Source organism: Actinomadura meyerae (assembly GCF_900188445.1).
GTDB classification, from domain to species: domain Bacteria; phylum Actinomycetota; class Actinomycetes; order Streptosporangiales; family Streptosporangiaceae; genus Spirillospora; species Spirillospora meyerae.
In genome coordinates, this window is record NZ_FZOR01000061.1 from 1 (window position 1) to 40,884 (window position 40,884).

At 71.3% G+C, this 40,884-nt stretch carries 42 protein-coding genes and 1 pseudogene; 22 read left to right on the top strand and 21 right to left on the bottom strand.

Annotated elements, in window-relative coordinates; all coding sequences use genetic code 11:
* Positions 1–332 precede the first annotated feature (332 nt).
* The 4 genes from CHF16_RS36560 to CHF16_RS36575 are packed head-to-tail and all read right to left on the bottom strand — an operon-like array spanning position 333 to position 4,676.
* Complete coding sequence (locus tag CHF16_RS36560) at positions 333–1,565, bottom strand: flavin-dependent oxidoreductase (protein ID WP_245869760.1); 1,233 nt, start codon at positions 1,563–1,565, stop codon at positions 333–335.
* 5 nt (positions 1,566–1,570) lie between these two features.
* Positions 1,571–3,019: a DJ-1/PfpI family protein gene (locus CHF16_RS36565; RefSeq protein ID WP_179271875.1), complete on the bottom strand. Its 1,449-nt coding sequence runs from the start codon at positions 3,017–3,019 to the stop codon at positions 1,571–1,573.
* Complete coding sequence (locus tag CHF16_RS36570; protein ID WP_218827006.1) at positions 3,019–4,032, bottom strand: helix-turn-helix domain-containing protein; 1,014 nt, start codon at positions 4,030–4,032, stop codon at positions 3,019–3,021. Before CHF16_RS36570 ends, CHF16_RS36565 begins: the two co-directional genes overlap by 1 nt.
* Positions 4,029–4,676 carry a dihydrofolate reductase family protein gene (locus CHF16_RS36575; RefSeq protein ID WP_089330772.1) on the bottom strand — a complete coding sequence of 216 codons (648 nt, stop codon included), beginning with the start codon at positions 4,674–4,676 and terminating at the stop codon, positions 4,029–4,031. Before CHF16_RS36575 ends, CHF16_RS36570 begins: the two co-directional genes overlap by 4 nt.
* Positions 4,677–4,839: 163 nt before the next feature.
* Here CHF16_RS36575 and CHF16_RS36580 point away from each other — a divergent pair, with 163 nt between their 5' ends.
* The gene (locus tag CHF16_RS36580; protein WP_245869758.1) at positions 4,840–5,832 is read left to right on the top strand and encodes a GlxA family transcriptional regulator; all 993 of its coding nucleotides are present in this window, start codon (positions 4,840–4,842) and stop codon (positions 5,830–5,832) included.
* 22 nt (positions 5,833–5,854) lie between these two features.
* Here the strand turns inward: CHF16_RS36580 and CHF16_RS36585 are convergent, their stop codons facing one another.
* On the bottom strand, positions 5,855–6,247 hold the full coding sequence (locus CHF16_RS36585; protein WP_089330774.1) for a YkvA family protein: 393 nt from the start codon (positions 6,245–6,247) through the stop codon (positions 5,855–5,857).
* Positions 6,248–6,467: 220 nt separating this feature from the next.
* On the opposite strand from CHF16_RS36585, the gene CHF16_RS36590 reads away from it, so the two are divergent.
* From CHF16_RS36590 to CHF16_RS36605, 4 genes are all read left to right on the top strand, one after another.
* Positions 6,468–7,598 (top strand): ABC transporter permease, encoded by a 1,131-nt coding sequence (locus CHF16_RS36590; RefSeq protein WP_089330799.1) that lies wholly within the window; start codon positions 6,468–6,470, stop codon positions 7,596–7,598.
* A complete protein-coding gene (locus tag CHF16_RS36595; protein ID WP_089330775.1) occupies positions 7,595–8,329 on the top strand; it encodes an ABC transporter ATP-binding protein in 735 nt (244 codons plus the stop codon). Before CHF16_RS36590 ends, CHF16_RS36595 begins: the two co-directional genes overlap by 4 nt.
* A 53-nt stretch (positions 8,330–8,382) precedes the next feature.
* Complete coding sequence (locus CHF16_RS36600; RefSeq protein WP_089330776.1) at positions 8,383–8,976, top strand: TetR/AcrR family transcriptional regulator; 594 nt, start codon at positions 8,383–8,385, stop codon at positions 8,974–8,976.
* 271 nt (positions 8,977–9,247) lie between these two features.
* The gene (locus CHF16_RS36605) at positions 9,248–9,973 is read left to right on the top strand and encodes an NUDIX domain-containing protein (protein WP_218827007.1); all 726 of its coding nucleotides are present in this window, start codon (positions 9,248–9,250) and stop codon (positions 9,971–9,973) included.
* A gap of 105 nt (positions 9,974–10,078) precedes the next feature.
* Here the strand turns inward: CHF16_RS36605 and CHF16_RS36610 are convergent, their stop codons facing one another.
* Both CHF16_RS36610 and CHF16_RS36615 read right to left on the bottom strand, forming a co-directional pair.
* A complete protein-coding gene (locus CHF16_RS36610) occupies positions 10,079–10,603 on the bottom strand; it encodes a YbaK/EbsC family protein (RefSeq protein WP_218827008.1) in 525 nt (174 codons plus the stop codon).
* Complete coding sequence (locus CHF16_RS36615) at positions 10,593–10,895, bottom strand: ArsR/SmtB family transcription factor (RefSeq protein ID WP_179271876.1); 303 nt, start codon at positions 10,893–10,895, stop codon at positions 10,593–10,595. The genes CHF16_RS36610 and CHF16_RS36615 overlap by 11 nt, the downstream gene beginning before the upstream one ends.
* A 224-nt stretch (positions 10,896–11,119) precedes the next feature.
* On the opposite strand from CHF16_RS36615, the gene CHF16_RS36620 reads away from it, so the two are divergent.
* The gene (locus CHF16_RS36620; RefSeq protein WP_089330777.1) at positions 11,120–11,965 is read left to right on the top strand and encodes an AraC family transcriptional regulator; all 846 of its coding nucleotides are present in this window, start codon (positions 11,120–11,122) and stop codon (positions 11,963–11,965) included.
* On the opposite strand, the gene CHF16_RS36625 is transcribed toward CHF16_RS36620, so the two are convergent.
* The 3 genes from CHF16_RS36625 to CHF16_RS36630 form a co-directional block, all read right to left on the bottom strand.
* Positions 11,852–13,045, bottom strand: coding sequence for an MFS transporter (locus CHF16_RS36625; RefSeq protein ID WP_089330778.1), 1,194 nt, complete (start codon positions 13,043–13,045; stop codon positions 11,852–11,854). The two genes, CHF16_RS36620 and CHF16_RS36625, sit on opposite strands and share 114 nt — an antisense overlap.
* A gap of 102 nt (positions 13,046–13,147) precedes the next feature.
* On the bottom strand, positions 13,148–13,309 hold the full coding sequence (locus CHF16_RS41075; RefSeq protein ID WP_218827009.1) for a hypothetical protein: 162 nt from the start codon (positions 13,307–13,309) through the stop codon (positions 13,148–13,150).
* A complete protein-coding gene (locus CHF16_RS36630) occupies positions 13,310–14,020 on the bottom strand; it encodes an enoyl-CoA hydratase/isomerase family protein (RefSeq protein WP_218827010.1) in 711 nt (236 codons plus the stop codon).
* A gap of 149 nt (positions 14,021–14,169) precedes the next feature.
* Here CHF16_RS36630 and CHF16_RS36635 point away from each other — a divergent pair, with 149 nt between their 5' ends.
* Positions 14,170–14,514 (top strand): DUF5713 family protein, encoded by a 345-nt coding sequence (locus CHF16_RS36635; protein ID WP_218827011.1) that lies wholly within the window; start codon positions 14,170–14,172, stop codon positions 14,512–14,514.
* Between the two features lie 144 nt (positions 14,515–14,658).
* Here CHF16_RS36635 and CHF16_RS36640 read toward each other — a convergent pair whose 3' ends face one another.
* Positions 14,659–15,072, bottom strand: coding sequence for a CU044_2847 family protein (locus tag CHF16_RS36640; RefSeq protein WP_143228272.1), 414 nt, complete (start codon positions 15,070–15,072; stop codon positions 14,659–14,661).
* Positions 15,073–15,630: 558 nt separating this feature from the next.
* On the opposite strand from CHF16_RS36640, the gene amcB reads away from it, so the two are divergent.
* From amcB to CHF16_RS36650, 3 genes are read left to right on the top strand one after another with little or no spacing between them, the layout of a single operon-like run.
* A complete protein-coding gene (gene amcB / locus CHF16_RS36645) occupies positions 15,631–16,776 on the top strand; it encodes a cyclophane-forming radical SAM peptide maturase AmcB (protein ID WP_089330780.1) in 1,146 nt (381 codons plus the stop codon).
* Positions 16,773–17,009, top strand: coding sequence for a hypothetical protein (locus CHF16_RS39925; protein ID WP_143228273.1), 237 nt, complete (start codon positions 16,773–16,775; stop codon positions 17,007–17,009). The genes amcB and CHF16_RS39925 overlap by 4 nt, the downstream gene beginning before the upstream one ends.
* On the top strand, positions 17,006–21,232 hold the full coding sequence (locus tag CHF16_RS36650; RefSeq protein WP_089330781.1) for an nSTAND1 domain-containing NTPase: 4,227 nt from the start codon (positions 17,006–17,008) through the stop codon (positions 21,230–21,232). The genes CHF16_RS39925 and CHF16_RS36650 overlap by 4 nt, the downstream gene beginning before the upstream one ends.
* 54 nt (positions 21,233–21,286) lie before the next feature.
* On the opposite strand, the gene CHF16_RS36655 is transcribed toward CHF16_RS36650, so the two are convergent.
* Together CHF16_RS36655 and CHF16_RS36660 are read right to left on the bottom strand one after the other, a co-directional pair.
* Positions 21,287–22,126 carry an SDR family oxidoreductase gene (locus CHF16_RS36655; protein ID WP_089330782.1) on the bottom strand — a complete coding sequence of 280 codons (840 nt, stop codon included), beginning with the start codon at positions 22,124–22,126 and terminating at the stop codon, positions 21,287–21,289.
* Between the two features lie 146 nt (positions 22,127–22,272).
* Positions 22,273–23,106 (bottom strand): tyrosine-protein phosphatase, encoded by an 834-nt coding sequence (locus tag CHF16_RS36660; RefSeq protein ID WP_089330783.1) that lies wholly within the window; start codon positions 23,104–23,106, stop codon positions 22,273–22,275.
* A 38-nt stretch (positions 23,107–23,144) separates the two neighbouring features.
* Between CHF16_RS36660 and CHF16_RS36665 the strand changes: the two genes are divergently transcribed.
* From CHF16_RS36665 to CHF16_RS42250, 5 genes are read left to right on the top strand one after another with little or no spacing between them, the layout of a single operon-like run.
* On the top strand, positions 23,145–23,774 hold the full coding sequence (locus CHF16_RS36665) for a MarR family winged helix-turn-helix transcriptional regulator (RefSeq protein WP_089330784.1): 630 nt from the start codon (positions 23,145–23,147) through the stop codon (positions 23,772–23,774).
* Between the two features lie 58 nt (positions 23,775–23,832).
* Complete coding sequence (locus CHF16_RS36670; RefSeq protein WP_143228274.1) at positions 23,833–24,501, top strand: hypothetical protein; 669 nt, start codon at positions 23,833–23,835, stop codon at positions 24,499–24,501.
* Positions 24,498–26,612, top strand: coding sequence for a bifunctional polysaccharide deacetylase/glycosyltransferase family 2 protein (locus tag CHF16_RS36675; RefSeq protein WP_218827012.1), 2,115 nt, complete (start codon positions 24,498–24,500; stop codon positions 26,610–26,612). The genes CHF16_RS36670 and CHF16_RS36675 overlap by 4 nt, the downstream gene beginning before the upstream one ends.
* Positions 26,609–28,582, top strand: coding sequence for a glycoside hydrolase family 9 protein (locus tag CHF16_RS36680; protein ID WP_179271877.1), 1,974 nt, complete (start codon positions 26,609–26,611; stop codon positions 28,580–28,582). The genes CHF16_RS36675 and CHF16_RS36680 overlap by 4 nt, the downstream gene beginning before the upstream one ends.
* A gap of 28 nt (positions 28,583–28,610) precedes the next feature.
* Positions 28,611–28,757: an excalibur calcium-binding domain-containing protein gene (locus CHF16_RS42250; protein WP_425427543.1), complete on the top strand. Its 147-nt coding sequence runs from the start codon at positions 28,611–28,613 to the stop codon at positions 28,755–28,757.
* 7 nt (positions 28,758–28,764) lie between these two features.
* Here CHF16_RS42250 and CHF16_RS36690 read toward each other — a convergent pair whose 3' ends face one another.
* Positions 28,765–29,568, bottom strand: coding sequence for an AraC family transcriptional regulator (locus CHF16_RS36690; RefSeq protein ID WP_218827013.1), 804 nt, complete (start codon positions 29,566–29,568; stop codon positions 28,765–28,767).
* Between the two features lie 89 nt (positions 29,569–29,657).
* On the opposite strand from CHF16_RS36690, the gene CHF16_RS36695 reads away from it, so the two are divergent.
* The gene (locus CHF16_RS36695; protein ID WP_179271878.1) at positions 29,658–30,275 is read left to right on the top strand and encodes a LysE family translocator; all 618 of its coding nucleotides are present in this window, start codon (positions 29,658–29,660) and stop codon (positions 30,273–30,275) included.
* Between the two features lie 66 nt (positions 30,276–30,341).
* Here CHF16_RS36695 and CHF16_RS36700 read toward each other — a convergent pair whose 3' ends face one another.
* Entirely contained in the window at positions 30,342–32,297 is a 1,956-nt protein-coding gene (locus tag CHF16_RS36700) for an amidohydrolase (RefSeq protein WP_089330788.1), read from the bottom strand.
* Positions 32,298–32,680: 383 nt separating this feature from the next.
* On the opposite strand from CHF16_RS36700, the gene CHF16_RS40695 reads away from it, so the two are divergent.
* Positions 32,681–32,836, top strand: coding sequence for a hypothetical protein (locus tag CHF16_RS40695; RefSeq protein ID WP_179271879.1), 156 nt, complete (start codon positions 32,681–32,683; stop codon positions 32,834–32,836).
* A 36-nt stretch (positions 32,837–32,872) separates the two neighbouring features.
* Here CHF16_RS40695 and CHF16_RS41710 read toward each other — a convergent pair whose 3' ends face one another.
* Positions 32,873–33,367, bottom strand: a complete 495-nt coding sequence (locus tag CHF16_RS41710) for a hypothetical protein (RefSeq protein ID WP_245869759.1) — start codon at positions 33,365–33,367, stop codon at positions 32,873–32,875.
* Between the two features lie 81 nt (positions 33,368–33,448).
* Here CHF16_RS41710 and CHF16_RS36710 point away from each other — a divergent pair, with 81 nt between their 5' ends.
* Genes CHF16_RS36710 through CHF16_RS36720 form a run of 3 tightly spaced genes read left to right on the top strand, consistent with a single transcriptional unit; the run spans position 33,449 to position 36,616 of the window.
* On the top strand, positions 33,449–34,036 hold the full coding sequence (locus tag CHF16_RS36710; RefSeq protein WP_089330789.1) for a rhodanese-like domain-containing protein: 588 nt from the start codon (positions 33,449–33,451) through the stop codon (positions 34,034–34,036).
* A complete protein-coding gene (locus tag CHF16_RS42110; RefSeq protein WP_089330790.1) occupies positions 34,033–36,315 on the top strand; it encodes a TSUP family transporter in 2,283 nt (760 codons plus the stop codon). The genes CHF16_RS36710 and CHF16_RS42110 overlap by 4 nt, the downstream gene beginning before the upstream one ends.
* A 31-nt stretch (positions 36,316–36,346) precedes the next feature.
* Complete coding sequence (locus CHF16_RS36720) at positions 36,347–36,616, top strand: metal-sensitive transcriptional regulator (protein ID WP_089330791.1); 270 nt, start codon at positions 36,347–36,349, stop codon at positions 36,614–36,616.
* Positions 36,617–36,649: 33 nt separating this feature from the next.
* Here CHF16_RS36720 and CHF16_RS36725 read toward each other — a convergent pair whose 3' ends face one another.
* The 4 genes from CHF16_RS36725 to CHF16_RS36740 all read right to left on the bottom strand — a co-directional run bounded on the left by CHF16_RS36725 (position 36,650) and on the right by CHF16_RS36740 (position 39,395).
* Complete coding sequence (locus CHF16_RS36725; protein ID WP_089330792.1) at positions 36,650–37,024, bottom strand: CBS domain-containing protein; 375 nt, start codon at positions 37,022–37,024, stop codon at positions 36,650–36,652.
* Between the two features lie 105 nt (positions 37,025–37,129).
* Positions 37,130–37,789 (bottom strand): TetR/AcrR family transcriptional regulator, encoded by a 660-nt coding sequence (locus tag CHF16_RS36730; RefSeq protein WP_089330793.1) that lies wholly within the window; start codon positions 37,787–37,789, stop codon positions 37,130–37,132.
* Between the two features lie 66 nt (positions 37,790–37,855).
* Entirely contained in the window at positions 37,856–38,383 is a 528-nt protein-coding gene (locus CHF16_RS36735) for a CoA-binding protein (RefSeq protein WP_218827014.1), read from the bottom strand.
* Positions 38,384–38,516: 133 nt separating this feature from the next.
* Positions 38,517–39,395 carry a universal stress protein gene (locus CHF16_RS36740; RefSeq protein WP_089330795.1) on the bottom strand — a complete coding sequence of 293 codons (879 nt, stop codon included), beginning with the start codon at positions 39,393–39,395 and terminating at the stop codon, positions 38,517–38,519.
* Between the two features lie 224 nt (positions 39,396–39,619).
* On the opposite strand from CHF16_RS36740, the gene CHF16_RS36745 reads away from it, so the two are divergent.
* Complete coding sequence (locus CHF16_RS36745) at positions 39,620–40,072, top strand: pyridoxamine 5'-phosphate oxidase family protein (RefSeq protein ID WP_179271880.1); 453 nt, start codon at positions 39,620–39,622, stop codon at positions 40,070–40,072.
* A gap of 3 nt (positions 40,073–40,075) precedes the next feature.
* On the opposite strand, the gene CHF16_RS36750 is transcribed toward CHF16_RS36745, so the two are convergent.
* Positions 40,076–40,597 carry a cyclic nucleotide-binding domain-containing protein gene (locus CHF16_RS36750; protein WP_179271881.1) on the bottom strand — a complete coding sequence of 174 codons (522 nt, stop codon included), beginning with the start codon at positions 40,595–40,597 and terminating at the stop codon, positions 40,076–40,078.
* A gap of 155 nt (positions 40,598–40,752) precedes the next feature.
* Here CHF16_RS36750 and CHF16_RS41715 point away from each other — a divergent pair.
* Positions 40,753–40,884 (top strand): annotated as a pseudogene (locus CHF16_RS41715) (DNA-binding response regulator); the annotation flags it as partial.

Consider the following 40,884-nt stretch of genomic DNA (forward strand, 5'->3'; position numbering starts at 1 on the left):
TCGCCTGCGACAGCGGAGGCACGGTCCCGGCCGAGAAACCGACCTTGGGCGCGTTCGGGCTACTGATCGAGATCTTCGGCATGGCACTCCTCGCTTGACCCGCGTCGGCGGCGGACGCGGCGGGCACCGGGCGGTTACCGGCGGCCCGACTCTAACCATCATGATGGTTAGAGTCAATAAGCTTCAAAGGGGCGGCGCTCTGACCTGCTCATTCGTTGGACGGATTGTCAATTATCGAGCAATCCATCATTATGGTTATCTCTGACTCGGGGTGAAGGCGCGCCCTGGCGTGCCCGCCGCGCCGTGCCGGTTCCGGGACGGCGGCGCGGGCCTCAGCCGCCCGACCGGTCCGCCCGGTCCGCCCTGTCGCGGTCTCCCCCGGAGGCCCGGGTGTAGCCGGCCACGATGGCCTCCAGCTCGGCGGGGGTGATCACGTCCTCGATGCGCTCGAACCCCTCCGGGGCACGGCGTTCGACCTCCTCGATGACCTGCTCCGGGCCGCCGAGCCGGTTGCGGAGGACGATCTGGGTGGTGGCCGGGAGGCGGTCGCGCTCGTAGGCGAGCAGCGCCCGGCCGGGGTCGGCGTGGTTCGCCAGGTGGGCGCTGAGGTTCACCGCGTCCAGGACGGCCTGGCCTGCGCCGTTGGAGCCCATCGGGTACATGGGGTGGGCGGCGTCGCCCAGCAGGGTGACCCGGCCGCGCGTCCAGCCGGGCAGGGGGTCGCGGTCGCACATGGGGAACGCGATCCGGTCCCGGGTGGACTCGATCATGGCGGCATGGTCGAAGAGGTCGCAGGTGAAGCGCCCGACGTGCGCGGCCAGGTCCGCGGGGTCGGCGGGACGCGTCCAGTCCTGCTCGTCGGGCGGCGGGTCGCCGGGGCGGCCGGTCCGGACGGCCATGGCCCAGTTGGTCAGCCTGGTGCCGGGCGCCGTGCCCGTCCCGATCGGGTACACGACCAGCTTGGCGGCGTTGCCGCCGAGGATCACCATGGTCCGCCCGGTGCCGAACGCGGGCCACTCGGTGGCGCCGCGCCAGGTCATCATGCCGCTCCAGCGCGGCGGTCCCTCGCCGGGGAACAGGGCCGCCCGGGTCGCCGAGTGGATGCCGTCGGCGCCGACCAGGACGTCCGCGCGCGCCTGCGAGCCGTCGGCGAACCGGGCGGTCACGGCCTCGGCGTCCTGCTCGAAGCCGACCAGGCGGTGGCCGGTGCGCACCGCGTCCGCGCCCAGCCTCTCCACGACCGCGCGGTGGAGCAGGCCCTGCAGCCGGCCGCGGTGCACGCTGATCTGCGGGTGCGCGAAACCGGCGGCCCGCCCGCACGGTCTGCGCATGATCTCCTGCCCCAGCCGGTGGGCGTAGACCAGCTCGCCGGTGCGCACGCCGATCTCGTCCAGCCGGTCCAGCAGCCCCACCGCGCCCAGCTCCCGGACGGCGAACGGCAGCGCGTTGATGCCCACCCCGAGCTCGCGGATCCGCTCGCCGCGCTCGTAGACCACGCAGCCGATGCCCTCGGCGTGCAGGCGCAGGGCGGTGAACAGCCCGCCGATGCCGGCTCCCACGATCATCACGTTCACGGCTTCTCCTCGTCCCCGTCGAGGCTGCCACGGCCACCGCCCGGCGATCCAGGGGTCCGCCGGCCGCCGGTTCCCGGGCGGAGCGAACCGGTCGTGATGAGCCGCGCGGTGAGGCGGACGAGGACCAGCGCGGCCACCCCGGCCAGGGCGAGGAGCGAGAGGCGCAGGGTGGGCCTCCACGGCCAGCTCGGGCCGGACGGGCCGGGTTCCGCGGCGGGGTACTCGAGGATCTTGCGCGTCCAGCCGGCCGTGGGCCTGTCCAGCGTGCGGGCCATGGAATCGAGCACCGGGTCGAAGGCGAAGCCAGGCCGCCGGTGCGGGTACTCCAGCGGGACGCCCGCGCGGCGGGCGGCGGCCGCGATCCCCGGGTCGCGCTCGGCCGCGGCCGCGCCGCCCGGGACCATCAGCCGGTCGATGCCGTCTCCCGCGCCGGCGAGGCGCTCCCGCGGCAGGAAGGTCAGCCCGTGACGCGAGCGCACGGTGTCCGCGGACGCGATCGCGACCGTCCGGACGGCCTTGACCTCGGCGTACGGGCTGAACACCGAAGCGAGTTCCAGTTCCCCGACGCCATCGGTGAGCACCACCCCCACCTTGGTCGTCCTCGACCGGTAGCCGAGGTTGAGCACGTGCACGAGCGCGTCGGACGGCGACAGCCGGGATTCGGGCATGCGCGCGGGCGCACCGGGAGAGTAGTGGCTCCAGCCGGCGGACCGGGCGGCCGCGGCGGCGGCGCCCGTGCCGACCAGCCGCTCGATCACGCGCAGCGACCCGTCCACCGAGGACAGCAGCCCGCCCGTGCTGATCACGTTCCCCGCGTCGAGGTAGCGGACTCCGCGCCGCCACCGCACAGCGGGGTGGGCCTCCTCCAGGCCGGAGAGCCGGTACCAGTGCGTGGTGGCCTCGCGGCCGTCGAGGAGACCGGCGTCGGCGACCAGCCGGGCTCCGGTGCACACGCTCAGCACCAGCCCGCGGCTCGCGGTACCCCGAAGCCACTCGATGACGCGGCGATCGCTCTCCTCGTCGGACGGCATCTCCGGCACCACGGTGACGTCCGGCGCCCTGCCGCCCAGCCGCCGGCTCAGTTGCGCGAAGTCCAGGTCCGGGACCAGGTCCAACCCTCCGAGCAGCGGCAGAGGGCGGCGTTCGGGCGCGACCGTGTAGACGTTGAACCTGCCTGTGCTCGCCAGCACGTCGTAGGGGACGAGCGCGTCGGCCACATTGGCGCCGGCGTTGCCGACCACGACCGCCACGGTGGGCCTGCCCGGGACGTGCTCGGGCGGAGCCACCGCGGGGACGCTGTCGGCAGCGGGCGGCGCGTACCGGTAGGAGGCGAAACTCCGCGCGCTGATGAGGAACTCCGCGCCCGGGACGAGGAACAAGGCCAGGAGAACCGCGAGTACACGGCCGAGAACCCGCAGGACCCGGGCGCCGCGTCCCTTTCGCATCACGTCACCTGTCCAGGCGTGTGCGCCGTGGCGCATTCCTGGCGGAACTGGCGCGGCGAAAGGCCGTAGGCGCTGCGGAACGCCTGGCTGAAATGCGCCGGGCTGGTGAACCCCCAGCGAGCCGCGATCGCGTTGATCGGGCGCGCCGCCAGGCCGGGGTCGGCCAGGTCGCGATGGCACCGCTCCAGGCGGCGCGCGCGGATCCAGCCGGCGACCGTGTGCCCGTTTTGCTGGAACAGCTTGTGCAGGTAGCGCAGGGAGATGTGGTGCGCTTCGGCGACGGCGGACGGAGTCAGGTCCGCGTCGCCCAGGTTCGCCTGGATGAAGGCGTGGATCCGGGCCGTCAGCGCCCGCCGCCGCGTCGGGGCCGGCACCGCGCCCCGGCGGTCCAGCGCGTTGCCGAGCGCCGCGGTCAGCACGTCGATGGCCAGCACGGACAGCCGGGCGGTCTCGGCCGGGCTGAGCTCGTCCAGGTGCCGGGCCAGTTGCAGCATGAACTGCGAGGAGAGCGCGCCGACACCCCGGTCGCCCGGGATGCAGTCCTCGGTCAGCCGGCGCAATTCCGGCTCGGGGAAGGGCAGCAGCGTGCGCGGGAACCGCAGCAGCAGTACCTGGCTCTCCGGGATGTCCGGTACGAATCCGCACAGGTAAGGACGCGACGTGTCGTAGAGCATCAGATCCCCGACCCTCATCTCCACGCTCCGGCCGTCCTGCTCCTTCATGCCGGCGCCCCGCACGAAGCAGCCCAGCTTGAACACCTCGGGATCGGACCGGCGGACGAGTTCGGGCGTGCGATGGACCGAGTGCGGCATCGTGGTGATCAGCGTCGCCTGGACGGGCCCGAAGTCGCTGATCCCGACCTGGGCCTGGAACCGGTGCCTCAGCCGCGGATCGCAGCGCAGGTCGTAGGGCGCCCATAACTTGGAGTGCAGTTCATGCCAGAAGGCGAACCGCTCCCCCGCCGGGACGTCTGTGGTCCTGATCACTTTCATGCCGGCGGTGCGCACGGTCACCGCCTCCTGGCCGTGAACGTCAGATGGGTGACGCCCGAGGGCGTCGAGACCGCCTCGATGTCGAACGCCTCCTCCAGCGACTCCAGGCCGTCCCAGAGCCGGACGCCGCGGCCGAGCACCATCGGCACCTGCACCACGTGCATGTGGTCGACGAGTCCCTCGGCGAGGAAGTCGCGGACCACCGAGGGCCCACCGCCCAGTCGCACGTCCAGGCCGCCGGCCGCCTCGCGGGCCCGCTCCAGCGCCTCGGCGGGCGGGGCGTCCAGGAAGTGGAAGGTGGTGCCGCCCTCCATCTCGATCGACGGCCGCGGCCGGTGCGTGAGCACGAAGACCGGGGTGTGGAACGGCGGGTCGGCGCCCCACGCGCCCCGGTACCCGGGGTCGTCCTGCCAGCCGGGCGGGCCGAACTTGCCCGCACCCATGATCTCGGCGCCGATCCCCGCACCGTGCAGCGCGGCGAGGGCGTGGTCCGCGCCCGTGCTCCCGCCCGACCCACCGCCCATCCGGTGCCAGAACCGGGTGGCGAACATCCACTCGTGCAGGCGTTCACCGGCGTGGCCGAACGGCGCGTCCGGGGCCTGCCCGGCGCCCGTGGCGAAGCCGTCGAGCGAGATCGAGAAATTGTGCACACGAAGTTCGGACATCACCGTGCTCCTTCGAGATCGGACCCCCGGCCGGCCTCCGCACGTGACGGACGCCGTCCCTCTCTGCCCCCACCCTGAGGGGCCTGAGCGCGGACGGCAACGGAACGGGGGGATGATGTCCGAATACTTGGTACTCCTGTCGCGGCGGCATAGGGTCCCGAGGGTGGACGAGCGGCTGATGGTGGTCGTCGGATACGACCGGGCCCAACTACTCGACATCGCCTGCGTGACATCGACGCTGAGCGAGGCGAACTGGGGCGCCACCCCGCCGTACCGGGTGGTCCTGGCCACCCCCGGAGGACGGGCGATCACCTGCACCGACGGGATGACGGTGCAGGGGCAGGAGGCGCTCGAACGGCTCAAGGGCCCCCTCGACACGCTGATCGTGTCGGGCGGGCTGGGCTACCGGGAGGCCGCGGCCGACCCCCGCCTCGTCGGCCATGTGCGCCGGCTGGCCGGGGAGAGCCGGCGGGTCGCGTCCGTCTGCACCGGCTCCGCCGTGCTCGCCGCGGCCGGCCTGCTCGACGGCAGGCGCGCCGCCACCCACTGGATGTGGGCCGACCAGATCGCCGCGCAGTACCCGGAGGTCGCCTTCGACCCCGAGCCGATCTACATCCGCGACGGCGGCGTCACCACCTCGGCGGGCGTCACCAGCGCACTCGACCTGACGCTGTCGTTCATCCAGGACGACCACGGGCCGGAACTCGCGCGCGGGGTGGCGCAGCTGGTCGTGACCTACCTGCAGCGGCCGGGCGACCAGGCGCAGATGAGCATGTTCGTCGCCGCCGCGCCGCAGCCCGAGTACGGGATCGTCCGGCAGGTCACCGACCACGTCGCCGGCAACCTCGACGGCGACCTGAGCACCGCCGCCCTGGCCAGGCTGGCGGGGGTGAGCGAGCGCCACCTCACCCGGCTGTTCCTCCAGCACCTCGCCCACACTCCGGGCCGCTACGTCCGCAAGGCCCGCACCGAAGCGGCCGCGCAACTGCTGGCGACGACGACGCACCCGGTCGCGAGCGTGGCACGGCGGTGCGGGTTCGGGACGGCCGAGACGCTCCGCCAGGCCTTCGTCGACCAGTACGGCATCGCGCCCTCGCGCTACCGCGCGAACCACTCGGCGCGGCGGGCGGGAGAGAACGCCGCCCGAAGGCCCTGAGCGGGGGTCGCGGCCGGGAGCATCAGGGGGCGCGGCGGTCCGCGCGGGACCGTCGCGTGTACTCCTGGCCGAGCGCGAAGAGCAGCCAGGTGAGGGCGGTGGCGTCGTCGACGACGCCGAACGGCAGGAAGACGTCCGGGATCAGATCGACCGGGGAGACGATGTAGACCACCGCGACCACCATCGCGACGATCTTGCCGGTGGCCGTCCGGTAGTACGCCTGCGCGGCCGCGCCCGCCGGCCCGCCGCGGCGGCGGCGCCCGCGCAGCCGCAGGATGCCCGCTATCAGCAGGACCGCGCCGACGGCCACCACCGCGGCTCCCGCCACGGTGACGTCGACACCGCCCAGGTCACCGTCCACGGTGAGTGCCGGGACGGCACCCGCCACGACGAGTACGACTCCGAGCCAGACCATGCGCACCTCCGGGGGGACGTGTCCTCCGGTATTGCCGTCCCGGACCGTTTCAGTCGGCCCCGCAAGCGCGAAAACCCTTGCGCGGTCGGGCGGCGGGGGCGCCGTCCGGTGGGGCGGCCTTCACTCCCCCTGGGGGCAATCGGGGGACCCGGCGGCGGTTCTCGACACGGCGTTGCTATCTTGTCGACATGATGTCGACAAAAACGCGGATGTGGGGCTGATGTTCCTCGCACTTCGCGAACTGCGGTTCGCCAAGGTCCGGTTCGGGCTGATGGGCGCCGTGGTGGGGCTGATCGCGGTCCTCATGGTCATGCTGTCCGGGCTGTCGGTGGGGCTGGTCAGGGACGGTGTGTCCGGGCTGCAGCACCTGCCCGTCACGTCCTTCGCGTTCGAGCGCGGCGTCCAGCACGACTCCGCCTTCTCCCGGAGCGTGGTGGACGTGTCCGCCGTGGACTCCTGGCGGAGCCGTCCGGGCGTGGCCGAGGCGGCGCCCTTCGGCAACACGCTCATCAACGCCAAGAGCGACCGGGGCGTGGACATCGACCTCGCCCTGTTCGGAGTGGAGACGGACTCGTTCCTGTCCCCCGAGGTGGGCGAGGGCTCGCGGCTCAACGGCCCGGACGGCATCGTCGTCAGCGCCACGGCCCTGGACGCCGGCCTGCGCGTCGGCGACACGATCACCGTCGACCGCCTCGGGACGAAGCTGCGGGTGGTCGGAGCGACCCCGCGGCAGGACACCTTCGGACATGTCGACGTGGCCTACGTGCCCCTGGCGACCTGGCAGCGGGTCAAGGCCGGGGCGGGGCCGGGCGACCCGGTGCCCGCGCGCGCCGCTCAGGACATCACCGCGGTGGCCGTGCGTGCGAAGCCCGGAGCCTCGGTGGATCTCAGCGCCGGGGACAGCGCCGCCGGCACCGAGAGCCTGACGCTGGAGCAGTCCTACGGCGCCTCCCCCGGCTACACCGCCGAGACGTCGACGCTGCAGCTCATCCAGGGGTTCCTGTACGCCATCTCCGCACTGGTCGTCGGGGCGTTCTTCGCCGTCTGGGCGATCCAGCGCAAGCACGAGGTCGCCGTGCTGCGCGCCATGGGCGCGTCGAGGGGGTGGCTGCTGCGCGACGCGCTCACCCAGGCGTTCATCCTGCTGCTCGTCTCCGTCGCGGTCGGCGCGGGGATCGGCGTCGGTCTCGGCTCGCTCATCACCGGCGGCGGAGCGCCGTTCGCGCTCAGCGCGCCGAGCGTCTCGACCGCCGCCGCGGGGATCGTCCTGCTCGGGCTCGCCGGCGCCGGCGCGGCCGTCGCCCGCATCGCGTCCATCGACCCGGCCACCGCCCTTGGAGGAAACCGATGACCGGCCAGACCACCCCGTCGGCCTCCCCGCGCGAGGACGGCCCGACCGCGCCCGACCGCCCGGGACTGGTCATGGAGGGCGTCTTCCTCCAGCACGGCGACGGCTCGGAGACCGTCCGGGCGCTCGACGACGTCGACCTCACGGTGCGTCCCGGGGAACTCGCCGCGGTCGTCGGCCCGTCCGGCTCCGGGAAGTCGAGCCTGCTGGCGGTCGCCGGCGGGCTCGCCCGCCCGGACCGGGGCACGGTCACGGTCGCCGGGCTCGACATCACGGCCGCCGGCGGCCGGGCCAGGGCGAGGCTGCGGCGCGAGCAGATCGGGTTCGTCTTCCAGTCGGGCAACCTGCTCCCCGCGCTCACCGCCCGCGACCAGCTCCGGCTGCCGCTGCGGCTCCGGCCGCGCCGCGCGCGCTCGGGCCGCGACCCCCTCGCGCTGCTGGAGGACGTGGGGATGGCGGACAAGGCCGACCGGTACCCGCACCAGCTGTCCGGCGGGGAGCGGCAGCGGGTCGGCATCGCCCGGGCCCTGATGACCGGGCCGAGCGTGCTGCTCGTCGACGAGCCCACCGCCGCGCTGGACCGGGCGCGCAGCCACGAGATCGTCCGCCTGCTCGCCCGCGAGTCGCGGCAGCACGGCGTGGCGGCCATCATGGTGACCCACGACCACGACGTGCTCGAACACTGCGACACGGTGTACGAGATGATCGACGGGCGCCTCACCGCACACGCCTGACGCGCCGGCGGGGCCGGCCGGCGCGTGCGGCGGGCACGGGGGAAGGGGGCCTCTTGCCGAAGATCGATGCGCCGACGATCGCGGAGCACCGGGCCGCGCAGCGGGCCGCACTGCTCGACGCGGCCCGCGCCCTGCTGTCCGAGGACGCCGAGCGGGCCCCCGGCCTGGCGGACGTCGCCCGCCGGGCCGGGCTCGCGCGCTCCAGCGTGTACGCCTACTTCAAGTCGCGGGACGACCTGCTCGACGCCCTCATCGTCGACACCTTCCCCCGCTGGTCCGCCTTCGTCCGGGCGCGGATGGGGAGGGCCAAGTCACCCGGCGACCGGATCCTGGCCTACGTCTACGCCAACCTCCGGCTCGTCGCCCGCGGCGACCATGCCCTGGCCCGCGCCCTCGCGGCCACGGGCCGCACCGACGCGCTGGCCAACTCCAGCCGGCTCCTCCACGACCAGCTCCAGACGCCGCTCCGCGAGGCCCTCGCCGACCACGGCGCGTCCGACCCCGCCCGGACGGCCGAGCTCATCCAGTCGGTCGTCTACGCCCTCAGCCGCATGATCGAGGACGGCCTGGCCGAACGCGCCGCCCGCCGCCTCGCCCGCGAACTGCTGGCGCCGTACCTCCTGCCCGCGGACCCGCCTCCGAGGTAAGCCATGCCGGACCGGGGCCATTCCCTCACCATCGACCACGCCTGGCCGGAGGGCGCCCAGACCACCCTCGACTTCGTCGAGCGCGATGCCTGAACCAGAACCGGCCCCGGCGAGTCGCTCGATCGGATGTTCGAGATAGCCGAGACGGGGCACTCCCTGGGCGCCTAGGCTCAACGCCGTGACGACCGCCGAACCAGCCCCCGGTCCAGCCGAGCCGTGCCGCGGCTTCTGGGCTGACACCGCTCGCATCCGTTCCGGATACCTGGCCGAGGTGCCGACCCAGACCCTGGTGTTGAAGGTCGCCGAAGAGGTCGGTGAGGCTGCCCAGGCCTACATCGGGATGACCGGCGGCAACCCGCGCAAGGGCGTCCACAAGGATCGAACCGATGTCCTGGACGAGCTCGCCGACGTCATGCTGGCCGCTGCGGTGCCCATGGTCGATCTGGCGGGCGGCGCCGCCCAGGCCGAGGCCCATCTGGCCGGACGGCTCGGCATCGTTTCCGCACGCGAGGTGGCCGCACCACCGGCTGCGACCCCAGAGGCGAACGGGTGGCACGGGTCCTTCATCGCGCCCCACGTCCTGCTGCGGCGCGGGGACGGCCGGGTGCTGATGCTGCGCCGCGACGGCACCGGGTACCGCGACGGCTGGCTGTGCCCTCCCGCCGGACGGATCGAGCCGGGTGAGCACGTGCTGGCAGCCGCGATCCGCGAAGCCGCCGAGGAGACCGGCGTCCGGCTGCGGGAGCGGGACGCCCGGTTCGTCCATGTCATGCACCGCACCGAAGCGACACTGCCGGGACCATGCCACGCGCTCAGCGACTACTGGTTCGGCTTCGACCGCTGGGAGGGCGAACCGTACGCCGCCGAACCGGACAAGGCGTCGGAGGCGCTGTGGATCGACCCGGTGAACCCGCCCGACGACCTGATCCCCTACTGCACGGTGGCGCTGGCCGCGATCACGCGCGGTGAACCCTTCAGCGTCCACGGCTGGGCTTGACGTCGCCCGGACGCCCCGCCGGTGCGGCATCTTCGCCGGGGCGGTGAACGCCAGGCGCGGTCCGGATCGGACTGCCGGCACCGGACTGCCCGGATTCGGGGGCGGTCAGGCCGGGACGGTGATGGGTGCTATCCGGGGCGCCGCCACGCGCACGTAGTCGTCGGTGGCCAGCGCCATCGAGCGGTCAAGCCGGGCGGCGTTGAAGAACAGCTCCGGCACGTCGAGCAGCGCCGGATCCGCGACGAGTTCCAGCCGCGGGTGGTAGCTGAACGGCAGTACCGTTCCGCTCGGGCTGCCGGCCAGTTCCTCGGCCTTGTCCTTACTCGCGAAGGTCACATAGGTCCCGTCCAGCAGCTCCCGCACGGCCTGCAGGTCCAACCGGGCGTCGCCGGGCACCACGGCCAGCACGTACCGGGTCTTCTTCTTGCCGACCTTGACCATGACGATCAGGCACTTGGCGGCCTGCGCGACGGCATGCCCGCGCAGCGCGCTGACCAGGTCGGTGCGCCCCTCCGGCTCGTGGTCGATCAGCCGGTAGCGCGCCCCCGCGGCGTCGAGGTCCGCCGTCAGGCGGTCGTACAGGGGCAGGGGCGGGGCCGACACCGCGACATCGCCGTACTCACCAGTCACCGCTCAACGACTCCTTGATCTCCGCGATGCGGACCTCATCGCGCCGGTAGAACACCCATTGCTTGATCTTCTTGGCCCGGAGCAGGCCCGCCCGGTTGAGGATCTTCAGATGCGCGCCGCAGGTCGGCTGGCTCACCCCGAGCTTCTCGGCGATCAGCAGCGAGCAGACGCCGTCGCGGACCAGGTCCCCGTCGCGCTGCGGCGGGAAGTGCCGCTCGGGGTCGCGCAGCCAGTCCAGGATCTGCAGGCGCTTGTCACTGGCCAGTGCCTTGACCAGGTCCACGTCGATCACGAAGGGATTATGGCAATTAGCTAATTAACTGGTCAACCCGCGCGGCGGATCCGGCGGTACCGGGGCCCGGGACGGCCCGGTGCCGGTCACCTTCCGAACCTGGACCCGCGGGAATAGGCCGCCGTCTTGTCTGTGCTTCAGCTCACGTGGCGAACATCGTGGATATCTCACGGGCAGACGAGGCGGGAACCTCCTCCCCGGAACCGGCGTGGGAGATGTCGGGCATGGACCACGTCCGGCTGCCGGCGGGCGCAGTGCTCACCGAACCGGCGGCCCCGCTCTGGGCGCTGGTACTGGCGGGCGAGCTCACGCTCGAGACGGCGTTCGAAACGCAGTCGCTCACCGAGGGGGACGCCGTCCTCATCGACGCCCGCACCGCCTACCGGCTCACCGCGTCGGCGCGGCACGGGGAGTCCGCCCTCGTCGTCGGGGACCTGCGCATGGCCGTCCCGGTCCGCCGGATGCCGAGCCCGCTGGTGGTCCGCGGCTTCGGCACCCGGCACGGCGGCGTCATGGCGCTCGTCACCCAGTGCCCGCTCGAACGCGCGTGCCGGCCGACCCTGTTCGCCGCCAGCTACGGCAACCTGATCGGCGCGGCGATGACGACCTCGTGGCAGGAGGACCAGGGCGCCGACACCGGCCCGCCGGACGAGGCCGTCGCCGCGGTGGTGGCCGCCGTGGCCGCCCGTCCGGCCGAGCCGTGGACCGTCGAGGGGATGGCCCGCCTGGTCCACCTTTCGCGTTCCGCCCTGGGCGAGCGGTTCCGCCGCGCGCTCGGCCGCGGGCCCGCGGAGGTGCTCCGGGAGATCCGGATGCGGGAGGCGCGCCGGCTGCTCGGCGACCCCTCGCGTCCTGTGGAGTACATTGCGTCCGCCGTCGGGTACGGCTCCACAGCCGCCTTCAGCCGGGCGTTCTCGTCCCACCACGGCGTCGCGCCGCAGGCCTGGCGGGAGCTGTCATCCGCGCGGGACGCGCAGCGCGGCGAAGAGCAGCCCCGCCGCCGCGGCGAACGCCGTGCCGAACAGGAACGCCGCCTGCACGCCGCGAGCGTCCAGGAGCGCGCCTCCTGACGCCGACCCCAGCGTGATCGCCACCTGGAACGCGGTGACCTGCAACGACAGGGCCGACTCGGCCCGCTCGGGTTCGACGCGGGTCACCCACAGCTGGGTGGCGACCGGGACCATGTTGAAGGCCACGCCCCACATGACGACGCCCGCGGCCAGCACGAGCAGGGACGGCGCGGTCGCGGTGACCAGCAGGCCCCCGGCCAGCAGCAGCGGGGCCGCGGTCACCACCGCGCGCAGCCGTCCCGCGAACCGCCCGGCGGCGAGGTTGCCCACCATCCCGCCGACGCCCCAGAGCAGCAGCAGCCATACCGTGGCGTCCGCGTCGACGTCCTCGACGGCGATCCTGATGAAGGGGTAGGCGGCGAAGTTGCCGAACGCGACCAGGACCACGCCCAGCACCCCCGCCATCAGCCACCGGTTGGCGAGCGCCGCCCGCAGCATCGCCATCCCGGCGGCCGGGTGCGGGGGTACCGGCGGCAGCGTCACGGCCACGGCCAGGGCCGCGACGAGGCCGAGCGCGGCCGCGACGCCGAACACCAGGCGCCAGCCGACCGCGTCCCCGAGCAGGGACGCCAGCGGGACCCCGCCGATGGTCGCGAGGGTGACGCCGAGCGCGATGGACGTCGAGACCACGCTGTCGCGTCCCGGCACGGCGCGGGTTCCGGCGCCGAACGCGAACGACCAGTACCCCGCGATGGCGACGCCGAGGACGAGCCGGCCGAGGAGCAGGACGGCGAACCCGGGGGCGACCGCCACCGCCAGGTTGGAGACGGCCGCCGCGACCAGCAGCCCGGTGAGGACGGTGCGCCGGTCGGTCCGCGGCAGCAGCACCGCGATGCTGGGGGCGGTGACCGCGCCCGCGACCGCGGTCGCCGCGACCGCCAGGCCGGCGGTGCCCTCGCTGAGCCCGAGGTCGGCGGCCATCGCGGGCAGCACGCTCGCCGGCAGGAACTCGCTGGCGACGAGCACCGCGATCCCGGCCGCGAGCGCGACGATCGGTGACCAGTTCGTCCGGCCTCCGGACGGTTCCGGGGGCTCGGGCGGAGCGCCGGTGGACGGCGGGGAGGACTGAGGCGTTGACATGCGTCCAGCCTCACCGCGTCCGCGCCGCCGCGGTTGATCGCGTGACGCGCACGGTTGATCGTCTGACCGGTCCGCGCGGCACGCGCTCCCCCGGGGCGGCCGTCAGGAGTCGGTGTAGTCCGGGGCGCGCCGCTCCAGGAACGACGTGATCTGCTCGGTGTGGTCGCGGGTGTAGGAGGTGAGGATCTGTGTGCGGTTCTCCAGGTCGATGCCCGCCTGGAGGCTGCCGACCTCCAGCTGGCTCCAGGCGACCTCCTTGGTCATTCACACGCCCATGGGGCTGTTGGCGCAGATGAGCGCGGCGGTCTCCAGGGCCGCATCCACCACCGTGCCGTCCTCGACGACGCGGCTGACCAGGCCGGCGCGCAGCGCTTCGTCGGCGTCCATGAAGCGGCCGGTGAGCAGCAGCTCGTGGGAGAGGCTCGCGCCGATCAGGCGGGGCAGCAGCCAGCTGACGCCGATGTCGCAGCCGGACAGGCCGATCCGGACGAAGGCCGCGTTGAACCGGGCGGACGCGGCGGCGATGCGGATGTCGCTGGCGAGGGCCAAGGCGAAACCGCCGCCGGACGCCGCGCCGTTGACGGCGGAGATGACCGGCTGGCGCAGGTTGCGAAGCTTCGGGACCAGCGAGGCGATGGCCTGCTGGACGTGCAGCCGCGCCTGCGGGCTCGTCCGGCGCGCCGCCTCGTCGTCCGAGGACGGTGCGGCGGTGTCGCGGGTCGGGGGCTCGTACAGGTCGAGGCCGGCGCAGAACGCGCGTCCCGCGCCGGTGAGGACGACGGCCCGGCAGTCGTCGTCCGCGGCGACGGCGTCGAGCGCCGCGTGCAGATCCTTGACCAGCTCGCCGGACATGGCGTTGAGCCGGTGCTCGCGGTCGAGGGTGAGCAGCCGGACGCCCGGCGCGGGCTCCTCCACCCGGATCGTCCGGCCGGAAGCGGGGGTGTCGCGCAGGTAGGCGGCGCCATCGGTCAGCATCGGGCTCCTTGCGGTCAGCGGGCGAGAGACATCGCACCAATCGCGACACAGTACTGACCGCGCTGTGCGACGCCTTCGACAGCCCGGCGTTGTCGGTGGCGCGGTGAAGTATGAGCCGGACACGACACACGTCAGGCGGAGGAGTGGACATGGTGGCTGTGACGAATCAGAAGGTGCTCGGGCACAAGTTCCTCACCCGCATGTACGACGACGGGTACTTCCCCGATCACCTCGTCGACAAGGCCAAGGCGATCCTGCTCGGGCTGTGCGGGCGGATCGAGGCCGGCCGGCCCGCCGATCTCGCGGAGCTCTACGCGCTGACGCACGCCGCGACCGAGGACTTTAACGCGCTGGAGGCGGAGTTCGACGCGGCCGGCAGCGAGATCGAGACGGTCGCCCGCGACCTGATCGGGGAGGAGTTCTGGTTCGTCGCCACCGCCTACGGCTTCGACGAGGCCGACATCGAGGAGCTGATCGCCCCCCGGGAATGGTGACACCACCACACCGGGCGAAGCGTCGCAGGTAGGCGGTCGCCCCTCGCACGCGCGCGGAAGGCGGCCTGGAAGAGACGCCCCGGTCAGCGACATGATCGGCGGACGAGATGTCCGTGGTGCGCGGCTTGATCTGAGGAAGCAAGCTTACTGATCAGGGGCCTCCTCAGCCTCCGCCGCCTCTTCGGCCGGAGGGCGGGCCGCGGCACGCTCCCGTGCCGACGCAGGGTTCCGCGCCCAGGTCACCGATACGGTGAAGGATGCCTCACTCTTGCCCTTGGCGAACACCAGGCCTGTCTCGCCGCCGAGCTTCAGGCCGAATCCCAGGGTGATCTCCTCGGGTGCCCGGGCCGCGTCCCGCAGACGGGTGACGAGCATGCTCAGAGCCGGTTCGATGTGATCGAAGGCTGCGGCCAAGGTGCCTGCGGCTTGAACGAACCGGCGCCCCTGCCCATCATCGGCCACTAGTTCGACGTCTTCCAAACCGAGGGGGTCGACCTCGGCCTCGATGAACTGGTCTGAACCGTCCTGCAGAGGAATGCGCATCAGCACCGAATCCATGGCCCCACCCATCTCGCTCGCCTCACTCTTTTACCCGAATCATCTCAAACAGGCCACGTTCTTTTGGCCTGTTCGGCACGGAACATAAGATCGTTCACTATCCGTACCGCCACCCCGTTGGCCGGGCCGCCCCGGCGAGTAGTGATTCGATCAGTGAGTCTCCTGTTGCTCGTCGACGCATGGCTGACTGCTTGGGGTCGGCCCCCTGCTGCTGGGTTCGACGCATGAGCCGACCGACCCCGCACGCGGCTCTGCGCGAGCGAGGCGGTGCCGCCATGCCTGCCACCACAGCCACCAACGAGGGCGTCCCGGCGGAACGGGCTATCGCCCTCACCCCCATCGGCACCTGCCGATCCGCGACAGCCGCGGCTCCACAGATCCCGCCCAATCCTCCCGTCCGGCGCCACCGCTCACGCACGTCACGCCAGGGATTCCGACAGCCCAACACTCCAAGAGCGCACACGGCACCGCCTCTGCGTGTAACACTTATCTCTGTTACGGATGGGAGTTCAACGGCACAGCGAGCCTGCCATCGGCATTACATGGAAGCGTGAGCGAATGGTTTCCGCCCCACCGCACATTCAGTCCGACTACGACCAGTTCATAAGTAGGCAATTCGGAACGGTAGTTCTCCAGCCGACCACTTTGTGTCCATGGGCATGCGACTATTGCTACCTGACCACAACCGACCGCAACCACACAATGGACATCGGGGTCGCGTCAGCGGTGGCCGAAAGCATCCGGCTGCAGCAGGCGCCCGGCCCTATCAACGTCATCTGGCACGGCGGCGAACCACTGGCACTCGGAGCGGACCGATTCGAGCGACTTCTAGCCCCCTTCGAGACATTGCGGAGAGAGGGCAGCGTTAGCCATACCGTGCAGACGAGTGCCGGTCTGATAACGCCACGCTGGTGCGAATTGTTACGAGCTCATGACATAGCGGTGGGAGTAAGCATTGACGGTCCCCCGTGGGCCAACGTGCGGCGTCGCGACAAGTCTGGCCGCTCGACGCATGAACGTACCATGACCGGAATCGACATTCTCCGTGAGCACATGCTGGAGTTCACAGTCATCGCAGTGGTGACGCCGGAGACCATCAACCACGCGGACACTCTGATCGACTTCTTCGAGGAGCTGAGTCCTGCTCGCCTGGGCTTCAATCTGGAGGAGCACGAAGGAGCCAATACCCGGCGGCCACCCATCGACAGAGAAGCCGCGCTTCAGTTCTGGTACACACTTTTTCGTCGCAGTCACAGCGGCACGGATCTGCGATTGCGCGACACTGATCGACTATTGAGCTACTTGCGTGGCGCACGCAATGGGAACGAGAAAGAAAAAAGCGCACTCCACGACCCCATCCCAACCGTGTCCTGGAGTGGCGATACAGTGCTACTTTCCCCCGAACTCGCAGGCATTCACGCACCGGAGTATGGCGATTTCATAGTTGGCAACGTTCTTCGCGAATCTTTGCCGAGCATCCTCCAGGGCGCCCACCGGTTCAAGTACGTCGACGAGTTCGTGCGCGCGCTCTCGTCATGCGCCGGAGGCTGCGAATTCTACGACTTCTGCAAAGGCGCACAGGCAGGCAATCGATACTTCGAGCACGGCCGCTTCACCGAGACGGAAACTAGTTATTGCGTCAACACCCGCCAATCTTTGGTGCGCGCTCTGGAAAAATACCTGCTGCAGGGAATGGAGCCATGACGATTCTTGAGTTTCTTGCCACATCCGAGTCGACTCTGCTAAAGGAGCTGCTGCAGCGCATCGATGACCGCACGGCGCCTACACGCACCAACGCATTCGACAACTCCGGCGGCTGGGGGAATTGGGCGAACACCTGGGACAACTGGGACGATTGGAGTAAATGGAACAAAGCTGATGATTCTGACATCGCCAACATGGCGGCAAGGAGTCGACCTCGGCGTGTTTCGCCGTGACCAGCCCCGAACGTTTTCTGGTCAAGGTGATCGGCTCTAAAGGGAGAGCTGTCGGCAGAGCTTTTGTCGCCGGAGATCGAGAAGTGGTCACGTGCGCTCATGTGATCAACGTGGCGCTGGATCGCCCGGAACGTGAAGCCTCCCATCCCGGTACAGGCTGGGTGACCGTCGAGTTCCCTTTCGCGGGCCGAGCGGACGAGCGAGTTGTCCGCCTGGCCAAACTCGCGGTCTGGCTACCGGAAAGCGGGCCATCGTTCGACATGCTCGACTTCGCCGGCCTCCGGCTCGACGAGGCACTTCCCAGCGGCGTGGAGCCCGTGACGTTGAGCTCGGCAGGCGAGGAGTCTCCGGACGAGCGTCGTGTGGAGTTATGGGGACCGAATCTGAGCAGCAGAGGCGGCGCCCGCGACGGCTACGTGCAAGGGACTCTCCTCCACCATGTGGATCGCAGCCGTCTGCAGGTCATTCAGGACCGGACCGGAGCCTTCCGTGCGCAGCGCGGGTACAGCGGTGGCCCGGTCTGGCAACAGAGCACGGGGCAGGTCGTGGGCCTGGTCCAGGCGGTACCGCGTGACGAGAATGCGGTGGACGTTTATGTCATCGGCGGGGACGTGTTGGTGGATGCATGGCCGGAGGTCCTCTATCGTCCCCCACCCAATCCCTACAAGGGCCTAGCCGCTTTTACCGAAGCCGATGCCCGGTACTTCTTTGGCCGACAGCATTTTGTCGACGAAATCGTACTCGCCGCCGAGACCGAACCGTTGATCACCGTCGTGGGCAGATCGGGCGTGGGCAAGTCATCCGTGATCGCGGCCGGCTTGGTCCCGGAACTCCGGAAGAAGCATCGACTCACCGTGGGCGAGTTCCGCCCGGGCGATCATCCGGTATTGCGCATGGCAGCCGCGTTCATGTCCGCGGCGGGCACCCGGCCGCCCTACTCCGAGGCGGCGCTCAGCTCCTGGATGCGCAGGATCGAGTCGGAGGGCATCGCCGCGGCGGCGGAGTACGCGTGCGCAGCACGCGACGTTCCCTTCATGTTGCTCGTCATCGACCAGTTCGAGCAGATCTTCACCGAATGCACGGTCCCTGAGCGCAGGGAAATGATGTTGCGTCTCCTAGGTCAAGTCGTCCAACAATCACCCGGCAGCCTGCGCATCGCTCTCAGCATCCGAAATGACTTCTTCTGGGATCTCATGGAAACCGAGGACCTGCTCGGTTCGTACGTACAGACACACGCGCACAAACTGCTGCCCATGACGGCTACGGACCTGTATCAGACTGTCGCCGAGCCTGCCCGGGCAGCAGGGGGATCGAACCCGATCACCTTCGATGACGGGCTCATCGAGCTGATCTGCGAGGAGTTCAGAGGGCAGCCCGCCGAACTACCGCTGTTGGAATTTACTCTCGCCCGTTTGTGGGAGACCCAGCGAGGGCGAAAGCTCACGCTCAAGACTTATCGTGACCTCGGCGGCGTGACCAGAACCCTCGCCGTGTACGCCGAGGAACGCTACGGCATGCTCTCGTCCGACCAGCAGGACGCCGCGAGCCGTATCTTCACCGAGCTGGTCCATCCCCACCATGTCGATGTCGCCCGCCAGGTCCGCCGTCTCGACCTACGGGCAGCGGATTGGCCGACGGTGGAACGACTGCGGGATGAGCGTCTCCTGGATGTCCACACATCCGATGACACGGGGACGGTGACCGTCGAGATCGCTCATGAGGCTCTGCTGCGGGGATGGGACAGGCTTCGCGGATGGCTGGAGAGGAATCGAGAATTCCGGACCTGGAAAGCTGACATCGTGAACGCTCGTGAGTTGTGGGAGCTTCATGGCCGGAACACCGACCTCCTTTTGCGCGGGCCTGTACTCACCAGAGCGATCAAAATGGCGGCTGACCATCCCGACGATGTGACCGGAGTCCGAGAGTTCATCGCGATCAGTGCCGAGCACGCCGCGACCGAGCTACGGGAGCGGCATCGGCTGTCCCGGGAGACCGAAGCACTGCGGATGGCCAGCCGGAGCCGGGAAATCTTCAGTCCTGACGCCCTCAACTTAAGCATCGCGATCACACTCGGCATCAGCTCACTCGATCGTGCTCATACCCAAGAGGGAGATCTCGCGCTGCGGCGCGCTCTGGACCTGACCGGCCGTCCAGTATGCCAACTCGCTCACAGCGGTGAGGTGTCAGCCCTCGCCTTCAATTCGTCAGGCGACCGTGTGGCCACTGCGAGCCGTGACGGTACGGTACGGATCTGGCATATCGAGACCGGGGCCGAATTGCTGTGCCTGTCACATTACGCGGCGGTTCCGGATATCCTATACAGCCCTACCGACGAATGGATCGCCAGCGCCTGCGAGGATGGCACCGCACGGATATGGGATGCCGAGAGTGGAGAAGAGATCGGCCGGCTCTCGAACGACGGCCTGCCCGTCACGCGGATAGCACTCGACCACACCGGCGAACTCGTCATCACCACCGGCGACAGCGGAGTCGCTCGAGCCTGGAAGGCGAGCGACGCCACGGAACTTTTCCAGATGCGCCACGATGGTTTGAGGCTGGCAATCTTCAACCCTGCCGGTACCCACATCGCCACCGCGGGCGACGATGGGTCGGTACGAATCTGGCGTCGCGACGGCGGCCAACTGAGTCGGCTTTCCCATGATATGCCGGTGCTGGACGTCGCCTTCGACTCCAGTGGCGAACAAGTCTCCACCGCCTGCGACGACGGCATCATACGGATCTGGAACCCGCGAACGGGCGACGAGTTGCGCCGCTTCGCTCATGGCGGCAGTGTCTGCAAGGTCGTGTTCTCTCCCGACGGAAATCGAGTCGGCAGCGCCGGCAGCGATGGAACGGCTCGGGTCTGGGACCTGTCGACGGGCAGTGAGGTGTATCGGCTCACTCACGGCGACAGGGCCCTTGATGTCACGTTCAATGCGGCGGGTGACCTCATAGCCAGCTCCAGCGCCGACGGCACCGCCCGGGTCGCCAGCCCTGCGCTCGGGCGCCAGCTATCCTGGCTCGTCCACGAACGGCAGGTACGAACCGTGGTGTTCAGTCCGTCTGGCGATCACATCGCCACCGCCAGCCGCGACGGCACCGCAAAGATCTGGGACATCGCGACGGGTGCCGAGCCGCTGCCACTGGTTCACGAAGGACCGGTATGGCACACGGTCTTCAACCTCAGAGGAGATCGTGTCGCTACCGTCAGCGACGACGGGACAGCAGTCGTCTGGAATCCCGCAACGGGAAAGCGGCTGGCCGATCACCGTCACGGCGCACCCGTGCGAAGAATCGCCTTCGGGCCAGACGACGACCACCTCGCCAGCGCGGGGACGGATGGTGCGGTCTGCCTCTGGGATCCCGATTCGAGTACTCCTCTGCGACACCTGCGCCATGCCGGTGGCGTGAGTCGGATGGCCTACGATCCCTCTAGTTCACGGTTTGCGACAGCCAGCGACGATGGCACCGCACGTGTCTGGGACACGACCACCGGCGCCGAACTTCTACGCATCTCCCATCATCGGCCTGTAATCGATGTGGCTTTCAGTTCCGACGGGACCCTGATAGCGACAGGTGACCGAGATGGAATAGTGCGCCTTTCAGACACGGACACCGGCGACCAGCTTCTCCACCTGGCTCATCGCGGCTCAATAAGGCGACTGGCTTTCAGCCCGAACGGTGAACTCATCGCAACGGCAAGCGACGATGGCACGGCACGTGTATGGGACGCGAACACCGGCACGGAGCTGTTCCACATCACCCACCATCACCCCGTACTCGACTTGGTCTTCAGCCCCGACGGCGCGTTGCTGGCGACCGCTGCCCGTGGGGGCATCGCCCGCATCTCCGACTTGTCGACGGGCGAAGAACTCCACCAGCTCGTCCACGACGGATCGGTGTGGGCCGTCACCTTCAATCCTGATGGCAAACTACTGGCAACCGCCTGTCATAACGCAATCGCCATCATCTGGGATTCTGCGACCGGCACAATTCTGTCCCGCCTTTACCATAACGCGCCAGTCGTAGGGGTAGCGTTCAATCCAACTGGCGATCGCATAGCCACTAGCTGCCGAGACGGCATAGCACGCCTCTGGCTGGTCAAGCATCAAGACGTCGTGCGAGAGGCTTACCGCCGACTCCCTCGCAAGCCCACCTTGGAAGAGTGGCGCCGCTACCTTCCCCGGCTCGACTATCCACATATCTTCGGCGAAAGGACGTAAGGTCCTCGCACTTACGCGCGCCCCCCGGGTAACAGTGTGGCCGTTGTCGGTGGGTCAGGTGAAGTCGGGGGCGTGGTCGGCGGCCCATTCGGCGAAGGTGCGGGCGGGGCGGCCCAGTACCGCCGCCACGTCGCCGGTGACCGGCTCCGGTGAGTCCACCATCGCGGCCCAGCCGGTCAGTGCCGCGTCCGCGAACGCGGGGCTGCCCATCATCTCGACCAGCATGGGGCGGACGGCCTCGGCGGGCAGTTCCTCCCAGCGCAGGTCACGGCCGATCGCCTCGCCGATGATGCGCACCTGCTCCGCCTGGGTGACCGTCTCCGGGCCGCTGAGCACGTAGGTCCGCTTGTCGTGCCGGTCGCTCGTCAGGGCCTCCACCGCGACGGCCGCGATGTCGTCCTCGTGGACCATCGAGCGCGCCGCCTCGCCGTACGGCCAGCGCACCACGCCCTCGTCGCGGATCGATGCGGCCCAGCCCAGCGTGTTCGTCGCGATCCCGGTGGGACGCAGCATCGTCCAGGGCAGGCCGGACGCGGCGACGGCCCGCTCCACCACGGCCCAGAACGAGTCCGGGTCGGTCTCGGCGGGTGTGGCCGACACGTACACGATCCGAGGCGATCCGGTGTCGGCGAGCACGTCGACGACGCGGGGAGCGAGCCGCACCGCCGCCTCGGGGTCGACGAACGGCCAGACCAGGAACACCGCCTCCACACCGGCCAGGTGCGGGCGCAGGGTCTCCGGGTCGGCGAAGTCGGCGGCCACCACCTCCGCGTCCGCCGGCAGATCGGCCCGGCTCGGGTCGCGGGTCACGGCGCGCACGCCGTGCCCCGCGGCCACCAGCCGCTCCACCGTCCGCCGCCCGACATTGCCCGTCGCACCGGTCACCAGAATCATGGTCTCCCCCAGGGAACTCTCGTCGTTCGATGCTGCCGACCGTAAGACCTCGACTTTGGTTGAGGTCAAACTCGGCGGCGGCGAGGTTCACCGGTGACCGGGTCCTGCGACGGCGCAACGGATGCCGAGGCGCCGCGCGCAGCCGGTCAGGAGGTCAGCAGTTTGGCGCGCAATGCGGCGACGGTGGCGTCGCTCAGCTTCAGGCCGTTGCGGACGTAGTTGTCGAAGCTCCCGTAGGCGTGGTCGACCTCGTGGAACGCCTCGTCCAGCCAGGCGGACTCCACGGCGTCGGACCGCCCGAGGTAGGCGTTGCTGGCCATGTAGTCCTGGTACACCGTCGCCTTCGGGACGCCCAGGATCGTCAGCAGCACCGCCGCACCCCAGCCGGTCCGGTCCTTCCCCGCGGTGCAGTGGAACACCGTCGCGCCGGGGTTGGCGGCAATAGCGGTGAGCAGTTCGCGGTAGGCGCGGCTCGCGCCGCTGAAGTCCACCAGGAACGGGTAGGCGATGGACTGGCCGAGGTTGGACGACCCGGTGATCAGCCCCATCAGGAACCCGTAGAGCAGGCTGGCCAGTGCCGGGTTCGCGAAGGAGATCCCGTGCGTCAGGTCCTCGACGTCGGCGACCTTGTAGGCGATCCCGGCGGGCAGCAGGTCGGGGTCGTCCGCACGCTCCTTGAAGTTGCGCAGGTCCACGTCGAGGGTGATGCCGAGGTCGAGCAGCGTCTGCTGGTCGGCGGCCGACAGGTGGGCCAGCGTGTTGGAGCGGTAGACGACGCCGGTGCGGACGTGGCGGCCGTCGGCGGTCGCGTAGCCGCCGAGGTCGCGGAAGTTGGCGGCCGTGGCCAGCCGGGGCGCGGTGGCGAGGGACGCCGTGGCGGGCGCCCGGTCCGGGGCGCCGGCGAGGGCGGGCGGTGCGGTCAGCGTGCCGGCCAGCAGGGCGGCGCCGAGCAGGGCTGCGGACGTTCGGGGGGTGCGCATGACGATCCTTGTCGGACGGCCCGGGCGGGGGAACGGACGTGACGTCCGTCATCATGCTTTCCGGGCGGACCTGGATGAACTGGCAGGCCCTCAAATCTTCCCGACGTTCATTGTGCGGTGCGACAACCGGCGCGGACGGCGCCCGGGTCGGGCGGGCCGTCCGCGCGCGCATGGGCGCGATGATGGCCGAGCACGGCCTCGGCCTCTGGCACTTCGCCGTCCTGTCGGCGCTGGACGACTCCGGACCGGCCTCGCAGCGCGAGCTGGGCGCGCGCCTGCGCATCGACCCCGGCGACCTCGTCGAGGTCGCCGGCCGGCTGGAGGACGCCGGGCTCGTCCGGCGCGAGCGCGACCCGGCGGACGGCCATTTATTGGAATCCTCTTCTAAAGTTTCGCGGACTCATGGCCCGTTCCGGTCAGCACCCCCGAAGAAAGCGGGGCCGGAGAATGCCGTCAATGGATCTTCAGGATTCGACGTTATTACCTTCAAGGGGAGAATGTCCCCCGAGTCGGTTATGTCTGGAGCATCACTGCACAGCGCACTGACCTGGGCTGATCCATTAGCCGGACGTTCAATACGGGATACACGGCGTCCAGAAGTGGACGCGAATCGCGCGCAGCCCAGACACGCGGGACACCAGGACAGGCGGTCGGCAATGGCGAAGTGAATGGGGTTCTGCTGCTAGGTTCCAGAACAGGGGGAACTGTTTCCTGGGGAGTAACGAAATGCCCGACAAGCGTGAAGTGATCGATTCGAGGGACCGTTCCGCTTCGCCGGTCTTCGTGGACGTGACCGGGCGCCGCCGCAGGCGGCTGCGCCGGGCCGGCTACGCGGCGGCGGCCCTGTGCGGGGGCTATTCGATCATGATCGGCATCAGCCTGGCGGGCGGGCCGGTCAGCCCGCAGACGCTGCTGCCGAAAGTGGGCGGGGGCGAGACCAAGGTCGCGCCGAGCCCGAAGCACCGGCCGCCGGCCGAGGACGGACCCGCGGCGCTGCCGCCGCTCCGCCCCTCCCTGCCCGGCCCCTCCCGGCCCGCCCGGACGCCCGGCCCCGCACCCGCGGCGCCGCGTGCGTCCGGGAGCGTGCCCTCCGCGCCCTCCGGCGCCGTGCCGTCCCCGCCGCCGCCCGATGAGCGGCGCGCCAGGCCGCAGGGCCCGACCGGCACGCCGGCCACGACGCCGAGCCAGCCGGGCGGCGATCCGCCGGCGGCGCGGCCCGCGGCCCCGGAGAGCCCGCCCGAGAGTCCTCCGGAGAACGGCGAGCCCGCCGCGGCGGACGAGCGGCGCGACAACACCGGGGCCGGGCAGACCGGCGCCGAACCGCAGGCCGCGGCCGCCACGCCCCAGATCGCCGAGAGCGAGCCGACCGCGCCCGCGGCCGGAGCCAGGGAGTGAAGGCGGCGGTCCTCGCGCTCCTGCGTCCGCGCTGGCTGCTGACGATCATGGCGTCGCTGGCCTTCGCCTGCGTGCTGTTCGCGCACGGCCTGGTGCACGCGGAGTTCGGCGCGGACGGCAACGCCGTCCCGCCCCGCAGGGCGACGACGGTCCCGCCGGACGTCCGGACCGGCGGGCCCATCATCGGCGCCGGCGCGAAGCGGTGGCAGTTCCGCGTACCGGACCGGACGGTCATCCTCACCTTCGACGACGGCCCCACCCCGCAGTGGACGCCGCAGATCCTCGATGTGCTCGACCGGTACAAGGTGCGCGCCACGTTCTTCGTCGTCGGGTCCAAGGTGACCGAGCACCCCGGCATCGTCCAGCGCATGCAGCGGTCGGGCCACGAGATCGGGCTGCACACGTTCACGCACTCCGACCTCGCCGCGGTCCCCCGCTGGCGGTTCGGCATGGAGCTGTCGCAGAGCCAGCTCGCGCTCGCGGGAGCGACGGGCAGGACCAGCTCGCTCGTGCGTCCGCCCTACTCCTCCACGGCGGACGCGGTCGACGACAACCAGTGGAAGGTGCTGCGGGGCCTCAGCGACAACGGCTACACCACCGTTCTCACCACGCTGGACTCCAAGGACTGGCAGCGTCCCCCGGTGAGCCGGATCGTCGCCAACTCCACCCCGGCCGGGCACAGGGGCGAGGTCATCCTGATGCACGACGCGGGCGGCGACCGGTCCCGCACCGTCGCCGCGCTCGACCGGCTGATCCCGCGGTTGCAGGCGCAGGGCTACCGCTTCGCGACCACCGCGGAGGTCATCGGCGAGTCGCGGGCGAACCCGCCCGCCGCGCGCGGCCAGCACTGGCGCGGCGTCCTCCTCGTCGGCATCGTCGGGGTCGCGGGCGTCATCGTCTCCGCTCTGGCCCTGATCCTGCTGGTGGTGGGGGTGCTGATGGTCGTGCGGCTGCTGCTCATGGTGGTGGTGGCCGGCCGGCACGCGCGCGTCCGGCGCCCGGCGCGCTGGTCGTGGGGGCCGCCCGTGACCGAGCCCGTGTCCGTGGTCGTCCCCGCCTACAACGAGCGGGAGTGCATCGCCGACACGGTCCGGTCGCTGGTCCGCGGCACCCATCCGGTCGAGGTGATCGTCGTGGACGACGGCTCCACGGACGGCACCGCCGACGTCGCCGAGTCGCTCGCCCTGCCGGGCGTGCGGGTGATCCGGAAACCGAACGGCGGCAAGCCGTCCGCCCTCAACGCCGGGATCGCCGCGGCTCGCTGCGACCTCGTCGTGATGATGGACGGCGACACCGTGTTCACCCGCGACACCGTGCGCAGGCTCGTCCAGCCGTTCGCCGATCCGCGGGTCGGCGCGGTGGCCGGCAACGCCAAGATCGCCAACAGGAACTCCATGCTCGGCCGGTGGCAGCACATCGAGTACGTCATCGGCACCAACATCGACCGCCGCGTCTACGACCTGCTGCACTGCATGCCGACCGTGCCGGGCGCGGTCGGGGCGTTCCGCCGGTCGGCCCTGCGCGAGGTGGGCGGGGTCAGCGACGACACCCTCGCCGAGGACACCGACCTGACCATCGAGCTCATCCGCGCCGGATGGCGGGTGGTGTGCGAGCCGTCCGCGGTCGCCTACACCGAGGCGCCCTCCACGATCGGCCAGCTGTGGCGGCAGCGGTACCGCTGGTCGTACGGGACGATGCAGGCGATGTGGAAGCACCGGCGCGCGGTGCTCGAACGCGGTCCGTCCGGCCGGTTCGGGCGCTGGGGCCTGGCCCATCTCGCCCTCTTCCAGGTGACGCTGCCGCTGCTCGCGCCGCTCGTGGACGTCCTGCTCGTCTACGGCGTCCTGTTCCTCGACCCGGTCAAGGCGTTCGCCGCGTGGGGGGCGGTCCTCGGCGTCCAGCTGGCGGGCGCGTGCTACGCCTTCCGCCTGGACCGCGAGAAAACGCGCGTGCTGTGGGCGCTGCCCGTCCAGCAGTTCGTGTACCGGCAGCTCATGTACGCGGTCCTCATCCAGTCGATGATCACCGCGGTCGGCGGCATCCGGCTCGGCTGGCACAAGCTGCAGCGCACCGGCGGACTGGACGCCCTCGTCAGCCAGAACCGGTCGTGACGCCTTCGCCGGGGTACGGGAGCAGGTCCGTTCCGCTCGTCCTGGGCGGCGCCGTCCTGCTCGCCGTACCGGGCTGCCACGCCGCGGGCGGCGCCGGCTCGCCGCCCGCGGTCGCACCGGCCCCGCCGGGGCCGGACCGCGGCGCCAGGATCCGCCTCGACCAGGTCGGGTACCTTCCGGACGAGTCCAAGCGGGCGTATCTGATGACGTCGGCGGCGCAGACCGCGCGGATCCGGTTCAGGGTCGAGGACGCCAGGGGGCGGACCGTCCTCACCGGGGCGCCCGGACGGCGCACCGGCTCGTGGAACGCCGCCTTCCCGTCCGTGCGCGTCCTGGACCTCACCCGGCTGACGGACCGGGGCACCTATCGCGTCGCGGTCGGCGGGCCGGGGGTGCGGGCGCACTCCCCCTGGTTCCGGGTCGGCCCGGCCGCCGAGGTGCTCGGGCCGCTGCTGCCCCGGATGCTGCGGTTCTTCCAGGCCCAGCGGGACGGAGCCGACGTCGTCCCGTCGGTGCTCGGCCGCCGCCCGTCCCATCTGGCGGACCGCGCGGCCACCGTGTACCGGCCGCCGCGCCATCGCGACGGCGAGCCCGCGGGCGGGCTCGTCCCGGTGCCCGGCACCGCGACCGTCGATGTGTCCGGCGGCTGGGCGGACGCGGGCGATTTCCTGAAGTTCACCACCACCGCGTCCTACACCACCGCCGTCCTCTACTACGCCCACCGCGCGGTGCCGTCCGAGCCGGGCCTGGCAGCCGAGGCCGACCACGGCCTGAAGTGGCTGGACAAGATGTGGGACGAGCGGACCGGCACCCTGTACGCGCAGGTCGGCATCGGCGTCGGCGGTGCCGGGTACCTGTCCGACCACGACGTCTGGCGGCTCCCGGAGAGCGACGACCTGCGGCGGGACGGGCGGGGCGACCCCGGATACCTGCTGCGGTACCGTCCCGTCTTCCGCGCGGCCGCACCGGGGGCGCCGATCAGCCCGAACCTCGCGGGCCGCGTCGCCGCCGCGTTCGCGCTCGCGGCGCAGACCCGCGCCCGGGACGATCCCGCGGCCGCCCGCCGTGCACTGGAGAAGGCGGCGGGCATCTATGACCGCGCGGACACCGCCCCCGGCGACGGCCTCGTCACCACCTTCCCGCACGAGTTCTACCCGGAGGCGTCCTGGACGGACGACCTGGAGTTCGGGGCGGTCGAGCTGGCACGGGCGGCACGGACCCTGGGCGACCGCCGGGCAGGCGGCTGGCTCCGCCGGGCGGCGCACTGGGCCGCCGCCGACCTCCGATCCGACGGGCAGGGTCCGCCGGGCGTCGGCGATGTCGGCGTGCTGGCCCACGCCGACCTGATCGAAGCCCTCGACCGGGGCGCCACCGGTCTCGGCATCGGCCGGGACGAACTGGTCGCGGGCCTGAGGCACCGCCTCGCCACCGCCGCCGGGAGGGCCGCCCGCGATCCGTTCGGGGCGGGCGCGGATGCGACCGTCTCCGACTCGGCGGCGACCAGCTTCGGCCTGGCGAGCACGGCCCTGCTCTACCGGCGGGCGAGCGGCGACGCGTCCTACGACGCGCTCGGCACCGGGCAGCGCGGCTGGGCCCTCGGCGCGAACGCGTGGGGATCGTCGTTCCTCATCGGCGCCGGGACCACCTTTCCGCGCTGCCCGCAGCACCCGGTCGCCAACCTGACCGAGGGCGCCGTCCTCGAAGGCGCCGTCGTCAACGGCCCCAACGCCGCTGCGGCCTTCGGGGACACCGGCGTGCTCGACGGCATGCGGCCGTGCGCGGTCGCCGGTTTCGACCGGTACGACGGGCACGGCAGCCGGTACACCGACCGGGTCGGCGCCTGGCAGAGCGTCGAACCGGCCGACGACTACACCGCCGCCGCAGTGTTGATGACAGCCCTGGCGAGCGCTCCCGAGCCCGCACCGGCCACTCCGAGACAGCCGGCTGGAAGCAGAGCCGGCCCATCCTGACCATGGAGCTGGCCGGATCGGGCCGGGGCTGCGTGTTCCGGTAAACGGCCCCAGTTCACCACCCCCGACCTGCGCCGCGGCCAGGCGCGCGGGTCACGGCCCCTACCGGAGGGGCGTCGATGCCGAGTACCGGTGGTACCAGGACCGGGACAACGACGGGGTGGTGTGCGAATGACGGTCCGTCATCGCTCCGGATTCGGGTCTCTGCACAGCTTCGCGTAGCGTCCCGGCGTCATGCCGATCGCGGCCTTGAACATCCTGGTGAAGTGGGCTTGGTCCGCGAAGCCTGTCGCGTGGGCGGTCTCCGCCAGGGGCCTGCCCATGCGCAGTCTCTCGCGGGCGAGGTCTAGCCGGCGCATGACCGAGTACCGGTAGGGGCTGGTGCCGTACAGGGCACGGAACTGGCGTGCGAACTGGTACCGGTCGAGCCCGGTGACCGCCTCCAATTCGCTGGAACGCACGACCGACCGCCGGTTCTCCAGGAACTCGCGGCCGCGTTCGAGGGCGGGCAGGTCGACGCGGAGGGCCCCATCAGGGGCGCGGGCTGCCGCGCTGCACCGGACCAGGCCCTCGGCGAGCTCGACGACCAGGGTGTCGAGCGCCAGCGGCTCGGGAACCGCGTTGAACGCCGCCCGTATCGCCCGCGCGAGGACCGGGTCGTCGGCCACCGGGGCGGCGAAGGGCAGCGGAGCCGGCCGTCCGGTGATGGCCGAGAGGGCGTCGGCGATGCGGGCCGGGGCGACGTAGATCTGCGCGTAGCCGAGGAGGTCCGGCCCGTCGGCCCAGCCGTCGTGCGGCTCGTCGGGATGCAGCACGAAGACCTGCCCGGGGGCGCTGCGCTCCACCGCACCCCGGTAATGGAACGCCTGGGCGCCTGATTCGGTGACCCCGACGGCGTACACGTCGTGGCGGTGCCGGCCGTACGGGTGGCCGCGCAACCCGGCCCGGAACAGTTCCACGCCGTCCAGGGGCCCGCTGGCTTCCATCCACTCACCCGGGTCACACGATCGTTCAAGACCGCTGCGGCGCGGCCCGGCCACGCTGGGTGCCATATGCGGAGTCTAAGGAGAAGCCCGTGGAAGTCTCCCTTTCACCGGCCCAATCGATCGCGTTCCTGACATTCGCCGCGGTGGCCGCGGGAACTCCCGGCCCCAGCAACGTGCTGCTGGCGGCCGCGGGCGCGAGGAGCGGTGTACGGCGAGGCATCCCCGACCTGCTCGGGCAGGTGATCGGGATGAGCGCCATGCTGTTCGCCGTCACCCTCGGAATCGGCAACCTGTTCCTCGACCGTCCGTGGCTTCTGGAGATCCTCACATGGGGCGGCGCGGCACTGCTCTGCTGGATGGCGTGGGGCATCGCGACCGCGGCTTTTCCGGAGGGGGACGCGAACACCTCTGCCTGGTCCGGTTTTCTTGGCATGGCCGCCTTCCAGTGGGCCAATCCCAAAGGCTGGCTGATCAGCGTCGCGGCCAACGCCACCTTCGTGGACGAGCTCGGCGGCGCCTTGAGCAGGTCCTTGGTCCTCACCGGCCTGTTCCTGCTGGCGGCGCTGCCCAGCTGCCTGCCGTGGCTGGCTTTCGGCGCCGCCCTCCAGCACCTTCTCCGCACGCCGCGGACCTGGCTCGTCTACCGCTCCGCGATGGCCGCCCTGCTGGTCGCGTCGATCGCCCTCTTCGTCTGGCCCGAAGCCTGACGCGGACGGTCGTGCCGGGTGGAGGCCATCGGCCGCCACCCGGCACTCGATGCCTGGACGTTCCGGCTACATCCGGAAGCGTTCGGCCTTGTACGCCGTCTTACCTCCCACGAGCGTCCAGAGGATCCGCTGGTCCATTCCCAGGGACAGCTCCGGATGCCGGTCGAGGTCCCTGATGTCGCCGAGGTCGAGGACGACGAGATCGGCGAGCTTGCCGCGTTCGAGGCTGCCGCGCGCCGTCTCCTGGCGGACGGCGTAGGCGCCGTTGATCGTGTAGGTCTTCAGCGCGTCGAGGATCTTGACGCGCTCGTCCGGCCCCGCGACGTGGTCGGAGCCCATCACCTTGCGCGTCAGCATCGAGTAGACGCCCAGCCACGGGTCCCAGTGGTTGGTGCCGTAGTCCGACCCCGCAGCGGTCACGACCCCGGCCCGCAGGTAACTGCGCACCGGGTTCACGCGGGCGAACCGCTCGGGCCCGAAGTTGTCCAGGAACGCCGCCCCGCTCTGGTAGTTCCAGTTGGGCTGGATCGACTCGACGATCCCGTAGCGGGCCATGTCGTCGATCACGCGCGTGCCGGGTTCCATCGGGAGGTAGCCGTGCTCGATGGTCCAGCGGAAGTCGCCGCGGGGGCCGCCCTTGTCGTCGATGATCTTGGAGTAGAGGTCCACCGCCTGCCGCATGGCCCGGTCGCCCGTCGCGTGGGTGTGCAGGTTCCAGCCCCGGTCGGCCGCCGCCCGGTACTGGGCCTCGCGGAGCGCGTCGTCCGCGACCTGGACGCCGAAGTTGGGCTTCCCGTCGATCGTCTCCCAGTCGCGCATCGGTTCCGAGAGCCAGGCGGTCCGCGTCTGCGCGCCGCCGTCGGCGAAGAACTTGACGCCGGTCATCTCGAGGTCGGGGTTGCCGCTGAACGCCCCTTCGGCGGAGGCGAGGGCCGCGCCCACCGTCTCCGGGGACTGCGTCCTGAAGGAGCCGAGGTAGCCGTTGGCGAGCCGCAGCGGTTGCAGCCAGCCGCGCGCGTACGCCTCGCGGTAGTCCGCGATGCCGCCGGACGGCTGGACGAACGCGGTGACGCCGAGGCTGAGCATCTCGCGTGACCCGTCCCGGATGCTCTCCAGCATCTCCTCATGGGTCGGCGCCGGGGGCTTCACGGTCAGCAGGCCCAGGGCCGGCGATCCGCCGTGCGCGCCGATGAACACGCCGTTCGGGACCTCGAGCTCGCGCGTCCTGCCGTCGACCGTGGTGATCGTGCGCCGTTCGCGCAGGATCCGGTCCGCGGGCGTGAAGTCCGGCGGATCCTCCAGCCACCAGTCCGGCCAGGTCGACGGGTCGTCGTCGCGGATGCCCATCTTCTCGAACACCTTCGTGTTCACCGCCATGCCGCCGTTGGTCCGTGCGAGCCAGACCGGGTTGTCCGGGGCGAGTGCGTCGAGCTGCCAGCGGTCGACCATGCCGCCCGGATACTTGTTGTCCAACCAGCGCACGCCTTGGATCCACTCCCCCGGCTCCGGATCCCTGCGCTCGATGTGCCGGCGGACCGCCTCCAGGACGTCCGCCTGCGACACCGCGAACGACAGCTCGGCGGTGTTCTCCATCTCCCAGCCCAGCGGGGCCAGGTGGAGGTGCGAGTCCTGGAGGCCCGGGATCACCGTCTTGCCGCGGAGGTCGACGACCTTGGTCCGCGCTCCCCGCTCGCGCATGACGCTCGGCTCCGAGCCCACGGCGACGATCTTGCCGTCCGCGATCGCCAGCGCCTTGGCGAAGGGACGCTTCGCGCCCATCGTCACGATCTGCCCGCCCGTGAGGATGAGGTCGGCGCCGCCCTTGCCGTGGCCCGGCTTCGAGTCCGCGAGGGCGGGCGGTGCCGACACGAACACGACGGACGACGCGACCACGACGCAGCCCACTGCGCGGCGCCGCGAGCGGCTCGCCGAGCCCCTCCGCCGGCGCCCCGTCCGGGGCTCCCCTCGAAGGGCCGGATCGGCCGACCGGGTCCACGCCGACGCGGTGCTGTTCCCGCGCATTTGCGCTCCCTCCCTCGCCGCGCGCCACACGGTCCCGATGACCGGGCCACATTACGACGATTGATAACAATCAATACATCGCATACTTGGCACGCGGGCGCAAGGGCGACTTTTCGCGGGGGTACGCCGTTCCAGAACGAGCGCAGTGGCTCGCGACCTCGATGACATGGGCGAACGCCACCGCACGGCGAGGCGGTGGACCGTTCACGTCGATCGATCTGAGGGGCTCCGCCTACCCGGCGCCACTGCTCGGCAGGCTGATTGGTTCTCCTCCAGGCGGCTTCCGGCCGCGGCAGGGGGGGACCATGGTGCTCATTGGGGACCATGGCGCTCATTCGTCCGGCCGCGGCTCAGCGCAGGGCGACGAAGGCGGCGAGTGCCAGATGGCGCGCGGAGCCGGTTCGTCTGCCCCTCGGCCCGGGTCACCGCCGACCGGCTCCGCGCTCGTCAACGGCTCCTACGTGTTGGACGAGGCCGCCCGGACCCACCGCGGCCTCGCCGGCCGCACCACCATCGGCGAGCTCCCGCTCTCCCTCTGACGGCCGCGGCCCTCCCGGCTCGTACGGCTCTCGGGATCAGGAGAAGTCGTCCCTCGAGAGGCCCTTCTCCGACATCTTGTCGGCGAGTGCGGCGCCCATCTCGGTACGCGTATCAGGACGCGGCTTCGGCTCCTGGTCGGGGTCGCGGTCGGGATCGTCACCGGGCTTCATCACGACCTGATCGGTATCGTCGGTCTTCGGCGCGTTCTCTTCAGGCGTGGTCATTCCGTTCCTCGTGTTCGGATGAGTCGCCGGGTTCTCCGGCCATTGCGCTACGGCTACCCGGGCACGCCCGGCTCTAACTCCCCTGGCCAGGGCGCCGATGCGCACCATCGAGACCAACTGCACGCTGGAGCGGTACAGGTCCTCCTGCGGGGGGGTCAGGGTGACGCGGCCTTCGACGACGTCGCCTTTCCGCGTGTCGCGCTCATCGCGGCGGCCGGTGACCGGGAGTACCCGGACGCGGTCGCGGAGGCAGAGCCTCCGGGATCCGGGATACCCCCAGGGGTATTTGCCGTGTCGCGCCTCCATCGGTTACCGTGAGCCACATACCCCCCGGGGTATATGCCCGGCCTGCCGGCCGTGCATCCCGTACCGAGTTCGGAGAGGCCGATGAACGACACGCCCACGCGACTGGACGCCGCGAGCCTGCGAGCACGGCTGGACGGTCCCGCTCCGCCCCGCCTGCTCGACGTCCGGACGCCGGGCGAGTTCGCCGCGGCCCACATCCCCGGCTCCTACAACGTGCCGCTCGACATGCTCCGGGAGCACCGCGACGAACTGTCCCGGCACCTGGACGAGGACATCGTGCTGATCTGCCGCTCCGGCGTCCGCGCCGGGCAGGCGGAGCGGGCGCTGGCCGCAGCGGGCCTGCGCAACACCCGCGTGCTGGACGGCGGGATCACGGCCTGGGAGGCGGCCGGCGCACCCCTCAACCGGGACGGGCGCGACCGCTGGGATCTGGAGCGCCAGGTCCGGCTCGTCGCCGGGACGATCGTGCTGGTGGCCGTGGTGAGCAGCGTGGCCGTGCCCGGACTGAAGTGGGTGGCGGCCGCCATCGGCGCGGGCCTGACCTTCGCGGCGCTCACCAACACCTGCGCGATGGGGATGCTGCTGGCGAAGCTCCCCTACAACCGCGGTGCGAGCTGCGATCTCCGTACGATCACCGCCCGGTTGGCGAACGGCGAGCGATCGGCATGACCCTCGTCCTCACACTCGCCGCGGCCGTGCTGATCGGGGTCACACTCGGGGTGTTCGGCGGGGGCGGTTCCATCCTCACCACCCCGGCGCTGATGTACCTGGCCGGCGTCGACGCCAAGCAGGCGATCGCCATGTCGCTGTTCGTCGTGGGCGTGACGAGTGTGGTGGGGGCCGTCCCGCACGCGCGGGCCGGCCGGATCCGGTGGCGCACCGGCCTCTTGTTCGGCGCGGCGGGCATGGCCGGAGCCTATGCCGGAGGCAGGCTCGCCGCGTTCGTCCCCGCGCACGTGCTGCTGATCGCCTTCGGGATCATGATGACCGCCACGGCCGGCGCGATGCTCCGCGGCCGCGAGGAGTTCGAGCCAGGTCACCGCGCCGGGAACAGGGCGGCCGGCAGGATCATGCTGGAGGGCGCGTCCGTCGGCCTGGTCACCGGCCTGGTCGGCGCGGGCGGCGGCTTCCTGGTGGTGCCCGCCCTCGCCCTGCTCGGCGGACTGCCGATGCCGGTCGCCGTCGGCACCTCCCTGCTGGTCATCGCGATGAAGTCCTTCGCGGGGCTCGCGGGCCACCTGCAGAGCGTGCAGATCGACTGGACGCTCGCCCTCCCGGTCGCCGCGCTCGCCGCCGCCGGAGGGGTACTGGGCTCCCGGCTCGCCGGAAAGGTCGCCCCTGAGCGGCTGCGTACGGGCTTCGGCTGGTTCGTCCTCGTGATGTCCGTGTTCGTGATCGCGCGGGAGCTGCCCGCGCAGGCGCGCCCGATCTTCCTTGCGGCCGTGTCCCTCGCCGCCCTCGCCGGGGCGATCACCTTGACCGTCCGGCGGTCCCGGCACGGGACCGCCGCCCTCCCCGCCCTCGTTCCCCGGAAGGAGACCGAAGCCATGCAGTCCCCGATGTACTTCGCGCAGCACTACCTGGAATGCCTGTCCCAGGCGTCCTACCTGATCGGCGACAGGCGGACCGGACGCGCCGTCGTCGTCGATCCGCGCCGGGACGTCTCCGAGTACCTCGACGACGCCGCGGCCAACGGCCTGCGCATCGAGGGAGTGATCAACACCCACTTCCACGCGGACTTCGTCTCCGGCCACCTCGAACTGGCCGCCCGCACCGGGGCGTGGATCGGCTACGGCGCGCGCGCCGAGGCGGAGTTCCCGATCCGGAAGCTGCGCGACCGCGAGCGCATCGGCCTCGGCGAGGTCACCCTGGAGATCATGGAGACCCCGGGGCACACTCCCGAATCGATCAGCGTCCTGGTCTTCGAGCACCCCGGCGACGGCACGCCCTACGGCGTCCTGACGGGGGACGCCCTGTTCATCGGCGACGTCGGCCGCCCGGACCTGCTGGCCTCCTTCGGCGTCGGCGCCGACGAGCTCGGCAGGATGCTCTACGACACCGTCCAGCACAAGCTGATGGCGCTGCCCGACCAGACGAGGCTCTTCCCCGCGCACGGGGCCGGATCGGCCTGCGGCAAGAACCTGTCGACCGAGCTCCAGTCCACCATCGGCGCGCAACGGCTGAGCAACTACGCCTGCGTGCCCATGGGCGAGCGGGAGTTCCTCGACATCGTCACCGAGGGCCAGCCTCCCGCCCCGGGCTACTTCGGGTACGACGCGCTCCTCAACCGCAAGGAGCGGGAGCTGCTGAAGGTGGAGGAGCACCTGCGGGAACTGCCGCTCGGCGACGTCCTGGCGCGCCGCGACGCCGGCGCGGTCGTCGTCGACGCCCGCGACCCGCAGGAGTTCGCCGCCGGGCACCTCGCCGGCTCGCTCAACGTCCCCGCCGACGGCCGGTTCGCCGAGCAGGCGGGCATGCTCATCGAACCCGGGCGGGAGATCGTCGTGATCGCCCCCGACGGCCGCGCGGAGGAGATCATCGTCCGCCTCGCCCGGATCGGCCTGGACACGGCGGCGGGCTTCCTGGCGGATCCCGAGGACGCCTTCACCCGGGCGCCCGAGGGCGACATCGCCCGGGCCGAGCGGATCACCTTCGCCGAGCTGCGCGACGAGCTCGGCGGTGCCGAGCCGCCGCTGGTCATCGACGTCCGCAACGCCGGTGAACTGGCGGCCGGCACCATCGAGGGAGCGGTCAACATCCCGCTGGCCGAGCTGCCCGGCCGCCTGGACGCCGTCCCGGCCGCCCGGCGGATCGTCGTCCACTGCGCGGGCGGTGCCCGCTCCTCGGCCGCCGCGAGCCTGCTGCGCCGGGCCGGCCGCACCCGGGTGGCCGACCTGCTCGGCGGCTACGGCGCCTGGGCCGCCGCCCACGCCCCGACCGAGACCTGACGGGTACCCTGGCGGGTATGAGGAGGACGACGTGAGATTCGAGGCGGACACGCTGGCCGACGTCCTCGTGCGCCTGCGGCGTGCGCAGGGGCAGCTCGCCGGGGTCATCCAGATGATCGAGAACGAGCGGGACTGCAAGGACGTGATCACCCAGCTGGCGGCGGTCTCCCGGGCGCTGGACCGCGCCGGGTTCAAGATCATCGCGACCGGGCTGGAGCAGTGCGTCAAGGACGGCGCGGACCCCGAGCAGGCCCGGCTCGACCTCGCCCAGCTGGAGAAGCTCTTCCTGAGCCTCGCCTGATCCGGCCGGGCTCGCGGGAGGCCCCGCGGGACGTCACGTCGACCAGATCTCCAGGGCGAGCAGGTCGCGCATCGACACCATGCCGACCACGCGGCCGTCGTCCTGGACGGGCAGGTGGCGGATGCCCTCGTCCAGCATCCGGCGCGCCACCTCGCGCGCGTCCTCGTCCAGCCCGGCGGTCCTGATCCGCTTCGACGCGTACTCGGCGGCCGGGCGCGAGCCGGGTTCGGGCGAGGTCGCCAGCGCCGCGACCAGGTCGCGCTCGGTGATGATCCCGAGCACCTCCTCGCCGTCGAGGACCGCCAGGGCGCCGACCTCGTTGTCCTTCATCCATCGCGCCACGTCGACCAGCCGCTCATCGGCGCGGCAGCCGTAGATCAGCGGCCGGTACACATTGCTGACCCGCATCTTCCCCTCCAAGGATTGATTGATTTCAGCCCGCTTCGGCCGCGCTGCGGACGGCCGGGCCCCGCCCGTCCTCCCCCATCCGCCTGGACGCCGCGGGCATGGCGGTCACGAGGCGGCCGGACGGTCCGGGCCCGGCGCCTGCAGGACGCGGTCGATCAGCAGGTGCAGGTGGGAGCGGAACCGTGCGATCTCCGGCGGGGTCAGGCTGTCGCGGTGGCCGTGCGGCAGCGAGGTGGTACCCCGCCACGGCGTGGGCCGGTCTCCGTGGTTGGGCACGCCATAGGTGACGAACCCGGTCGTCGCCCACACCAGGGTCCACAGCATGTAATCGATGTCGACGCCCAGGGACGCCAGTGGACGCATGGCGTCGGCGACCAAGTCGGTCAGCGGCCGCTCGTACGCGGACTCCAGGTCGGCGCTACCGGCCGCGTCCCCCACCCACCGGTGCAGCCACAGCCGCGCCACCTGGGGGTGGGCCAGATGGAAGTCCAGGTAGGTGTCGGCCAGGGCGTGGAGCCCCTCCTTCGTCAGGCGCACGGACTCCACCGCGTCCTCGAGCATCGCCTGCTCGAGGAGGTGCGCGCGCCGCATCACCTCGTGGTACAGCTCCAGGGTGCCGCCGGTCTTCTCCAGCAGCGTGGCGGTGTCCACCCCCGCGGCCTCGGCGATCATGACGCCATTGGTGCCGTCGAAACCGAGGTCGGCGAACAACCGGGTCGCGACCTGAATGATCCGCTCTCGCTCGGAGCCGGCACCTGCGTTCATACCGACGCCCTATACCCGCCAGTCTCGGCACTGCACTCCCGGCGGGGCGCCGGACGCCGCGTCCGGTCAGATGCCGGTGCCGGCGATGCCCAGGCGGTTCGGCTCGACGAGCCGCATCCCGTGCTCCCGGCAGGCCGCCAGCAGCGCGCGCCGCCGGTCGGCGGTCAATCCGGAACCGACCACCATCAGGGCGGGGATCCCGGACCGCCCGCACGCCGCCGCCACACCGGGCACGGCGTACGCCGGAACGGCGATCACGGCGAGGTCGGGTACCTCGGGCAGGTCGGCGAGCGTCGCGACGCACGGCGCGCCGTGCAGGTCGTCCCCCGCGCAATGCGGGTTCACGGCGTGCACGGCGCCCTTGAAGCCGCTCGCGATGAGGTGCCGCAGCAGTTCGGCGCCGACCGTCCCGGCCCGCCGCGAAGCCCCGATGACAGCCACTGACCTGGGCCGCGTCACCGGTCCCGGGCTCGCCACGTCCGTTGGCCGCTCGCGGTCCGCGTCCATATCCGCCGGGCCGAGCCGCCCGATCCCGGCATGCGCGCCGCCGGTCGGGAGCGCGAACGCCCGGTCGCCGGAAAGCCGCTCCGTCATGTCCCCAGCATCCGGCCGAAAGCCCCCGCCGATCACCGGTCCAAGGTCACCCGCGGCCGGGACCATGGTCCTGAAACGCCTGTACCGCGCACCGGCGACCCCGCTCCCGCGAACACGTCGGGGGAGTCGGCGACTAATCCTCGGGGTCCCGAGGTGCGTGGACGACCGCGACCGCGCAGGGCGCGTACTGCAGCATGGCCTGGCTGACCGAGCCGAGCAGGAGGCCGCGGAAGCCGCCCAGTCCCCGAGAGCCGACGACGAGGAGGCGTGCGCCCTGCGCGGCGTCCAGCAGCACGTCGCGCGGCTGGCCGACCCTGACCTCGGCCTGCGCGTCCACGCCCGGGTGAAGGTCCCGCAACGGGGCGGTCATCTGCTGCAGGCGTGTCGTGGCCGCCTCCCGCATGCCGTCCTCGTCGACCAGCGGCGGGAGGTCCGTCACCGGTACCGACTCCCAGGCCGCCACCGCGTGCAGCGACAGCCCGTGCAGTTCGGCCTCGTCGAACGCCATCGACAGCGCCGCCCGGGATGCCGGTGAACCGTCCACGCCGACCACGGCACGGCCCGGCCGCGCCTCCGCCTGCCCGTCCGGGGCCTCCCGGGCGATGACCACGGGGCATGAGGCGTGCGCGGCCACCTGAGCGCTCACCGAACCGAGCACCAGGCCGGCGAACCCGCCGAGCCCCCGCGGCCCCAGCACGATCAGGGCGGCGGTCTTGCCCGCCTCGAGCAGGATCGCGGACGGCCGCCCGCACTCGAGGATCCCCTCCACCGGCACGTCGGGCGCCTGCTTGCGGACGTGCTCGATGCCGCCGTCCAGGGTCTGCTGCGCCACAGACCCCAGGTCCACCATCGGCATGGCCATCGAGCCTCCGATGTAGGCCTCCCACGTGTGGATCACGGTCAGCGGCAGGCCCCGTACGCGGGCCTCCTCCACCGCCCAGTCCAGGGCGCGGAGGCCGTTCTCCGAACCGTCGTAACCGGCGACGACACCGGTGATCGCCTCTGAGCCCATGACGTCTCCCCCACTTCGCACGAACCCATCTGGCTCCTACATCCCCACCTTCCAGAGCTTGAACGTTCCGCCTCACCGAAACAGGCCGAACGACCTCCCACGCGGTGACGAAGGTCCCTGGAGCGGACGTCCGCCCAGGACAACGCTGGCCCATGCGCGGCTTTTTTCTAGGAGATCCGAGTACGAGCGGCAGAGGGGGAACATCGACGGTGAACGGAGGGCCCATGAGCGATCAACTGCAGCGCCTCGACCCGGCGGCCTGCATGGCGCTGCTCAAGCGGGTCTCCGTCGGCCGGATCGCGTGGGCCGAGGACGACGGGACCGCCACGGTCCTGCCGGTCAACTTCGCCATCGACGGCGAGACGCTCGTCTTCACCACCGCACCGGGCGCCAAGCTCGATGCCGTCCGCGGCGGGCGCCCGCTCACCTTCGAGGCCGACGACCTGGAACCGGCGCTCCGGACCGCCTGGAGCGTCCTGGTCACCGGGCGGGCGGAGATCGTCACCGACCCGAGCGAGGCCGAGCGCCTCCGGGAACTGCCGCTCACCCCGTGGATCCGCTCCCCCGCGCAGTCCTTCGTGCGGCTGACTCCCCACCACATCAGCGGACGCCGCATCCCCCTGCACCCCGGCGGAGTCACGACCGAACACGTCGACGCCGCGGACGAACCAATGTGACGCCTACCGCCTATCGGACCCGGACGCCGCCACACCGGCGTCCCCGTGCGGAGCATCGCCGCCGGTGACGGACGCGGCGGGTTCCGTCAGCCGTGTCTGCGTCGTCTCCAGCCGTTCCACGACGAGTTCGGCGAAGCGGCGCGTCAGGTCGTGGCCCAGGGAGGGGTCGACGGCGCAGAACGTCCGGACGAGGCGTCCGTCGAACTCGATGGCCCGTACCGGGGTGGCGGCCACGCCGCCGAAATGCCACTGGTGCGGGCGGAAGAGCCACGACCAGCCCAGCACGGAGCCCGGGCCGAAGGCGTCGATGACCACGGTGCCGCCCCGGGGCGTTCGCAGGTCGACGATCACGGTCCCGTCTTGGACGAGCCAGAACCGCTCCGCCGGCTCGGACTGGCCGAAGACGCGCCTCCCCGCCGCGAATCCGGTGCACCGGGCCGCCGTCGCAAGCCTGCGCAGGTCGGCGGCCCCCATGCCGTGCAGGAACGGTTCGCGCGCGAGATCCGCGCTGGTCACAGTGCGCATCCGACTCCCCCCTCGTTCGTCGCAGCCTCCATCCCATCCGGGGACGCGCCGCCGCCACAGGGCCGAAGGGCCCGTCGTGGCCGGGACCTCAGCCGCCCGAGGGCCGTCTTCGACCGGGTAACGTCCGGGCATCACCGGAGATGAAGGATGATGCGATGACCGGTCCGAACCGTGAGGTCTCCAAGATGATCAGGGTGTTCCTGCTGGACGACCACGAGGTCGTCCGCCGCGGGGTCGCGGCGCTGCTGTCGGCCGAGGACGACATCGAGATCGTCGGCGAGGCCGGC

Excerpts from the sequence above, each read along its gene's own strand:
- CHF16_RS36725 (WP_089330792.1), bottom strand. The coding sequence starts at position 37,024 with ATGCGGGTCAGCAATGTGTACCGGCCGCTGATCTACGGCTGCCGCGCC.
- CHF16_RS36560 (WP_245869760.1), bottom strand. The coding sequence starts at position 1,565 with ATGATCGTGGGAGCCGGCATCGGCGGGCTGTTCACCGCCCTGCGCCTG.
- CHF16_RS36700 (WP_089330788.1), bottom strand. The coding sequence starts at position 32,297 with ATGCGCGGGAACAGCACCGCGTCGGCGTGGACCCGGTCGGCCGATCCG.
- CHF16_RS36590 (WP_089330799.1), top strand. The coding sequence starts at position 6,468 with ATGTTCCTCGCACTTCGCGAACTGCGGTTCGCCAAGGTCCGGTTCGGG.
- CHF16_RS36735 (WP_218827014.1), bottom strand. The coding sequence starts at position 38,383 with ATGACGGAGCGGCTTTCCGGCGACCGGGCGTTCGCGCTCCCGACCGGC.
- CHF16_RS41710 (WP_245869759.1), bottom strand. The coding sequence starts at position 33,367 with ATGGAGGCGCGACACGGCAAATACCCCTGGGGGTATCCCGGATCCCGG.
- CHF16_RS36595 (WP_089330775.1), top strand. The coding sequence starts at position 7,595 with ATGACCGGCCAGACCACCCCGTCGGCCTCCCCGCGCGAGGACGGCCCG.
- CHF16_RS36585 (WP_089330774.1), bottom strand. The coding sequence starts at position 6,247 with ATGGTCTGGCTCGGAGTCGTACTCGTCGTGGCGGGTGCCGTCCCGGCA.
- CHF16_RS40695 (WP_179271879.1), top strand. The coding sequence starts at position 32,681 with ATGGCGCGCGGAGCCGGTTCGTCTGCCCCTCGGCCCGGGTCACCGCCG.
- CHF16_RS36750 (WP_179271881.1), bottom strand. The coding sequence starts at position 40,597 with ATGCGCACTGTGACCAGCGCGGATCTCGCGCGCGAACCGTTCCTGCAC.
- CHF16_RS39925 (WP_143228273.1), top strand. The coding sequence starts at position 16,773 with ATGACGATTCTTGAGTTTCTTGCCACATCCGAGTCGACTCTGCTAAAG.
- CHF16_RS36670 (WP_143228274.1), top strand. The coding sequence starts at position 23,833 with ATGCCCGACAAGCGTGAAGTGATCGATTCGAGGGACCGTTCCGCTTCG.
- CHF16_RS36625 (WP_089330778.1), bottom strand. The coding sequence starts at position 13,045 with ATGTCAACGCCTCAGTCCTCCCCGCCGTCCACCGGCGCTCCGCCCGAG.
- CHF16_RS36745 (WP_179271880.1), top strand. The coding sequence starts at position 39,620 with ATGAGCGATCAACTGCAGCGCCTCGACCCGGCGGCCTGCATGGCGCTG.
- CHF16_RS36635 (WP_218827011.1), top strand. The coding sequence starts at position 14,170 with ATGGTGGCTGTGACGAATCAGAAGGTGCTCGGGCACAAGTTCCTCACC.
- CHF16_RS36740 (WP_089330795.1), bottom strand. The coding sequence starts at position 39,395 with ATGGGCTCAGAGGCGATCACCGGTGTCGTCGCCGGTTACGACGGTTCG.
- CHF16_RS36730 (WP_089330793.1), bottom strand. The coding sequence starts at position 37,789 with ATGAACGCAGGTGCCGGCTCCGAGCGAGAGCGGATCATTCAGGTCGCG.
- CHF16_RS36630 (WP_218827010.1), bottom strand. The coding sequence starts at position 14,020 with ATGCTGACCGATGGCGCCGCCTACCTGCGCGACACCCCCGCTTCCGGC.
- amcB (WP_089330780.1), top strand. The coding sequence starts at position 15,631 with ATGGTTTCCGCCCCACCGCACATTCAGTCCGACTACGACCAGTTCATA.
- CHF16_RS36660 (WP_089330783.1), bottom strand. The coding sequence starts at position 23,106 with ATGCGCACCCCCCGAACGTCCGCAGCCCTGCTCGGCGCCGCCCTGCTG.
- CHF16_RS36575 (WP_089330772.1), bottom strand. The coding sequence starts at position 4,676 with ATGTCCGAACTTCGTGTGCACAATTTCTCGATCTCGCTCGACGGCTTC.
- CHF16_RS36620 (WP_089330777.1), top strand. The coding sequence starts at position 11,120 with ATGGACCACGTCCGGCTGCCGGCGGGCGCAGTGCTCACCGAACCGGCG.
- CHF16_RS36640 (WP_143228272.1), bottom strand. The coding sequence starts at position 15,072 with ATGGATTCGGTGCTGATGCGCATTCCTCTGCAGGACGGTTCAGACCAG.
- CHF16_RS41075 (WP_218827009.1), bottom strand. The coding sequence starts at position 13,309 with ATGACCAAGGAGGTCGCCTGGAGCCAGCTGGAGGTCGGCAGCCTCCAG.
- CHF16_RS36710 (WP_089330789.1), top strand. The coding sequence starts at position 33,449 with ATGAACGACACGCCCACGCGACTGGACGCCGCGAGCCTGCGAGCACGG.
- CHF16_RS36565 (WP_179271875.1), bottom strand. The coding sequence starts at position 3,019 with ATGCGAAAGGGACGCGGCGCCCGGGTCCTGCGGGTTCTCGGCCGTGTA.
- CHF16_RS42110 (WP_089330790.1), top strand. The coding sequence starts at position 34,033 with ATGACCCTCGTCCTCACACTCGCCGCGGCCGTGCTGATCGGGGTCACA.
- CHF16_RS36690 (WP_218827013.1), bottom strand. The coding sequence starts at position 29,568 with ATGGAAGCCAGCGGGCCCCTGGACGGCGTGGAACTGTTCCGGGCCGGG.
- CHF16_RS36655 (WP_089330782.1), bottom strand. The coding sequence starts at position 22,126 with ATGATTCTGGTGACCGGTGCGACGGGCAATGTCGGGCGGCGGACGGTG.